Raw genomic sequence first — 56610 nt, 5'->3', positions numbered from 1 at the left:
CGTGCGGATGCGCGACGCGGACGGTGACCTGGTCGCAACCCGCGAATATTTCCCCGACACGATCGACAGCGCGGTCAAGCAGAAGGCCCGGTGGATCGTCGGCATTTCGCTGGCCGGATGGGACCGGATGGGCTGGCGCGGCGGACCAGCCGAATGGTGGATGCGGCTGCGCGACCGGCGCGCTGCCCTGTCCGCCTTCGTCCTGTTCGCTGCCTATATGACTGTGGCCCTATGGGGGATGCTCTGGCTGATCGGCCTTTTCCGGCCGATCCCGCCTCGCCCGCTGTCTCCCACGATCGTGGCTCTGCTGTGGGTCAATGTCGGGCTGATGAGCTGGCGCGGCCTGATGCGCGCGCTGTTCGTGGGGCAGGCCTATGGCTGGCGCTACGGGATGGGTGCGGTGCCGCGCACCTTCATTGCCAACCTCATCGCCATCCTCGCGGCTCGTCGCGCCATCTTCCAATATGTCCGCTCATTGCTTGGCCGCCCCCTCGTCTGGGACAAGACGCAGCATCGCTTTCCCGACATGCGGTCCGACCCATGATCGCCAGCACCGCCCCCAAAGCCAGCGGACGCCCGATCCGTTTCTTCGCCTTGCTGATGGTGGGCTGGGTCGCGGCACGCCTGTTCAGCCAGCCAGCACCGCCCCCGCCCTTCATCCCGATCCCGGAATTTGCAGCAGTAGTAGCACCGCGCCTGCCTGTCGCGTCGCCAACCCTAATTCAGCCAGCGATCGCGAAAGCCCCCCCTCGGCCGCACCTGCAATGGGCAATCCATAGGGGATCATCCAGCCCCTTCGCCAACCCGGCATTAACGGCCGCTCAACCTACGCAAGTCCCCGACGCCATGCCGGTGGACCTGCTCGATTTCATCGCCTTCTCCATGGCCTTCGCCAACCGCCATTATGCGACCGACCCCGACTATAATCGTGGCAGCCCCTCCCCCGCGCCGCTGCTCCTGTCCGCGCCGCTGCTCCTGCCCGCGCCGACCCGCCCGGATCGCTGGCATGGCAGCGCCTGGATGTTGTGGCGGGAGAATGGCACATCGCCGACCGATGCCGCCATCGGCCGACTGGGCGCATCGCAGGCCGGGCTACGCATCGACTATGACCTGACCCCCACCGCCCCAAGCCGCACCGTCGCCTATGCCCGCGCAACCAGCGCGCTCCAGCGCCCCGCCGCGCCAGAAGCCGCTATCGGCCTCGCTATCCAGCCCGTCCGCACCATCCCCGTCAGCCTGGCCGTCGAGCGCCGCATCGCGCTCGGCCAAGGCGCACGCAACGCGACAACGGTAATGGCCGTCGGCGGCTTTGGCCCCACGCCGGTCGGACGGGGGCTGGAGGCGGAAGCCTATGCACAGGCGGGCATGGTCGGCTTCAACCAGCGCGACGCCTTCATCGACGGCAAAGTCTCGCTACTCGCGCCAGTCAGCACATCAAGGCTGCGCATCGGCGCGGCCCTGTCCGGCGGCGCGCAGCCCGGCGTCGAGCGGATCGACATCGGCCCGGAAATGCAGGTCCGCCTGCCCCTGCCCAACGTCCCCGCCCGGATCGCGATCGAATGGCGGGAACGGGTTGCCGGTCGCGCAGCCCCCGCCTCCGGCCTTGCCATCACCCTGGCCGCAGATTTTTGACGCGCGGGGCATCGCGCCGCTTTCACTCGACACATTTTACCACTACCCCCGGACAGGCCATGGATCTTTACCTGCCCATCGCCAATCTCTCGGTGAACGCGCTGGTCATTATCGGCCTGGGCGGCGTCGTTGGCCTGTTGTCGGGCATGTTCGGCGTGGGCGGCGGATTTCTGACGACCCCACTGCTGATCTTCTACGGCATCCCCCCCACCGTCGCCGCCGCATCCGCCGCCTCGCAGGTCACTGGGGCCAGCGTATCGGGCGTTGTCACCCACATATCGCGCGGCACGGTCGATTTTCGCATGGGCGGCGTCCTGATCGCAGGCGGTGTGGTCGGCGCAGGGCTGGGCGTCCTGATCTTCCGCCTGCTGCAATATCTGGGGCAGATCGATACGGTCATCGGCATCCTCTACGTCCTGATGCTGGGCGGCATCGGCCTGTTGATGGCCAAGGAATCGATCCAGGCGCTGGTTGCGCTCAAGACCGGCAAGCGCGTTCAGGCCCGCAAACGGCGGCACCACCCGCTCGTCGCCGCGCTGCCGATGCGTTGGCGCTTCTATCGCTCCGGCCTCTATATCTCGCCGCTTGCGCCGCTGCTGCTGGGCATGGCGACCGGCATTTTGACGATGCTGCTGGGCGTGGGTGGCGGCTTCATCCTTGTCCCCGCCATGCTCTATCTGCTGGGCATGACCACCCAGTCGGTCGTCGGCACGTCGCTGTTCCAGATATTGTTCGTCACCATGGCGACGACGATGATGCACGCGATGACGACCAAGGCGGTCGATCTGGTGCTGGCGATGCTGCTGCTGATCGGCAGCGTCACCGGCGCGCAGGTCGGCACCCGCCTGTCGATGACGATCCGGCCGGAATATCTGCGCGTACTGCTGGCCTTCATCGTCCTGCTGGTCGCTGCGCGCATGGCGCTGGGGCTAGGCTGGCGGCCCGATGAAATCTTCACGATAGAACTGAGCTGATGCGGCGGCGCGACCTGTGGCGGCTGGCCCCCGCGCTGCTGCTGGTGGCAGCCAACGCCCCGCAACTGGTGCCGGACGTGTCGCAGCGCGACATTGAGATCCAGTATAGCTTCACCGGCGCGGACCTCCTCCTGTTCGGCGCGATCGTCTATCCCGATGGCGTCCGCCCGGAAAAACCCGCCGACATCGTCGTCGTGCTTAAAGGGCCGGAACAGTCGATCACGATGCGTGAAAAGCAGAAGGTGGCCGGCATTTGGGTCAATGCCGATCGCGCCAGCTTCCGCTCCGCACCCAGCTTCTACGCCATGGCATCCTCCCGCCCGATCGACCGCATCGTCGATCAGCGCACTGCCGCCATCTACGAGCTGGGCGTCGACAAGCTGCAATTGTCGCCCTCCTCGCTCAACGAAAGCGCGGAGCTGAGCCGGTTCCAGCAGGGACTGGTGGACTTGCGCGAACGATCCGGCCTGTTCGTCGAGCGCCCCGGCACGGTCGAGATCAGCGACGGCGTGCTGTATCGCGCCCGGCTACCCCTGTCGGCCCGCGTGATCGTGGGCGATTATACCGCCGAGACGTTTCTGGTGCAGGACGGCCGGGTCGTTGCCGCCGCCGTCCGCGACATCACCGTGCGCAAATCGGGCTTTGAACAATTTATGGCGACGGCGGCGGAACATTGGTCCTTCCTCTACGGCCTGACCGCCATTGCAATGGCGGTCGGCATGGGCTGGGCGGCGGGCGCGATCGCCCGGCGCATCTGACCCGCTACTCCGCCACCAACGTCACCGGCCCGATCAGCCCGGACGGCCGCAGCGGTGCGTCGGGCATATAGGTGGGTGCGGCGGTGAAGGTTACCTTCTGCGCGCCGGGTTGCTGATCTCCGATCAGGCGATTGACCCACAGATTGGCAACCTTCACCTCCAATGCATTCGCGCCGCGCTTGACCAGCTTGCCGATGTCGAGCCGATAAGGGGCCAGCCAGACCGTGCCTGCCGCCTGTCCATTGACGCTGACCTGCGCGAGATCACCGACCTTGCCGAGGTCAATCCACAGCGGCGCGCCAGGCTTGACCCCCTTGGGCAGGGTGAAGCGGGTGGTGTAGGTAGCGGTGCCGGAGAAATATTTGACCCTCGTATCGGCGCTTGCCTCCAGCGGCGTCAGGGTCGGCATCTCAACGCCCTGCGGCGCACCGCGTCCCGGCTGAAAGCGGACGCTCCATGGGGTGGCGATGCTCCCGACCATCTTTGCGATCTTCGCCGGAACCGTCATCGACGGCGCAGCGGCAGGCATGCGGAACAGGATGAAGAAAGCGTCCTCCGCTGCAACGTCGATCGAGATCACCGTCTCGCCACCCTCGGTGCGATAGGAGACAGGCTCCACCTTGCCATCGGTCGCGCGCCAGATTTCAGGCTGCTTGCCGGTCACACGGAATCGCGCCTCGATCGGCCCTGCCCGGTCGGTGCGGTTGTTGACGAAATAAAGGTCGCCATCGGCCAGCTTGCGATGGACGAAGCGATAATCCTTGTCCGCCCCGCCCTGCGTCACCCGGAAATCGGGACCGACACCGGCGCTGGCCAGAGCGCCCTCGACATCGCGGCTGGCGATCACCCGGCCCTTGCCGGTCGCGCCGCCACTCCACAGCGCGTCGACCAGCGCCTTGAATGCCGCCGCATCATCCTTCAGCCCCGGCGCGCGTTCAGGAGCCATGCCGATCAGCGTCGCCCCGGCATCGACCAGCGCTGCGATCCGCTGAAGCGTGGCCAGCGTCATCACCCGGCTGGTGCCGCCCAGATAGAGCACCCGGTAACGCGCGCCGCTGGGCGCGACCAGTTCCCCGCCATCGACCGTCAGTTTCTTCGCCACTATGTCGGCATTGACGAAATCATAGGCATGGCGGGTCGGAAGGTCGGTCGGCACGCCATGTTCGAACAGCGACGTGATCGGCGTATCCTCGCCATAGAAATAGGCGACATCGGCGCTGTCGCGGCCCTGCTGGAGCAGAAAGCCGGTGCGCGCCATATAATCGACCCACGGCTTGCCCATGTCTGCCCAGCTTTCGTGCCGGTTGAAATATTGCCCGAATATCATCAGGCTAAGCCCCGGAAGCTTGTCATCGACCGGCTGATGGACCGACGTATGGACGATTGGCCGGTTGACGCCAGACGCAAACTCCAGATCGATCACCCGCTTGAGGTCCGACGGCGCAAAGGCCCAGGGCGAGAAGGCCGACGTCATCGATTCAGCCGACACGATATTCTGGCCATAGATATGCGCGACCGACGCGGCGCCCTTCATGTCGCCGATCAGCGTCGGGCGCGGCGCGGCGCCGCGATTGAAGGTCCACATCGCCGCCATCGGCACATCGGTATGGGACCGCATGGCCAGATCGTCACCCAGCACCGGGCGCGCATTTTCCAGCGCCTCGCCATAGACTGTCAGTCCCTGCTCATGCGCCACTTTCGCCACCGTGCCATAATGGGCATCGGCCAGCAGGTCGGCCAGCGTCTGGCGATAATCATGCAGGAAAGCGTCGCTTTGCGCAGGCGATCCGACGATCGTCCCGGTCAGCGTCGGCAGGAACGGCACCGGATCATAGCCGCGCAGCGCTTTGAACTCCTCGACCATGCGCGGCGTCCAGTTGGACGCGCCGACCTCGATACTGTCGGTCAGCAGCGCGCGGATGCCCTTGCTGCCGATCCATTCGGGACCGACCGTGTCGCGATACATGGACAGATAGGTTTCCAGATAGCGGCGCACGGCATCGGCATCATATTTGTCGACCTCCAACCCCGTCGCTTCGGGGGTTGCGGGATGGTTGGTCTTGCCGGTCAGCGAATAGCCCATGCGGACGATACGCCACTGGCTCCCCTTTGGCGCGGTCCAGTCGAGCGTGCCGTCGGGCCGCAGATGACTGGTCAGATCGACGACGCGGGCCGGATCGACCGCCGGGCCGCTCTGCGCCGCGCCATCGCTCAGCCTGTTATAGTCTGCAATGATCGCAAAGCCCGCCTTGACCTCATATTGGTCGATCTTCGCTTCGGCGAACAGCCGCAGGTCGCCGATCGCCAGCGTCGGTTTGGGTGGCTGGGCAAAGACATCAAACTTCATCGCGCCGGGTACGCCATCGCCAAGGCTCGGTGCCTTCACCCCGTTGTTGGGGGCCAGCACCAGCCGAAAGCGACGCGCGGTCACGGGCGCGAACCCAATCGTCGTCGTCGCCTCGGTCAGCGGAAATGCGCCAATGCGTTGCCAGGCGCCGTCTTTCTCCGCCTCCAGCGCGGGCAGATATTCCGGGTCGCCAAAGGGCGGTCGCGCATGGGGAATGAACAGGCTGGCCGACCGCACCGTGACAGCTTTACCATAGTCCAGAACCAACATACCGGGCTTGGCCGGATCGCCCTTTGCAACTTGCACGACACTGTCCAACTCATTGTCGAACAGGGGCGCAGCGTCGACAGATTTGCCATCGCCCTGGCTGATCGTCGGGGTCGGCAGGCTTTGCGCGACCACAGGATAAGCCAGCACCAGCGCGTCGCGATAGAAAGCAGGCTGCTGCGCCACCTCAGCATCCATAGCCAGCGGATCGACGAATTTCGCGCTCTGGAAGCCCCCGGTCACTGACGGCGGCGATGCCAGCGCGCCCTTGACGCGCTGGCCACCGGCCAGCAGCGTTTCGGACCAGACCAGCTTCTTCATCGCGTCCTGCGGCTTCACCCACGGACCGCCCGTCTCGCTCCAGCCGGGCGAAGCCGCGATGGCAAATTCAAGCCCCTTGGCGTCCGCCATCCTGACCGCATGGCGGAACGCATCCTTCCACCCATCGGTCATATAGACCAGCCGTTCCGGGACAATCTGCGGCGTCTGGAGGCTGGCGTCGAAATTCTGGACCCCGCCAATCCCCATCCGCGCCATCCAGTCGAGATCTTTGGATATCCCGTCCTTGGTCACGTTGCCGTTCATCCAGTGCCACCAGACGCGCGGACGCGCCGATTGCGGCGGATTGCGGAAGCCGTCGGCTAGATCGTCGGCGCGGAGCGGGGTTGCAAAGGCAGTGCAGGCCAGCAGCGCGGCAAGGCGGAGGGCTTTCGACATGGTCTGGATTCCTTGGATTATGGACGCTTGGACAGAAGGCCGCGTGCCTCCATCCAGGCGAAAAATTGCGGCATCAGGCCCATGGTCGTCGTACCGGGCTTGCCCGCGCCAAAGCCATGGTCGCCCCGCTCATAGGCGTGGAGTTCAACCGGACGACCCGCCTTGCGCCATGCCTCGACAAGGGCGAAGCCCTGCCCCTTGAACAGGCCATCGTCCATTGCGATCGCATTGAACATCGGCGGCGCATCCGATGGTACGGCGATCTGCGTCATTGGGCCGTAAATATAGCCGATAAAGGCCGGGCGCTGCTCACCCTTCCCCTCCAGCGCGACGTTGAGCGTCGTCATCGCGCCTGCCGAAAAGCCGATCATGCCTGTCCGGGCAGGATCGATGCCCCAGGTCGCCGCGCGACTGCGCACGATTTCCAGCGCCTTGAGCGCATCCTGCGTTGCGCGCGGTTCTTCGATCGTGCGTACCGCACCGGGCTTGGCGGCGTCGGCAAATCGCGCGCCCATGGCACCCAGAAACGCCTTGTCGTCCCGCGGCGTCGGGTTCAGCCGATATTTCAGCACGAAGGCCGCAACGCCATGATCGGCCAGCCAGCGCGCGACGTCGCTCCCCTCCGCCGTCATCGACAGCGTCATAAATGCGCCGCCCGGCGCGACGATCACGGCGGCACCGGTCGCCTTGGCCGGGTCGGGCAGATAGGGGGTGATGGTCGGCCGCACGACATTGCGGACCATGATATTGTCCATGGCATTGGTGCCGATGGTCATCTGCATGTGCGACCATTGCTCATCCTGCACCGCCGCGACCGCAGGCTGGTCGGGATAAAGAGCGATAGCCTTGCTCTGATCGAGCGCAGCCACGCTTTCCATCCGGACATCAGGCTGGGCAAATGCAGGGGTTACGACGGCCAGCGTCAAGGCCAAGGGAAGCAATTTCATCGGGTCATCCTCTGCAATGTCAGGCTTGTTATAAGCGCGCCGAGCGCCCCGCCGTAGGTCAGTTTCATAACGAGTGCGGCGTGCCAGTCGACAGGAGAGAAACCGGCACTGCCCATCAAAAAAGCGATCAATCCGCCTAACGCGGCCCCCGCCAGCGCAAAGGCGATCGCGCGCAGCACGATTGGCCGCAGCCCGATGGCCAGGGCAAAACGTTTGCGGGCGATTAGTGCCGGAACCAGCGCGCTCATCAGCGACACCGCGATGCTTTGCGGCACGAAATCGAACGCCAGTGCATCGGGCATACTCCAGGACAGGGCACGCCTATCCAGCCCGAATACACCAAGGAAAAAGGTAAGGCTCAGCGTCGCATTGATAGCAAAGCTGATCCCCGCCTCACGCGGGATCGACAGGACCGGAGTCATCAGACCGCGCCCCTACAGCGCGTTGCGGCGCGCGATCGCGCCATAGACAGCCGCGCTTGGCTTGGCCGTCCGGGCAAAGGTCAGCGGATCGACGCTGTGCAGGCCGAACTTGACCTTGTAGCCGAAAATCCACTCGAAATTGTCGAGCAGCGACCAGTGGCAATAGCCCTGCACCGGCACGCCATCATCGATCACCTTTTTTAGGTCAGCAAGCGCTGCCGGGATGAAGCTTTGGCGGATGCTGTCGTCGGTCGTGCCAACGCCATGTTCCGACACCAAAATCGGTACACCTGTGGCTGCATGAGCATAACGCACCGCGCCCGCTAGCGAAGGCGCCCACACTTCGGTGCCGCTCCAGTTGACGATCGATCCCGCGGGCGCGGGCAGACGGCCCTTATCGGTCCACAACGCGCGCTCGTAATTCTGTACGCCCATGAAATCATCGGCCTTGGCGACATCCAGCCATGCGCCATAAAGTTCCTGCCGCATCGCGTCGCGCACGCTGTTCCTGCCCACCGCCTGATCGTCCATCATCGCCAGCGAAAAGCCGACGGGCAGGTCCGGCCGCACCGCCTTGATCGCAGCCTTGCCCGCCTTGTGCGCCGCGAGCAGCCCCTTTTGCAGCGCAGGCAGATCGTCGACCCCCGCGACATTGGCGGACAGGAATTTCGGCACGCCCAGACGCTTGGCCGCGGTTTCCAGCGTCAGTTTCTGAACTTCCCAAACCTGTGGCGGCAACATGGGCTTGAGCAGCAACAGGATATTGGGTTCGTTGAAGGTGATGACATTGTGGATGCCGGCGCCCAGCGCCCGCATCGCCCGGTCGCAATAGCGCGCGAACAGGTCCGCGCTTTCCGGGTTGGTCCAGCCACCCTGCGCACTGAACCAGCGCGGCGCAGTGAAGTGGCTCATCGTCACGATCGGGGCGAGGCCGCGCGCGCGGCAGCCCTCGATCAGCGCCTTGTAATGGTCCAGCATCGCCTGGCTGAACAAGCCTTTCTCCGGCTCGATCCGCGCCCATTCGATGCCGAAGCGATAGCAGTTGAGACCCATGGTCTTGACGATGTCGAGATCGGTTTCCCACAGCGCAAAGCTGTTGCAGGCGTCACGCGAGGGTTCGGCAAATATGGTGGGCTGCTGGTTTTCCAGAAACCACAGATCGCTGGCAACATTATTGCCCTCAATCTGGTGCGGCGCAGTCGCCACGCCCCACAGAAAGCCTTTGGGAAAAGCCGGGTTGCCCGCAGCCTTGCGCGCACCGATCGCGGGTGCCGCCATTGCGCCAGCCGCCGCTATTCCGGCTGCCAGCATCGTCCTGCGGTCCAGCATCATATCATCTCCCTATTCAATGGCTTATGTCGCGCACGAAGGCGCATATCTCGTCGGCCAGCCGCCGGTCGGCGGTGCCCAGATGCATCGGCATCGTATAATGATTGTGGCCGGTCATGATGACGGCGCGCGGCATCGCGCCGTGACGGGTCATTCGGTCCTGCATCAGCCCCAGAAATTCAGCCTGAAAGCGCGGCGGATCATATTGCGCACAGCCGACCAGCAGCGGCAATGTGGTGGCGGCAACCGCCTCCATCGGCATCCGCTCTGGATAGAGCGCCGCGTCGCCATAATAGAGCAGATCCCGCTCATCCAGCGGTGTGTAGCCATAGAGGCCCGACAGCAGCACCGCACCGGAAATATCCGCGTCCCCCGCTAGCTTGAGATAGCCCGCAACATGCACCGCCCCCGCCGATGTGCCAGCCAGCACGATCCGATCAGGATCGCCGCCATGCTGCGCAACATTCGGCTTGAGCCACGCAACCACCGCCGCAACATCCTCCGACCCGGCAGGCCACATATGATCGGGGGCGAGCCGGTAGTTGATGACCACGCCGACGAAGCCCACCTGTGCCGCCATCCGCCCGACATTGGCGTTGGGCCAGGCATCCGCCCCTCCCTTGTCGCCTTTCAGAAACCCGCCGCCATGGACAAAGACCAGCACCGGCGCGTGGCCGGTGGCGCCCAGCGGCGCGTAGACATCCAGCCGGTGGCGTTCATGCGGGCCATAGGCAATGTCGCCCTGCGTCACCGGCACAGCCGCCTTTAAGGCCGACTGTTCCGTATCGAACAATGCGCGGCATTGAGTCAGGACGTTGGGACCAAGGCCTGTTCCCATGGCAGCTATTGCATGTCTGATGTCGCTCATGCGCTCTATCCTAGCCGCCCCGGTTCAAACAAACAGGGCATGGCGACGCGAAATGCGCAGCCATGCCCCTTCATCATCAGAACTTCGCGTCGAGTTGCAGGCCAACCTGACGGAAGGACTGCGGCCCATAAAGCGCCAGCAACTCGGTACCGCCGGTCAGGAACAAGGACGGCTCATGCTTGTCGAACAGATTGCGGGCAAAGACCGCCACGGAGAAGCGCTCATCCTCAGTCCGTACGCCGATCCGGCCGCCCGCAATCCAGTGCTTGGCGAATGTGGTATTGATGTTCGACGTCTGTTCATAGCGAATCCGCGATTTCCAAACCGCATCGCCTGCCACAAAGGCGGAAAAGCGCTCCGTCAAAGGCTGTTCATATTCGCCCGAGAAGGTGAACTTGTATCTCGGTGCAAATGCGATTTGCGCTCCGCCCAGATCGGACTGATCGCTACCCACGAAACCGCCCGGATAAGTCGTCTTGGAATAGATGAAGCCGGTGTTGATCGTCAGATGATCGGTAACCTTGCCAAACAGATTGATTTCAGCACCACGCGATTTGATTTCGCTGATGTTGGCCTGCAAACATTCGAGTTGGGCGGTAGCAGGATTAACCTTGCAGTTCTGCGCCTGAAAGTTGCGGACCTTTTGATAGAAGGCGCTCAAATCCAGAACCCAACCACCGAACAAGGTGCTTTTGAGGCCGATTTCATAGCTGGTGGGAACTTCCGGTTGCAGAATGACTGGCGTGCCACCGGTCGGGATGGAGACCTGTCCACCCTTGAAACCGCGCGCCACAAATCCATACACCATCGTATCGCGCGCCAAATCATATTGAGCGCCAAGCTTGTAGGAGAACTTTTCCGTATTCAGCTTGGAGCGGGACAAAACGCTACCGACAGGCGTGCTGTCGAGCGACAGCCGTGCCGCCGTATAACGGCCACCCGCGATCAATCGCAATGCCTCGCTGAGATGAACGGTTGATTGCCCATAAACGGCCATCGATTCGTCCATCGCCTCATTGAGGGCACCAGGATCGTTCACGACAGGTATCTGCACACCTGGAAACGGAGAAATCACGATGCTGAACGGTTCTGGCTGCTGAACGGTCTTTTGGCGAGATACAAAGGCGCCGACAGTATATTCGACCGTCTGGTTAGCGGGCGAAGAAAGCCGCAATTCCTGGGTAAGCAGATCGATCTTATTGTCCGTCGGCCCCGTGTATAATATGGTCGAAAGACCATCGACGCGATTGATGCTGCCCCGCCCGGCTTTTTGCGTCGACCGCCGAATGGCGCTGATCGAGCTGATCGTGAAGGGACCGGCATCATAATCGATTTGCAGCGAGCCACCATAGTTCTGGTTGCGCTGCATTGGATTGAGTTGCGTACAGACATCCTGATTGCCGTTGCCGGCAGTGATGCCGCAGCTTCCCAGCTCCGCCGTCAAATCGGGCGCGGAGAGATAGGTGAAGAAATCGCCGCCATAATCGCTCGTCGATTTTGTATAATCGCCGATGACATTGATGGTGAGATCAGCCGTCGGCTCCCAAAGGAAACGCGCTCGTGCGCCATAACGATTATTGTCAATCCAACCACCGGCGACGGTGTTGTAATTGACGCCCTGGCGAAGGTTCGTAACGCCTGAAACGCGCAGGGCGCTGTTCGTGCCGGTGGGGATATTGACGACGCCCTGTATCACCTGATTGCCATAGTTCGAACCAGCAGTGCCAGCATCAGACAATTCGGTCCGCACACGGGCGGAAAAGCCGGTGGGATCAGGCGCATTGGTCGTGATGTTGATGACGCCAGCCGATGTCGTCAGGCCGAACAGCGTTCCCTGCGGCCCCTTCAGCACTTCGATCCGCGACACGTCGAACAGGTCGGAAATGTTGGCATTTCCCTGGCTTACCTGATCGACGACAACGCCCACCGATGCAACCGCACCGGGCGAGAATGTCTGTGTGCCAACGCCACGGATTGCACCGCCGCCGCCGGTGTTCTGACCCGGCGCCGAGTTGATTTCAAGGCTTGGTGCAATGCGGGCCAGATCATTGACCGTATTGACCTGTTGCCGCTCCAGTTGCGCCTGATTGGCGACAGTGATGGAGATCGGCACTTCCGTTACCTTCTCCTGCCGCCGCTGGGCGGTGACGATGATGTCGGAACTGGCGTCCTCTGCCGCCGCCTGCGGCGCACCATCCTGCGCCATGGCCGGTACGGCCAGAGCAAAGACACTCGCGCTGGCGAGCGCTGCGATCGAAATAGTAAACTTACGCATGGTAACTCCTCCCCTTCTTTTAATTGGGTCGTCGGTAGATATTCAGGCTTCGTCGATGATGCGGTGGGTCAACGTGCCGATGGTGCCGATATCGACCTCCACCTTGTCCCCGGCCTTCATGTAGAGCGGTGGGGTACGTTTATCGCCGACACCGCCCGGCGTGCCGGTGGCGATGACATCGCCGGGGCTAAGCGGGGTGAAGGCGGAAATATATTCGATGACCGTGGGGATATCCCAGATCATGTCGCTGACCGGCTGGTCCTGCACGATGTCGCCGTTCAACCGGGTCTGGACACGCAGCGCGCCCAGATCAGCGATCTCGTCCGGCGTCACCAGCGCGGGACCAAAGCCGCCGGTGCCGGGGAAGGTCTTGCCCGGCGTGAACTGGATATTGTGGCGCTGCCAGTCGCGGGCGGACCCGTCGTTGAACGCGCTATAACCTGCCACATAGGCCATGGCGTCGGCGACTACGACCTTGTGACAGGGCTTGCCGATCACGACCGCAAGCTCCCCTTCATAATCGAAACGCTCGGTTACGGCGGGTTTCACCATCGGCTGGCCATCGGCAACCAGGCTGTCGGCATAACGCACGAAGATGGCGGGATGCGCCTTCTGCTCGCGGCCGGTTTCCTTGACATGCTCGGCATAGTTAAGGCCAACGCACAGGATTTTGGCGGGATCGGGAATGACCGGCAGCAGCACGACATCAGCGGCGGCAAAGGATGCGCCATCGGCCAGCGCAGCGAGGCTGCCGTCGGTCAGTGCGGCCTTCAGGCTCGGCACGGCATTGCTCGCCAGTTCGACGATGGTTTCGCCGTCCAGACGGCCGAAGCTGGCAGTGCCGTCTGGGCGGCGGAAGCTGACGTAACGCATTAGATATTTCCCTCTGTCAGGACGTCCAGCGATCTGGCTTCCCAGTCGCGGCGATGGCGGAATTTTTCCTCGGCGGCGCGCAGGCCGTCGAAATCCTTGTCGGACATGCCCCACTGGTCGATCCGCTTGGCAGGCCAAGTCCAGTCATCCGGTGCGCCCACTGGATAATCGTCGGACACTTTGTTCACTGCGGTCGAAAATTCGATGACCGGGCCGAACGGGGCAATGAAATAAGCAAACACATTGGCACCCGGACCATGGCGGCCCGGCCCCCAGGCCGGCGCCATATTCTGGTCACGCAGGCGGCCGATGCCGCGCATCACCGCGTCCAGATCTTCCATCTCGAACGCGATATGATTCAGGCTGGCAAAGCCCGATCGGGCAAAGGCGGTCGAATGGTGCGAGTCATTGCAGCGCACGAACACCATGCCCTTGGTCCGGTCCGACACGCGGAAACCCAGCGCATCCTCAGCCAGATGGCCTGTCATTTCCGCGTCAATGCTGTTGAAAACCACATGAGTCAGCTTGACCGGCAGATCATGCCCCTCGATCGGGGCGACCTCTTCGGAGTCAACCAGAAAGCGCAGCAATTCGCCTTCGGCCAGTTCGACGATGATGCCATGACCGCCGCCCAAATCTTCCGACACGACTGGTGCGGTAATCAACCCGGCTGCGGTCACCGATCGCTTGAGCTGCTCCAGCCGATCGGCGGTGCAGACGAAGGTCGTGGACCGCACATAGCAGTCCGCCGATTCCTCCAGCGCGATCAGGTAGGGAAAGCTGCCCGACCCGCGCAGATAATGGGTTTGCCCTTCGACCGCCGCAGGCGCCATACCCCAGATGTCGCTCAGGAAGGCCGCCGCCTCCGCCGCGCCGGGCAGCGACAATTCGATGCTGCGCAACTTCATTTCACGTCTCCATGGGTCAGGCCGGCGGCCAATATGCCAGCGATGCCGCAGGCTTCATCGCAATCGCCAGTGTCGCCGCTGATCCCGACGGCGCCAATCACCGCGCCTTCCAACTCACGGATCAGGACGCCGCCGGGTGACAGAGCAAGCTGACCGCCAGTGACGGCCACCACGCTCTGAAAGAAGGCCGGATTGTTGGCGGCACGCCCGGCAATGACGCGGGTGTCCGCGCCCATCCCCAGTGCCCCCGTCGCCTTGGCCTTGGCAATGTCGAAACGGAACAGGCTGGCGCCATTTTCCCGCGCGAAGGCGACGGGATGCGCGCCTGCGTCCAGCACGACGACGGCAAGCGCCGGTGGATTGTCACCGCGCGGCTGCGCCAGGGCGGTGTCGATGATGGTCTGTGCCTGGGCAAGGGTCAGTGTCATACCGCAATCTCCTGAACAACGGTTCCGGCGATCAGCGCATCGCGCAGCGCAATCAGGTCCGCCGGTTCACCGGTGCCGAAAACATAATGGTCGGGACGGAGCAGCAGCGCGTTCGCGCCCCGCGCGTCGAGCCAAGCGGCGATCGCGCCGCCATCGTCCAGCGTGTCGAGCGCTACCACGGTCACATCGCCGTGCGCTGGGACGGCATGGCGTGCGAACAACCGCCAGCCATTGCCGGTCACATCGTCCAGCAGCTTGCCGCCAACGCGCGGCTGGATGAAGCGTTCGCCAGCACCCGGCGTGCCGAGCGCCACGATGCCGGTCGAAATGGCGGGGATCAGGTCGGCAGCAGTGCCTTGCTGCCCGCCCTTCGCCGCTTCGCGCATCTCGGCGTCACGGGCAGCGGCGGCCTGCGGGTCCAGCACGCAAATGTAGCGACCAGCACCTACCGCGGCAGAAATCACGGCGCGAACATGCGGGTCGCGTTCGGGCTGATAGGTGTCGAGCAGCGTATCGGGCGCTTCACCCTTGACCACCGCCGCCAGCTTCCAGGCCAGATTGGCCACGTCCCGCAGGCCATGACACATGCCCTGCCCGAAAAAGGGCGGCGTCTGGTGCGCGGCGTCCCCGGCCAGAAAGACGCCGCCCTGCCGCCACCGCTCGGCGACCAGACCATGAAAGCGATAGGTTGCTGCGCGCACCACCTTGTGCGGCACCACGGAGAGGTAGGGCGCGACCAAGGCAGCGACATTATGCGGTTCCATCATCGCCTGATCGTCTTCACCGGGCAGCAACATGAATTCCCAGCGGCGGTGATTGCCGCGCCCCGGCACGATCGTTGCGGGACGCTTGGGATCGCACATCATCACTGAGAGTTTTTGCAGGTCGGCGACCTCCGGCACGCCCCACAGGTCGGGGAAGCGGACGGGGCCATCGACTTCGGCATCGACCACCAGCCAGGGTTCCTCAAAATCCAGATCGTCCAGCGCGATGTCGAGCGCTTTGCGCACCGCGCTGCGCGACCCGTCGCAGGCGATGACATAACGCGCGCGTGCGGAGTCGCCACCCGCCAGGTGCAGCGTCACGCCATCAGTATCTTGTGTCAGCCCCTCAAACCCGACACCAAGCTGGACAGTCACATTGCTATGGGCCGCCAGCGCGTCGCGCAGATGCTGTTCCAGTTCGGGCTGGTAGAAGAAATAGTCGTTGGACCAGCTGAACGGCCGCGCCCTGCCGACTGTCCCCATATATCGAATGACGCCATGGTCCGCGCCGACATGGAGATGCCCCTCGGTATCGCGCATGTCGCCAGCGACCCGATCAATGACACCCGCCGACTGGAACAGGCGCATCATCTCATGATCCAGATGCACCGCGCGGGGCAGCGGATAGGGGTTGGCTTCCTTCTCGATCACCAGGACCGACAGGCCACTTTTGCCCAACAAATTGGCCGCAAAGGCCCCTACCGGCCCGCAGCCGATAATCGCAACATCGAACATGATCGTCTTTCTTGTGGCGCTATCAGGCCGTTACCGGCTCGGTGACGGGGGCTTTGTGCAATTTGCCGCCCTGCATGATCATCTTGAGGCGGCTGGCATCTTGCAGGATCGTCACGTCCTGCGTCGGATCACCATCGACCAGTAGCAGGTCGGCGAGATAACCGGCCTTCACCTGGCCCACATCCAGCCCCATCAGCTGCCCGCCCAACATCGTCGCGGCGCTCAACGCCTCTGCCGGGGTGAAGCCGAAACGGGTGACGAAATGTTCGATGTCGCGAGCGTTGCGGCCATTGGGGTTGAACGGAAAGCCATAGTCCCCGCCGATCAGCACGCGCACGCCGCGGCGCTTCAATTCAGGCACCAGCCTGGCTTCCAGTTCGAGCCGCTGCGCCGCGCTCGCCTTCATGGACGCCATGTTGATATGGGGCGGCGGGGTCGCTTCCAGCGCAGCAACCGATACGCCGGGGCCGGGGGCGTAGAAAATCTGGTCCTTGTGCGCGACCATGGCGTCAATCGCGGCTTCGTCAGCGAAGGAGCAATGGTAGAGAATGCGCGCGCCAGCTTCGAGGGCCAGTTGGATGGCGCGGGGCGAGTAAGCGTGGGTGGCGATCCAGAGGCCCGCTTGCTTTGCCGCTTCGCCCGCTGCCAACATCTCTTCGTCGGTGTAGAGAATATCGCCCGACGAACCCGGCTTCAACGCATCCTCACCCGAAATCACCAGCTTGAGCGACTGAACGCCCTGATCCGCGCAATAGGCGACAAAGTCGCGCATCGACTGTGCGCCACGACCGTTGAACACGTCCCCGGTTTCGACGCCCTCTTCGCCTTCCGGGCTGCGTTCGAGCGTCGAGGGGACCAAGCGCGGACCGGGGGTTTCACCCGCCGCAATTGCGCGAGCCAGTTCGGGTTCGATATGGTCGCCCAGCGCGCCCGCCGAATAGGCGCTAGTGAAACCATGGTCCAGCAGCACGCGGGCGTTTCGCCATGCCGCGACCTTCAGCTCGTCGGCGGGCAGGATGAACTGGTGGTAGATTTTCTCGACCGAGCTGCCCCAGGTCAGATGGGTGTGGGAATCGACCATGCCCGGCATCAACGTGCCGCCTTGCCCGTCGATCACTTTGTCGACAGTGAGCTGGACAATGTCAGCCTCGTCACGCAGCACTGCGGCGATGCGGTCGCCATCAATCAGGACCGCGCCGGGCGTAGAGGCGGTGCCGGTGCCGTCGAATATGCTGATGTTGCGGATCAGTTGCCGCACGGCGCGCTCTCCCGAAGCCTCTGTGTTGGCGCTGTTATGACGGGTTTTGAGCCATAATAAAAATAATGATTTTTATTAATGTCATAGCTTAGAGCTATGGATAAGCACATCGAGCAGCGCCGCACCTAGCCGCGACAACCGACGCCCAGCCACCTGCCGGACACCGATCGCGCGCGGGAATTGCGCTTCCTCGATCGCGATTGCGCGCAGTACGCCAATCGAGAGTTCCGCCGCCGCCACCTGCATGGGCAATATCGTCACGCGGCGGCTGCCCCGCACCAGCGCCTTGGTCGTCAGCAGGGAATCGCAGCGGATGATGTCCTGCGGGGCCGGTACGTTGGCGGCCATGAACAGGGCATCGATCTGCCGCCGGAATGCGCCGCGCGCTTCGGGCAGCACCCAGCGCATCGCCTTCATCTCGCGCAGCGAAATGCGCGAGCGCAGATGATCATTCTGCCGCCCGACGATCAGCGCGAAGGGATCGCGCGAGAAAGTGCGTTCCTCTATCCCCTCCGGCGGCTCCTCTATCCCGGTGGTGACGAAGGCCAGTTCGATTTCGCCCCGGTGCAGCATGGCCGCAAGATCATGGTCGGGCCGTTCCACCACATGCAGCGCAAACTGGCCGAATTGCTCCTCCAGCCGCCGGATCGCATCGGGCAGCAGGCTGACCAGCGCGCCGGGCGTGCCACCCACGCGCAGCGGCCCGGCGACCCCCGCACTCGCCAGCTTCACCTCCGCCTCCGCATCGCGCAGCAGGCTGTCGATCGATTCCGCGCGCCGCAGCAGCGCCTCTCCCTCCGGCGTCAGCAGGATGCCGCTGCGCGAGCGCTCGAACAGCGACACGCCCAGCGTCTGTTCCAGTTGGGCAATGGCGTTGGATACGGACGGCTGCGATATGTTGAGCAGGCGCGCGCCGCCGCTGATCGAATTGCTACGCACGACAGCCAGGAAGGTGCGGATGGCGCGCGGGTCGATCATTGGGCGATGATCTGCGCAAACATTGCCGGATCGACATTACTGCCCGACATGACGACGACGCTTGCCCGGTCGCACGGCGGCGCGAGACCCGCCAGCATCGCCGCCAGTGCGACGGCGCCGCCCGGTTCGACCACCAGCTTGAGCGTGGAGAAGGCAAAGCGCATCGCGTCGCGCACCTGATCGTCGCTGACGGTCAGGCCATCGGTCACCAGCGCCCGCATGATCGGCAGGGTCAGTTCGCCGGGGCTGGGCGAGAGCAAAGCGTCGCAGATGGAGCGTGCGCCGGGGGCAACCTGTTCGCGCACGCCGCTGCGCAGCGACCGGGCGGTGTCGTCAAAGTCGCGCGGTTCGACGCTGTAGATGGCGGTGTCGGGTGACTGAGCTTTCACCGCCGTTGCGATTCCGGCGGTCAGGCCACCGCCGCCGCAGCAGACGAGTATCTGCCCGACCGAAGCGCCCGCCGCTTGCGCCTGCGCCATGATTTCCAGCCCCGCGGTCCCCTGCCCTGCGATGATGAAAGGATCGTCGAAGGACGGCACGATGGTCGCGCCGCGATCGCCCGCCAGTTCGGCCGCGATCGCTTCGCGGTTGTCGCGATGGCGGTCATAGGTTACGACATCTGCACCCAGCACGCGGGTGTTCGCCAGCTTGATCGCGGGCGCGTCGGCGGGCATCACGATGGTTGCCGGGATGCCGAGCAGGCGGGCGGCAGCGGCCACGCCCTGGGCATGATTGCCCGATGACCAGGCGACCACGCCTGCCGTGCGCTCAGCCGCGTCGAGCCGGGCGAGGCGGTTATAGGCGCCGCGAAACTTGAACGATCCGGTATGTTGCGCGCCCTCGAACTTCAGGAAAACCCGGCGGCCAACCAGTGCATTCAGCGCCGCATTTTCCAGCAGGGGCGTGACGATGGCGGCGGGCGCGATGATGCGGGCTGCATCGGCTACGTCGTCGGCGGTAATGGCGAAAGGCGCGTTGGACATGGACTGATCCCCCTATTGCTGCCGGTCTAGAACGGCAAGCCGAGCGGGTGAAGGGCCATTGCCGCCGGACTGGAGCCGGGGACCAACGGAAAAGCCGGACTTCGCTGCTGCGCGAAATCCGGCTTTTCTGGAATGATGGTGGAGCCTAGCGGGATCGAACCGCTGACCTCGTCATTGCGAACGACGCGCTCTCCCAGCTGAGCTAAGGCCCCGATGTGCGCGGCTATAGGCGAGGGAAATCGGGCTGGCAACGGTCTTTTGCGCAAAATATTGGCCATGGGCCGCCCAATCATCGCTCAGGCCGTCGCCTTCTTCAGCAGCGCCATACGCAGGCATTGGCAGGTGATTTCGTCGCGCTGGTTGATCAGGCGATGGGTGAAAGTGACGATTCCCGCGTCCGGGCGGGACCGGCTTTCCTTCAGGTCCGTGACTTCGGATTCGCAGCGCATGGTGTCGCCGATGAACACCGGCTTTGGCATGACGAGCTTGTCATAGCCCAAATTCGCGACCAGCGTGCCGAGCGTCGTGTCGCCAACCGACAGGCCGATCATCAGCGCGAAGGTGAAGGTGCCGTTGACGAGAATCTGGCCAAATTCCGAGGCTTTGGCCGCTTCCGCGTCAAGGTGGAGCGGCTGGGGATTATGGGTCATCGTCGTGAAGAGGAGATTGTCCGTCTCCGTCACGGTGCGGCGGATTTCGTGGGCGATTGTGTCGCCGATGGTCCACTGGTCGAAATAACGGCCGGCCATTTTTGCCCCCTCTTGGGTCTAACTTATCGATCTTCGCCCATTTGATGCGTGGGAAAATATCGAAATTTTAGTGATTACAGTTGGTTATAGCAGATGGAAGTTCGGTAGGACAGGCGGGTGATGGTATGGATGTGATCAATCATATCCGTTCGTGCTGAGTAGGGATTGAGCGAAGTCGAAATCCCGTATCGAAGCATATGGCGCGATCCTTCGATACTTGAACGGGTGAACATGCCCCCGGCATGTTCAGAACCGTCCGGGGGACGGTTCGACCCGTTCAACTTCGACTTCGCTCAGCGGCTACTCAGGACGAACGGGTGTGGAGCAATCCCCCCTTTACCCCTCCGCCTTCTCGATCTTTGCCAGCAGCACGCCTTCGCTCACCTGCCCGCCTTCGCTGGCGTTGAGCTCGGCGACTGTGCCGTCGAAGGGGGCGATGAGGCTGTGTTCCATTTTCATGGCTTCGAGCGTCAGCAGCTTCTGGCCCTTGACCACTGCGTCACCCGCCGCGACCGACACCGCAATGATGCGGCCGGGCATCGGGGAGAGGATCGCGCCGTCGGAGGCACCGCCGCCTGCGCCGCCGGTGGCGCGCCATGGGGCCAGCCGCCAGACCTGACCGGCCTGGGCGATCAGCACATCCTCATGGTTGGGATCAGCCTCCCCACCGCGCGGGTCGAAGGCGATGGTGACGGTCTCGCCGTCGAGCAGGAAGGGTGCATTTGCCCGCACCGGGGCGTTGAGACGGAAGCCCGCCAGCACGCCGCCTGGCGTCAGCGCAGCCGCCGCGTCGGCCAGCGCTTCGGCATCGGGATGATGGGGCGGCATCAGCGAATCGCCTTCGCGCCCGATCAGGCCGGTGTCGAGCCGCGCGGCGATAAAATCGGGATGCTCCAGCGCCTTGACGAGGAAACCGGCGTTGGTCTTGAGCGGCCAGATGGCGGTATCGTCCAGCGCAGCCGCGAGGGTTTCGCGGGCGTCGTTGCGGGTCGGGCCATGGGCGATCATCTTGGCGATCATCGGGTCGTAGAAGGGCGAAATCTCCGCGCCCTGCCCTACCCCGGTGTCGATGCGGCAGCCTTCGCCCAAGTCGAACGTGTCGAGGCGACCGATGGACGGCAGGAAGCCCTTGATCGGATCCTCCGCATAAAGCCGCGCTTCCATGGCGTGGCCGTTGATGCTGAGCTGATCCTGCGCCAGCGGCAGCGGTTCGCCCGATGCGACGCGGAGTTGCCATTCGACCAGATCGACGCCGGTGATTTCCTCGGTCACGGGATGTTCGACCTGAAGCCGGGTGTTCATTTCCATGAACCAGATGCGGTCGGCGCGCAGGCCTTCCGATCCGTCGGCGATAAACTCGATCGTGCCTGCGCCGACATAGTCCACCGCCTTGGCGGCGCGGACGGCGGCGGAGCAGATGGCTTCGCGGGTGGCGGCGTCCATGCCGGGTGCCGGGGCTTCCTCGATCACCTTTTGATGGCGGCGCTGGAGCGAACAGTCGCGCTCGAACAGGTGGACGACATTGCCGTGCGTGTCGCCAAAGACCTGCACCTCGATATGGCGCGGGTTGGTGACCCATTTTTCGAGCAGGACATGATCATTGCCGAAGCTGGACGCCGCCTCGCGCTGGCAGGAGGCGAGTGCGTCGGCGAAATCGGCGGGGGCATCGACCTTGCGCATCCCCTTGCCGCCGCCGCCCGCGACCGCCTTGATGAGGACGGGGTAGCCGATGGCGTCGGCCTGGGCCGCGAGAAACGCGGGCGACTGGTCCGCGCCCAGATAGCCGGGCGTGGTGGGGACGCCGGCGTCCTGCATCAGCTGCTTGGCGGCGTCCTTGAGGCCCATGGCGGTGATGGACGACGGATTGGGGCCGACCCAGATCAGGCCTGCGTCGATGACCGCCTGCGCGAACTCCGCATTCTCGGACAGGAAGCCGTAGCCGGGGTGGATCGCCTGCGCGCCGGTCTGCTGGGCGGCGGCGATGATGCGGTCGCCCAGCAGATAGGATTCACGCACCGGGGACGGGCCGATATGGACGGCTTCGTCGGCGGAGCGGACGTGGAGGGCTTGGGCGTCGGCGTCCGAATAGACGGCCACGGTGCGGATGCCCATCGCGCGTGCGGTGCGGATGATGCGGCAGGCGATTTCGCCGCGATTGGCGATGAGGAGGGATTCAAGCACAGGGATCTCCCAATCCGTCATGCTGAACTTGTTTCAGCATCCATTTGTCGGCAGGCTCGGTGCTGCGATGGGAAAGCAACCGTGCGTCTATATTCTGAGTAGCGCGCCCTATGGGACGCTTTACATCGGTGTGACATCCGACCTGATTGGTCGCCTTTATCAACACCGCACCGGCAGCGTTGCGGGCTTCACGAGCCGATACGATGTCCATCATCTGGTATGGTTCGAGATGTTCGGCGATATGGAGGGTGCAATCCTGCGGGAAAAGCAGCTCAAGCGCTGGCATCGCCAATGGAAGATCAACCTGATCGAGAGCGATAATCCGCATTGGGCGGACCTTGCGCCGTCGATCCGGCTTCCGCCTTTGCTGCCCGATGGATGCTGAAACAAGTTCAGCATGACGAAAGTGCTGAGAAAATTGGTGTGCCAAAAACGAGGCGCACGTGCCTCCACCACCCTTCGGGCGGTCCTCCTCCCCGTTCCGGGGAGGTATGGCGTTGTCCTGCCCCACCACCATCACATCCGAAACACGCCAAATTGCGCCCTTTCGCCGACCGGGGCGTTCAAAGTCGCCGCGAAGGCCAGCCCCAGCACGTCGCGGGTTTGCGCGGGGTCGATGACGCCGTCGTCCCACAGTCGGGCAGTGGCGTAATAGGGGTTGCCTTCTTCTTCATATTTCTGGCGGACCGGGGCTTTGAAGGCTTCGGCTTCTTCCGGCGTCCATTTGGCCGCGTCGCGGTGGACGGTGGCGAGGACGGATGCGGCCTGTTCGCCGCCCATCACGCTGATGCGGGCATTGGGCCAGGTGAAGAGGAAGCGGGGCTGATAGGCTCTGCCGCACATGCCGTAATTGCCCGCGCCAAAGCTGCCGCCGATCAGGACAGTGATTTTGGGCACCTGCGCGGTGGCGACGGCGGTGACGAGTTTGGCGCCATGTTTGGCGATCCCCTCCGCCTCATATTTACCGCCGACCATGAAGCCGGAGATATTCTGGAGGAACAATAAGGGGATACGCCGCTGGCAGGCGAGTTCGATGAAATGCGCGCCCTTTTGCGCGCTTTCGCTGAACAGGACGCCGTTATTGGCGAGGATGGCGACCGGCATCCCCCAAATATGGGCAAAGCCGCAGACGAGCGTGGTGCCGTAGAGCGGCTTGAATTCGTGAAATTCGGAGGCGTCGACGATGCGGGCGATGATTTCGCGCACATCGTAGGGCGCGCGGACATCGTCCGGGATGATGCCATATAGATCGCTCGCGTCATATTTGGGCGGGCGGGGTTCGCGCAGGTTGAGGTCTGGCTTGCGGTAGGGTTGCAGGGTCGAGACGATGTCGCGGACGATGGTGAGGGCATGATCGTCGCTGTCGGCGACATGATCGACCACGCCCGACTTGCGGCCATGCAGGTCGCCGCCGCCCAGATCCTCTGCCGTGATGACCTCGCCGGTCGCAGCCTGCACCAGCGGCGGGCCGGCGAGAAAGATCGTGCCCTGATTGCGGACGATGACGGTTTCGTCGGACATGGCAGGGACGTAAGCGCCGCCCGCGGTGCAACTGCCCATGACGCAGGCGATCTGGGGGATGCCCTGCGCCGACAGGTTCGCCTGATTATAGAAGATGCGGCCAAAATGGTCGCGGTCGGGGAATACTTCCGCCTGGTTGGGCAGGTTCGCGCCGCCTGAATCGACCAGATAGATGCAGGGCAGCCGGTTTTCGAGTGCGATTTCCTGCGCGCGCAAATGCTTCTTCACGGTGACGGGGTAGTAAGTGCCGCCCTTTACCGTGGCGTCGTTGCAGCCGATCATGACCTGACGACCCGCGACGCGGCCGATCCCGGCGATCAGGCCCGCGCCGGGTACTTCATCGCCATAAAGGCCATTGGCGGCAAGCTGGCCGATTTCCAGGAAGGGCGAGCCGGGGTCGAGCAGGCGCTCGACACGGTCGCGGGGCAGGAGCTTGCCGCGTGCGGTATGCTTGTCACGAGCGCCGGCGGAGCCGCCCTGGGCTGCGGCGGCGACCTTGGCGCGCAGTTCGTCGACCAGCGCGCGGTTGTGCGCGGTGTTCGCGCGGAAAGCGTCGCTGTCGGGGGACAATTTGGTGTCGAGGATTGGCGCGCTCATGCCCTTGCGCTCCCGCGCCCGGCGGTGCCACAGGGTAGCCCCCTGCCCTGTTCGAGGCCGTTCATGCCCACCATTGCTCTCCTCGTCATTTCAAACCTCTTCATGACCGTCGCCTGGTATTGGCATTTGAAAGGCGGGATGACCAAGCCGCTGATACTGGTCATCCTGATCAGCTGGGGCATCGCGCTGGTCGAATATTGTTTTGCCGTCCCCGCCAATCGCATCGGCTTTGCCCATGGCTGGTCGGCGGGGCAACTCAAAGTCGCACAGGAAGCCATCGCCCTGGTGATCTTCGGCGGGTTCATGGTCGTGGTGCTGGGCGAACCGCTGCACTGGCGCCATTTCGCCGCCTTCGCCTGCATCATGGCGGGGGTTGGATTCCTGTTCATCGGCAAGCCGTGAATCATCCCGCCAGCAGTTCCCGGCCGATCAACATGCGGCGGATTTCGTTTGTGCCTGCGCCAATGTCGAGCAGCTTGGCATCGCGCATGAAGCGTTCGACCGGCCAGTCCTTCGTGTAACCCGCGCCGCCCAGCGCCTGCACCGCTTCGAGCGCGACCTTCACCGCATTTTCGCTGGCGAGCAGGATCGCGCCCGCCGCGTCGTAGCGAGTAGTGCGGCCCGCGTCGCACGCTTTGGCGACGGCATAGACGTAAGCGCGCGCGCTATTGAGGGCGACATACATGTCAGCGATCTTGGCCTGCATCAGCTGGAACGCGCCGATCGGTTTGCCGAACTGCTGGCGTTCGCGGACATAGGGCAGAACGACATCGAGGCATGCCTGCATGATGCCAAGCTGGATGCCCGCCAGCACGGTGCGTTCATAGTCGAGGCCCGACATCAGCACGCCCGCGCCGCCACCCAGCGGCCCCATGATATTTTCTTCCGGCACGGCGCAATCGTCGAAAACCAGTTCGGCGGTGGGCGATCCGCGCATCCCGACCTTGTCAATCTTCTGCCCGATCGAAAAGCCCGGCATGGATTTTTCGATGAGGAAGGTGGTGATCCCCTTCGAACCGTCCCCGGTGCGGGCATAGACGACCAAAGTGTCGGCTTCCGACGCATTGGTGATCCAAAATTTGGTGCCGTTCAGGATATAGTGGTCGCCCTTTTTGTCGGCGCGCAGCTTCATTGCCATGACGTCCGACCCGGCCCCAGTTTCGGACATGGCGAGGCTGCCGACATGCTCACCGGAAATGAGTTTGGGGAGGTAGCGCGCCTTTTGCTCGGCATTGCCCCAGCGGCGGATCTGGTTGACGCAAAGGTTGGAGTGGGCACCATAGCTCAAACCTATGGAGGCAGAGGCGCGGGCGACTTCCTCCTGCGCGACGACATGCTCCAGATAGCCAAGGCCAAGGCCACCGTCCGCCTCATCGACGGTGATGCCGTGCAGGCCAAGTTCGCCCATTTCGGGCCAGAGCGTGCGGGGGAACCAGTCCTCCGCGTCGATGCGGGTCGCCAGCGGGGCGATGCGGTCATCGGCAAAGCGGCGGGTGGTGTTGCGGATCATGTCCGCAGTCTCGCCCAGGGCAAAATCAAAATCGGTCATTGGCATCTCTCCATTGTCCCCATCCTAGCGGCTGGCAGCCCAAGAGAAAAATTGAAAGGGCGCGGCATAGTGTATAGTTTCCATCTATGATCGAACGCTATCTGCTGCGCTATTTCCTGGCCGTGGTCGACCAGGGCAATTTCTCCCGCGCGGCGGCGCATTGCCATGTGTCGCAGCCGACCCTGTCGGTCGGCATCGCCAAGCTGGAGCAGACGGTCGGCGCGCCGCTCTTCCTGCGCAGCAACCAGCGGGTCGAACTGACCAGTGCGGGGGCGCAACTGCTGGGCCATGCGCGGCGGATCGAGCGGGAATTCAACCTGGCCGAACAGGCGGGCGCGCGATCGGCGCAGGGCGCACCGCTGCGCATCGGCCTTTTGACCAGCATTCCCGGCGCGCTGGTGGCGCAGGCGGTGGCGGGTTGCGCGCCCGGCGATGCGCAGGCGCTGGAACTGGTGCCGGGGACCGAGCGGGAGTTGCTGGCGCGGCTGGACGCGGAACGGATCGACGTGGCACTGACTTTGGTGCGCGACGGGGCGGATCGCTATGCGGCGCGCGCGATCGCGGAGGAAGGCTATGGCCTGGCCCTGCCCGCCAGCCATGCACTGGCCGGGCGGGCCATGATCGCGGCGGCGGAACTGGCGGGCGAGGTGATGATCGTGCGGCGCCATTGCGAGGCGCTGTCGGCGACCAGCCGCTATTTCGTGGATCGCGGCGTGCGCCCGCATTTCGCCTTTCGCGCGACCAATGACGAGCGGGTGATGCAGATGGTCGCAGCCGGGCTGGGCGTGACGGTGATGCCGATGGGCTATGGGTGGCCGGGCATGGCGCGCGCGGCGCTCAAGGACTTCGGCGCGCGGCGCACGATCGGCCTGCTGTTCAGCCCGCGCGCGCAAGGGTTGAGCCAGGCAATGCCGCCGATCCTGACGGCGCTGGAGGCGATAGTGGCCGATAAGCCACATGATCCTAAAGACAGGTAAGCGAGCCGATTGTGCAGGGACGCCGACCGTGATAATTGTATTCCCAGGACACAATTTCACGATGTCCGGTTCCAGGGAGAGACGCTTTGAAAGCATCCATCAATGCGCGCGCCATGTGCGCCTTGTTCGCATCGGTTTCCAGCATCGGGCTGAGCCCCCTTGTTCAGGCGCAAACCGACGGCATGGACATCATCGTCACCGCGCAGAAGCGCAGCCAGTCCTTGCAAGACGTCAGCGTCGCAGTGTCGGCGGTCAGCGGGGATCAACTGGCCAATGCCGGGGTCAACAATTTGCAGGACATCCAGCAGTTGGTGCCATCGGTCACCTTCGGCAATGACTTCAACCAGGCCAAGGTGTTCATTCGTGGCGTGGGTGCCAATACCTCGACCACCGGGTCCAGCACTGGCGTCGCGCTGCATGTCGATGGCGCCTATGTCGCCCGTGCCGAAGCGCAACTGACGTCCCTGTTCGATCTGGAGCGGGTCGAAGTGCTGCGCGGGCCGCAGGGCAGCCTCTATGGCCGCAACGCGGTTGGCGGTTCGATCAACCTGATCACCGCCAAGCCGACCGCTGAATTCGCCGGCTATGCCCGCATCGGCTATGGCAATTATAATGCGATGACCGCCGAAGCCGCGGTCGGTGGCCCGATCGTCGATGCCATCCGCTTTCGACTGGCGGGCAAGGTCGAGGCGCGGGACGGCTATGGCGGCAATCCGTTCAAGGGCGGCAGCGATATCGATGACCTGTTCCGTTACATGGTCCGTGGGCAGGTTCATCTGATCGCGTCGGACAAGGTCGATTTCCTGCTGTCGGGCGAATATTTCCGCCAGAATGACAATAGCGGCGCGGTCCATTATCGCGGCCCCGCCTTTCCCGGCGTACCGCGGCTGACCCCCACCGGCTCCGGCGGCTTTGCCACCAACCCGCGCGATCTGGGCAGCGACGAGCCGCCCTCGGTCGACACCACAAGCTATTCGGTCACAGGCACGCTCAATATCGAACTGAGCGACGCCTTCAGCATCGGCAACATCACCAATTATCGCGATTTCAAGACGCAGCTCATTCAGGATCTCGACGGGTCGGCACTGGTCGCCACCCTGCCCAATTCGACATCGATCCAGACCCGCACCATCGACGCGCAGCAGTTCAGCAACGAGCTGCAATTCAAATATGACAGCGCCATCGTGAAGGGCGTCGTCGGCCTCTATTATTTCCATGAGCGGCAGCGGCCGCGCGATCAGGTGGGCCTGAGTTCGACCAACGACCTGGCATCAAACATCACCGTGCTGGCGACGCGGCCAACCTTCGTCGACAATGTCGCAGCGCCTGTGGGTTCCGTGACGCTGGCCGAAGCGCTGGCGATGTGCAACTTCCCCGCCGGGACGTCGCCCAACCGCGTCTGCCTGAAATCCAGCCTTGGCACCCGCGCCTATGCCGCGTTCGGACAGCTGAATTTCGACATGGGCGAGGCGTTTGGCCTGAACGGCGTGTCGCTGAAACTGGGCGGCCGCTACAGCCATGAAAAAGTGGACAGCGCCAACCCGTCGATCATCCTGACCGCCAACGGCAATCCTGCCGTGGCGCAGGTGCGCAAGACGACCGTCGCAGGCACCTACCGTGAAAAGACGTTCAAGGATTTCACCCCGGAAATCGGCCTGCAATGGCAGCCCAACCGCGACCTGCTGCTCTATTATACCTATTCGGAAGGCTTCAAGGCCGGATCGGGCGAGAATGCGGCGGGCAGCACCACGATCGTGCGCCCGGAAAAGATGAAGAATCACGAGCTGGGCATCAAGGCGGAACTGCTCGACCGGCGCTTGCAGATCAATCTGGCGGCCTATCATTACAAGCTGGACGATTTGCAGATCAACAAGACGATCGGCGGCGGCCCGGCGGGCTTTACCACCATCTTTGAAAATGCGGCCAAGACGTCAGCTACCGGCGTGGAAGCGGACCTGATGGCCCGTCCGGTCGATGGCGTGCGCCTGCGTGGCTCCGTGTCCTACACCGACAGCAAATATGACGACTTCATCACCGTCGATCCGCTGAATCCTGTCAACGTGGCGCAGGCCGGGCAGCCCGCCTATAATCCGGTCACCAATCCCGACCCGACCGCCTTTGGCGCGCCATGCGGCCCTGGCGCGCTCAACGCCAATGCGCCGTGCAACATCCAGCTGGCGGGCAACCCCACGCGCAATTCGCCGACATGGGCCTATAGCGCGGGGATAGAGGTGGACCTGCCGGTCCTGACCGAGACCGGCACGCTGACGCTGAGCGGGGACCTGTCAGGCAAGAGCAATGTCTATTTCACCGAGTTCAAGCGGCTGGTCGAAGGCACGCGCGCCTATACGATGTTCGACGCATCACTGCGCTGGATCGACCGGACGGACACGGTGACGGCGTCGCTGTGGATCAAGAATATCAACAACACGCTGCGCGAAAGCAGCACCTTTGCGATCTCCACCGGCCGCATCATCGGCGTCACCTACCTGCCGCCGCGCACCTATGGCATGACCTTGGGTTACAAATTCTGATCACGCGGCCCGCGCCGGGGCGGAATGCTCCGGCGCGGGTGAGCGTGTGAAGCTATGAATTTCGGGAAATCCGGCAGTCAGGGCCGGAAAAATTGTGCGCTTACAGGACTCAATAAGGCTCTCCATCGCATTGTTTTAATTATGTTTTATTGATACCCCTTGTTGCGAGCCCCCACCAGAGCCCCGGCGCATTCGGGAATTTTGTGCGCAGGATCGAGTCCAAATCCACCAAACTCAACTCTACGCCTCGTAGCCCGCCTCATTCCGCCGATAGATCAGGCACATAGGCTGGCGACGCTGAGTTGAAGCAGCCGGCCAAGTCCTAGCACCCGTTTTTTACATAAAATGGTTACCGCCGCCGATCCGAGTCGGCTGCTCAGCCGCTATTTCTGCGCCTCCGGCGCGGACCGCCTTCTCTGCGAATGATTGAAGTTCAAGGCTATCGATAGTTTCTGTATTTTTCAGCCGGAATGTCGTTCTGTGATCAACGGCGAGGAAACATTTCTGTTCGGTCATTATCTCAAAAATGTGTCCAGCTCAGATCGAAACGCGCCAAATATTTCCGGAGCCGATCGGCATCGTTGGAGGAGGCGCGCCGCGACAGCGAGGCTGAAAACAGGTTTCGGCCAGCCTCGGACAGCGAGCGGCTTTCGCGACAGACCTTCGTAACATAGGCAAGCTGCACCCGATCAAAAGGATCGATTGCTGCACGCTGTTCCGGGGAGAGCAACACATCAAGACCGTCATCACCGGTATGATCCGATACCCATGCTAGCTCCATCCGAGCGATTTCAGCCTTCACGCAGTCGAGATCGATGCGGCCTTTCGGGGTGAACGTCGCCATTCGCGTGATGCTGGCCGCCAGATCGCGGAAATTGCCTTGCCACAAAGCTTTCGCGCTTGTGGCGAAGGCGATGTAATGGTCACGTGCTTCCTTGTTGAAGGTGACGCGGCTTCCTTCGCGTTCAGCGAAGCGGTCGAGTTCATAGTCAAGGTTGGGCGCAATATCCTCACGGCGCTCCGCAAGTCCCGGCAGCGTGAACGTCCATAGATTGAGCCGGGCGTAGAGATCGTCCCGGAAGGTGCCATCGCGCACGCAGCGGGCAAGATCGCGATTGGTGCCAGCGATCAGTTGGAAGTCGCTGGCGACATCCTTGTCGGCGCCGACGGGCAGGAACTTCTTGTCCTCGATCGCGCGCAGGATCATGGCCTGCTCATCCAGGCCAAGCTCACCGATCTCGTCGAGGAACAGCATGCCGCCGTCCGCCGCCCGCAACAGGCCGGGGCGGTCGGCGACCGCGCCGGTGAAGGCACCTTTGCGATGACCGAACAGTGCGGACATGGCGCTGTCGCCTTTCAAGGTGGCGCAGTTCACTTCGACGAACCCGCCCTTCACCTGATGGCGCAGGCGCTTCAATTCATAGATGCGGCGCGCCAGTTGGCTCTTGCCCGCGCCGGTCGGCCCCATCAGCAGCACGGGCGCGCGCGATCGGATCGCAACCTGTTCGATCTCGTCGATCATCCGGTTGAACGCGGCGTTCCGCGTCTCGATGCCGGACTTGAGAAAGGACGTGCTTTCCGCGCTCGCCGCCGCGAAGCGCGTGGCGATGCTGTCGTAGCGCGACAGGTCGAGGTCGATGGTCGTCCATGTGCCCGGCCCGCTCGACGGCGCGCCGCGAGAAGGTTGGGTCTGTAGTAGGCGACCGGGCAGGTAGTTCGCCTCGGTCAGCAGGAAGAGGCATATCTGTGCGACATGGGTGCCGGTCGTGATGTGGATCAAATAATCCTCGACGTCCGGATCAAAGGGCTCTGCTCGCACGAAATCGAGCAGTTTGCCGTAAACTTCCTCGAAGTCCCAAGGATCGTCAAAATCGAGCAGGCGCCGCTCGACCGTTGTCTCCGGCGAGACAGAAGCAATGTCTTCCGAGATATATTCGGCGAGCCGCTGATGTTGGCAGCCGTGGAGCATGATGAAGCGGTCGACCCGCAAATCCTCATGCATGGTCAGCCCAACCGAAGGGCGCCACTTGTTCCAACGCGATGGGCCAAATTTGCTGGCATCCAGCGTGGAACCGAGGAATCCGATGACGACTGTTGGTTTCATGGCTTATCTCATAAGATAAATAACGATCTTTATCGATAGAGAAATTCACCTTACCCAGGAGAGCGTTCTTCGGCTCAAGGTCTATATAATAATTTTACTATCTATTTATCAGATAGTTATGAAATTAATTTCTGACTTCGGTGACAATTGGCACGCCCTCTGCATCGTATTGGTCGTTCGACGCGGCGATATTTCGGCCTCTAGGACAAGCGGATCGGAAACATGGGGCGATCGGAATGGGCCGGTCGCCCCGGAACCGGCAAGAGATACAAGGAAGATGCACATGGCCAACAAGAGCCTCTTTGCTTCCGTCGTCGCGATGCTGATGCCCCGCGCCGATGCGACGAATTATGAGGGTGCCCCGGCCTATGCTTATGGGCCCGAGCAGAAGCTTGCCCAACTGGCGGCGACCGGCACGCTGGCGGACAATTTTTATGGCACTGCCGAAACGCAGTTGGCCGAGGTGCTGGACGCAGCGAGGGCGGTGGACCCGATGTTCGTTGCCCAGGCGGCCGTCTATGCGCGGTCATCGGGTACGATGAAGGATATGCCGGCCCTTCTGGCGGCGTATTTGACGGTGGCCGATCCCGACCTGTCGGTGCCGGTCTTCGGGCGGGTGATCAACAGCGGGCGGATGCTGCGCAGCTATGTGCAGATTCTGCGGTCGGGGCAGGTCGGGCGAACGTCGCTCGGCTCGCGGCCCAAGCGCCTGGTCCAGCGCTGGCTGGAGCAGGCGTCTATGCGCGATCTGATGGCGGCGGCGACGGGCAATGCCCCAAGCCTGGCCGACATCGTCAAGATGGTGCATCCCAAGCCGGCGGATGCCACGCGCAAGGCCTTTTATGGCTGGCTGATCGGCCATCCCTATGACGTCGCCGCGCTGCCCGCCGAGATCGCCGCGTTCGAGGCATGGAAGAGCGATAGCTCGCTCCCTCTGCCGCCGGTGCCGTTCGAGTGGCTCACCACTTTTCCGCTGAGCGCGGAACTATGGGCCGAGCTGTCAACCCGGATGGGGTGGCAGGCGCTGCGGATGAACCTGAACACGCTGGCGCGCAAAGGCGCGTTCGGCGTGAACGGAGTCACCGATGCGGTTGCCGTGCGTCTCGCCGATCGCGATGCGCTCCGCAAGGTCCGGCCCCTGCCCTATCAATTGATGGTGGCATTGGGTCAGGTTGATGCGGGCGTGCCGCTCAAGGTGCAGGCGGCGCTGGAGGAGGCCTTGGAGCTGTCGCTTCAGGGGGTGCCGAAGGTGCCGGGTCGGGTTGTCGTCTGCCCCGATGTGTCGGGGTCGATGAACTCGCCGGTGACGGGTTATCGCAAGGGTGCCTCGTCCAAGGTGCGGTGTATCGATGTTGCAGCTCTGGTCGCGGCTGCGATGCTGCGGACCAATCGCGATGCTCGTGTGCTGCCGTTTGAGCAGAAGGTCATCGACCTGACGCTGAAGGCAACCGATCGGCTCGCGGTGAACGCGGCGAAGCTGGCGACGGTCGGTGGTGGCGGGACCAATGTCTCGGCGCCACTGGCGAAGCTGAACCGGGAAAAGGCGGCGGTCGACTTGGTCGTTATCGTATCGGACAATGAAAGCTGGGTGGATGCCACCCGGCGTGCTGCGACCGCGACGATGACCGAGTGGGATAAGCTGAAGAAGCGTAACCCAGGTGCCAAGCTCGTATGCGTGGATGTCGCGCCCTATGGGACGACGCAGGCCACCGGCCGGGCGGACATCCTCAACGTCGGGGGTTTCTCCGACGCCGTGTTCGACACGATCGCGCGTTTCGCCTCCGGCGAGAAGCGGGATTGGGTCGAGATCATCAGGGAAGTGGAGTTGTAAGAACAGGGTCGTGGCGAATGCTGGTGGGACTACATCCTCCACAGACAGGTCCGAAGAGTAAAGCGCCTGGAAGGCCGCAAGGTTGGAAGGGAGATGCGGGTTCGAATCCCGCCGCCGGAACGTAGCTTAAGGACCGCCGTCTCGCCGTAACTGGTCGCCACGACCCGACCAAACTCTCACGGCGCATGCCGGTGAAACTACATTGTCGGCGGTTCGAATCGGCCCCCGGTGCGAGCCGGGTAGCTCAGTGGGTAGAGCATGACCGTTTCACCAAACCCTCGTCGTCGTGGACGAGATCAACCTGGCGAATGCCTGACGGACTACATGGATTGCAACTCCCCAGGTCGCAGGTTCGAATCCTGCCGGGTCGGTCCATTATCGACCCGTAGCTCAGGGGTTACAGCAGGTGGTGTCCGTCAAAACCCTCGTCGCCTTGGACCAATAACATGCTGGCGAATGCTGGCGGGACTACATCGGTAAAGGCCTTCGGGCCGAGCGGTTCGAATCCGCGAACGGTCTCGCCAAACCTCGTCGCCAGCACCATGAATGCAGAAGGAGGTCATGATGACCCAGAGCAATTTCGATTACCAGCATGTCGACGGTGGCGTGCCGATCAAGATGTGGACGCGGGGCGTGCCGGTCGACGACAAGGCGCGCGAGCAACTGCGCAAGGCGGCGCAGATGCCGTTTGTGTTCAAACATGTCGCAGCCATGCCGGACGTGCATGTCGGCATCGGCGCGACCGTGGGTTCTGTGATCCCGACCAAGGGCGCGGTCATCCCGGCGGCGGTGGGTGTCGACATCGGCTGTGGCATGATGGCGGCGCGGACCTCTCTGATAGCGAGCGACCTTCCGGATAATCTGGAAGCGATCCGTTCGGCCATCGAACGTGCCGTGCCGCATGGCCGCGATGTCGGTCGTGGCAAGCGCGATACCGGCTCGTGGGGCGACCCGCCGGCCGCGATCGTGGACGCCTGGGCGACGCTGGTGGAACGGTTCGACCGGATCACGGAAAAATATCCGCGGTTCAAGAACACGAACCAGCTTGTTCATTTGGGTACGCTGGGGACGGGCAACCACTTCATCGAGCTGTGTCTCGATACCGAGCAGCGCGTGTGGATCATGCTCCATTCGGGTTCGCGCGGCGTGGGGAATGCGATCGGCACCTTCTTCATCGAACTAGCGAAGCAGGACATGCGCAAATGGTTCATCAACCTGCCCGATGAGGATCTCGCCTATTTCCCGGAAGGGACCGACCATTTCGACGACTATGTCGAGGCGGTCGAATGGGCGCAGGACTTTGCCGCGCTGAACCGCCGGATGATGATGACCAATGTGATCCGGGCGCTGCGCGGCCAGATCGCGAAACCCTTCGACGCCGAGCTGGAAGCGGTCAACTGCCACCACAATTATGTGCAGCGGGAAAACCATTTCGGGCAGAATGTGCTCGTGACCCGCAAGGGCGCGGTGCGCGCGGCAAAGGGGACGATGGGCATCATTCCGGGATCGATGGGAGCGAAATCCTTCATCGTCCGGGGCCTTGGCAATGCGGAATCGTTCGACAGCTGCAGCCATGGTGCGGGGCGTGTGATGTCCCGGACCCAGGCAAAGAAGCTGGTGACGCTGGACGAGCATATCCGCGACACGCAGGGTGTCGAATGTCGCAAGGATGAAAGCGTCCTCGACGAAACGCCCAAGGCCTACAAGCCGATCGAAGCTGTGATGGCGGCGCAGGCCGATCTGGTGGAGATCGTCCACACGTTAAAGCAGGTGGTGTGCGTGAAAGGGTAACCCTTCACGCATATCCCAGGGGGAATCATGATTACCATCGATGGATCAGAGGGCGAAGGTGGTGGGCAGGTCGTGCGCAATGCGTGCGCGCTATCGCTGGTCACTGGCACGCCCGTCCGCATCAACAATGTCCGCGCCAAGCGGTCCAAGCCCGGCCTGATGCGCCAGCATGTCACGGCGATCGAGGCCGCCTGCGCAATAGGCAATGCCAGTTGTGAAGGATTGAGCGTCGGATCGTCCGAACTCACATTCCAGCCGGGCCATGTCGTGCCGGGCGAGTATCGCTTTTCGGTGGGCACGGCCGGGTCGACGGGGCTCGTGCTCCAGACCGTGCTGATGCCGCTGGTGTTGGCCGACAAGCCCTCGCGGTTAGTGCTGGAGGGCGGCACCCACAATATGCTGGCACCCCCGTTCGACTTCATCGCGCGAGTTTTCCTGCCGATCATCAATCGCATGGGGCCGCGCGTCGAAGCACGGCTGATCCGCCATGGCTTCTACCCTCGTGGGGGTGGCCGGATTGAGGTGGATATCACCCCGGCTCCGCTGGCACCGATCGACTGTATCGAACGCGGCGCGTTGCTGGAGCGGAACGCCTGCGCTTATTTTGCGGGCCTGCCGTTCGACATTGCCGACCGGGAAATCAAGGCTGCGCAAAAGGGGCTTGGCTGGAGCGATCGCGAATGTTTCGTGCGCGAATTGCTGGAGGATCAGGGGCCGGGCAACATCCTTTTGCTCGAAGCGCGGTTCGAGCATTGCACGGAGATCGTCAGCGGCTTTGGCGAGCTTGGCGTTCCGGCGGATCGCGTGGCAAAGCGCGCGGTCGGCCGCATGGCTGGCTATCTCGACTCCGAAGCCTTTGCTGGGCCGTATCTGGCGGATCAGTTGCTGCTGCCGTTCGCGCTCGTGGGCGGTGGTAGCTTCACGACAGTGAAACCAAGCCAGCACAGCTTCACGGCCAGCGATGTAATCGCGATGTTCCTCGGCCGACGTTGCGCTTTTACTCCACAGCAGGATGGTTCGCACCTGATGGAAATCCGGTGACGGGCACTCGGTGGCGGCCCATTGCGGCTGCCACTGGGTGCGACTTTCCTCAGTGTTATCGCCTCACAGTGAAGCGCGGCCCCGCATAGGTTCGGACGGGGTTTCCGCGTTCCAGTTGCTTGTGGAAAGTCCACTCCGCAGTCCGGCCCTGCGCCTGCGACTGTTCCCGCCGCTCTTCCAGCAATAGCGCCAGTTTCAGCCTGGCTAGCTTTCGATTGGCATGCTGCGACCGTTGCTCCTGTGCAGTCGTGACAAGTCCGGTCGGCCGGTGGGTCGCCCGGACGGCGCTGTCCGTCTTGTTCACATGCTGACCGCCCGGTCCGCTCGCACGCATCGCCTGATAGTCGATATCCTCCTCTTTGAGGTCGATCATGGATTCGGGCTGAGGCGCCATGGCGACGCCCACAAACCAGTTTCGTCGCCTGTGATGCGGACGGAAGGGGCTGTCGCCTGTCCACAGGATCGTGCCAGCCCGCGCGGTCGCGAAGGCCATAGCCCCTTCGCCATTGACACGGAGCAACAGGGAAGACGGCAGTCCGTCATACCCTTCGAGCAGTTCGCACGACAGGCCAGCGTCCCGAGCCTCCTTGCCAAAGGCGACAGCAAGTTGGCCCACGACCCAACGACACTCGTCCGGCCCGCTGCCGGATGTCAGATGCAGGATGATCTCGCTCATGTCCGCCTCGTCTTGTAGCTGAGCAGCGGGCGCAATCGCGCAATCACCCGTATGAGGCCCGCATGCTCCAAATCGGCGATGACCGAGTGGATGTCCTTATACGCTTGCGGTGCCTCCTCGAAGATCAGTCTTTTGTCCTCGCAGATGACGCGACTACCCAATGCGGTGCGTTCCAGTTCGGCAGGCCTGAAACGCCCGGACAGGCGCGCATGGGCATCCGTCCTGCTCCACTTGCGTCCCGCCCCATGAGCCAGCGAGTGGAGGGCCATGTCCCCACAGTCCGGCAGGGGTTCGACGAGATAACTGAAATCACCGCGCGAACCGGGGATCGCCACCAGCCCGCGATCCCCCGGTGCAGCCCCCTTGCGATGCAGCCATCCCCCACGATGGGGCGTCACGCTGTTGTGGCAAATGTCGAGGATGCGCCGGCCCTCCCATCCCAGTTTCTCGGTGAAACGCTCCGCAATGATCTTACGGTTGAGGATGGCCCAGGCCAGGGCGTCGTCATGGCGGCGGATATAGCTCCGTCCCTCCGGCCCATCCGCTATCATCCCCTTGCTGCAATTGGCGGCAGCATGGGACTGGAGGATCGCATGGCCCAACCCGCGGGACCCGCTGTGAACCATCATCCAAAGACGATCCTGGCCGAGCGCCAGCGCCTCGAAGCGCACCGTGTCGACGACCTCCTCGATCCGCTGAAGTTCCACGAAATGGTTGCCGCCGCCGATCGTGCCGAGCGATTGGTCCGCCAGATCCGGGGGCAGCCCCGCCGCTGCCAGTGCGCCCTCCACCTCCCCCGACCATGGCGCGTCGAGGCCGTGAAGTTTCCGTTCCACCGAATCCGGCCGGAATTTCCGTAGCGAGCGGTCGATTTCCCATAAGGCCATGCCGCAACCGATGTCGCTGCCGACCAAATGCGGGTAGATATGATTGTGAGACCAGAAGGCCGCCCCGACCGCTATGCCGTTACCTGCATGGAGATCGGGAAGGCCCACGACGCGCTCGATCCCTTCGAGCCGCGCGGTCGCATAAAGCTGGTCGACGGCCAATGGATCGAGACGCGCAGGATCGGCGGCGATGAGGCTGACGGATGCCTGGGTCATCGCGCACCTCCCTTCCGCGACCGATTTGCCGACGGCAAACGGTCCCGCAATTGCGCATAGTCCTTCAGAAGCCCGTCCTGGGGATCGACGAAGAACTTGCGCTGCCGGAACCAGCGTCCGTTTCGTTCAAGCACCTCTCCTTCGAACATCCACTCGCCATCGCGACCCACGGAGATGCGAGTCAGCACGAAGTCCTCGATATGCTGACGGACATGCATCTTCACCGTGCTCCCGGTGTCGAGGCCGGCGCATATCTCGCTGAAGATGTTGTCCCACGACTGCCCGCGCCGACTGCGCAAAAAGCGGATCAGTGGCGCGAAGTTCTCGTTCAGAGACTTGGTGTAGGGCGATGCGATCCACGCATGGCGCTTGAGGCCGATATATTTTATGTCCTGATCATAGGTCCTTTTCAGTTTTGCCGCTTGCGCGTGACCGGCACCCCAGCGAGGCCGCTCGACGAGAAGCTTGAACATGTCATCGCGCATGACCGGACTCCTTCCCGATGGAAGGGGTGGGTCGGCGGCAGAGATTTTCAGTAGTAAAGGCGCTGAGCCCTGCGCGTTGCAGGTCAGCGAAAAGCGTCAGGCAATAAAGGTCGCCCGCAAGGAAATTGCCCATGCAATTTGATCCTGAATATTCCGGATAGCAAGAATGTTCGGCTGGTTTGCAAAAGCTGCTCGCATGTCATTCTCCTTTCCGTGTTCAGGACCTGCCAAGATTGGCTATGCGGCCGATAGCCTGCTTGATAGGTTTTCGCAAGTATGGTTCAGCCACCGATTATCTCGATGCATAGTGGCCGGTCGACAATCAATTTCAGCGTTCCAATTGCTGACCGTCCGCTTCTCGCCCCAGCTCAGAAATGTCACCCCGGCGCATTAGATTTTGACTTATACGGGCAGGCGACAAATATCGGCATAGTATGTCAAGTGCCGCCGCCGGATCATGGCGCGCGCCGCACAGGAAGATATCTACCGCAGCATAGCCATGCTCGGGCCAGGTGTGGATCGACATGTGGGATTCTGCGAGCAGGGCGACGCCGGTGACGCCCTGTCCTTCACCGAAATGATGGAGGTGAAGGCCGATCACCGTCGCCCCGGCGCTCTCCGCCGCGCCGCGCAGGGCGGCGTCGATCAGCGCGACATCGTCCAGCACGGGACATCCATAAAGGTCCGCCAGCAGGTGTCGGCCATCATAGGTCATGGGCGGAATCATAGTAGCGTCTCATGCGGATGGCCGATCGAGGATAGCGCCGCTTCCGCCGCGGCCATGCCTCGATAATGGGCTTCCTCGAACAACGACAGCCCGCTCAGGTCCGAATGGGCGCGGAAGAAGGGCGGCCGGATGGCCGCACGTTGCTGTGGCGCGACCTCCCACAGGAAACCTGGCGTCGGCCGGACCATGGCGTGACCCCACTTCCAAAGATCGATCGACCGGATCGCGCCGTCTAGGTCGGGATTCATCCCCAACAAATCGTCACGCACCAGCCGCCGCCAATCCGCATCGGACCGATCGACCAGCAAGCGGCGGGCGGATGCGGGCGGCATGTCGGACAAGGCCATATACCAAGTCAGCACCGTAGGCCCCGCGCGAGAGGCGCTCTGGTGGGTGGCGACCACATAGCCGAGCGAAGCGCTACTGGCAGATACATTGTCCCAGGCAAGCGCGCTGCCCTTACCCTCCGGTGCGCGATCAACCGTGACATTGGCGATCAACCAGGGGGCATAGCTGTAGGCCGTATCGGGTTTCTCGCCCAGCAGGCGACTGGCGATGAAGTGGGGCATGGCAAGGATCACCGCGTCGGCGCGATAGCGGATGCTGGTCCCCCGCGCCGCGTCGAAAATATCGACTGTCGCCCCGCGCTCGCCACGCCGGGCGCGGAAGGCGACCTGCCCCGTCGCGATGCGATCCCCCAATCGACCAGCGATCAGGCGAGTGAGGCGGCTATTGCCTTCGGGCCAGGTCAGTTCATTGTCGCCCGAACCGTCAGCGGTGAAGCCGCGACGACTGGCGAAATAATGAATGCCGGCCCAGGCGGACACCTCGCCCGGCTCGGTGCCGTAATCGTCGCGGCAGGCATAGCGGACATGGGCGCGCAGTACCGGCGAGGTCCAACCCTGCTGGTCGAGCCAATGGGCGAAGCTGATCCGATCGAGCGCCAGCAGATCGGCGTCCTGCGCGCTATAGGCGATGGGGATGGCGAAGGCGGGCCGTCCCTGCGCGTCGCGACGGCTGGAGAAAGCGGCCATGGCGCGGTCGAAGGCGGCGATGTCGGCTTTGTCCTTGGGCGACAGGCCGGTCCTGGGCACCAGTCCCTCCTGCCATTTCCCCTGCCAGAGCAGCCGTTCCTGCAAATCGGCGCAGAGTTGCAGCGGGTCATAGACGGGCTTGCCATCCCGATCGCCCACGATCATCCCCATTTGTCGCAGCATGTGACGCAGCCCGCGCGCTTCTTCATTGGGAATGGGAAGGTAATGGGCGCCCAGCGGAAAGGCGGACACGGCATTGCGGCCGCTACGGGCATTGCCGCCGGGCTGACTTTCCAGTTCGATCAGGCGGAAATCATCGAAGCCCGCTTCGCGCAATCGCCAGCCCGCCGACAGGCCCGCCACCCCGCCGCCCGCAATCAGGACCGGCACGCGCTCCTCGCGCGTTGGTTCCGGGAAGGTGCCGTCGCGCAGCCGGTGGCCCAGCACCATGTCCGCACCGCCGCTGCTGCCCAACGTAGGCGTTTCGCAACCAGGCAGCGCCAGCACGGTGGCCGCCGCCATCCCGCCCTTTAGGATGGCGCGCCTGCTTGGATCGCCAGCGTCAGCCTTCATAGCGCGCCCACTCCTCGGCGAAGCTGCGCACCAGCGCCTGATTGTCGAGCCGGTTTACCGGCACCGGGCGTCGCGCCATGTCTAATGGAAAGAAAAGCGCCTGCCGCGCGGTCGCGTCCGACAGGAAGCGATTGCCCGGCAGCAGGCGCGTCGTCGTGCCAGGATCGGCCAGCCCGGCCAGGATGAAGCCCCATTCGCCGAAGCTGGGCACATAGACATGATAGGGACGGGTCTGGAAACCGGCTGCCTCCAGCGTCTGTGCCACGGTCCAGAAAGCGGCGGGCGCGACCAGCGGCGACGTGCTCTGGATCACCGCCATGCCGCCGGGCGCGAGATGCGGCCGCAACATACGGTAGAAGGTTTCGGTATAGAGCTTGCCCACGGAGAAATCCACCGGATCGGGGAAATCGACGATGATGACATCGAAACGCGCCTTCGTCTCGCGTACCCAGCGAAAAGCATCGGCGTTGACGACATGCATAAGCTTGTCGGTCAGCGCATCGCCGTTCAGCGCGCGCAGCAGGCCGGTCTGGCTGAACAGGCGGGTCATGGCAGGATCGAGGTCGACCAATGTGACGCTGCGTACGCCGGGATGGCGGAACACTTCGCGCGCAGCCAAGCCATCTCCCCCACCCAGGATCAGCACATTGGCCGGGCGTGCGACGCGGCCCATTGCCGGATGCACCAGCGCCTCATGATAACGATATTCGTCGCGCGAGGAAAATTGCAGATTGCCGTTAAGGTACAGACGGATGTCGTCGTCATGTCGTGTCAGCACCAGCCGCTGATAGGGGCTGGACGTCGCATAGATGACCCGCTCCCCATAAGCGGCGATTTCCGACCAGCGCTGAATCTTGTCGGCGGCCAGGAAGCCCGCGATCAGGCTGGCTATCACGACCAGCGCCAGGATGCGCTCCCGCATCAGGCTGGCGCGCGCGGGGACGAGCAACAACAGGAGCAGCGCGACCCCGACATTGAGCAGCCCGAACATAAGGCCGGTGCGGATCAGCCCCAGATGCGGCACCAGCAGCATCGGAAACAGCAACGACGCGGCCAGCGCCCCGACATAGTCGAAGGTTAGTACGTTCGACACCGTCTCGCTAAAATCGAACCTGTCGCGCAGGATACGCATCAGCAGCGGGATCTCCAGGCCGACGAGGAAGCCGATGACGAAGACAAGGCCATAGAGGATCGCCCGGAACTGTTCCACCAGCGGGAAGAGCAGGAACAGGCCGGCCGCCGACCAGCCGCCCAGCAGCGCAACCAGTATCTCGACGCGGATGAACAAGCGCAATTCGTCGCGCTTCACATAGCGCGAACACCAACTGCCCACCCCCATGGCGAAGAGGTAGGTGCCGATGACGATCGAAAATTGCGTAACGCTGTCGCCCAGCAGATAGCTGGCGATCGTCCCTGCAAGCAGTTCGTAGATAAGGCCACAGGTCGCAACGGCAAAAACGCTGGCCAGCAGCAGTCCGACCAGCGCGGTGCGTCTGCGCTCGGTCGGCGGCAACGATGTGTCAGCCATGTATGGCGGCGGCTACAATGATGCCGATCGCTATGGCGATGGCGCCCGCAAACTGGGCGACGGCGACATTCTGCTTGTCGCGTATCTCCTCCCACAATTTACCCGGCGTCAGCAGGTCAAGGATGACGAAGCCGACGACGAAAACGACGATGCCGATCCCGGCATAGGCCAATGAATTGAGCAAGGTCGGCAGAGAGATGATCATCGACGTCTCCTATTTATGCGTGGGACCATAGGCGCGGGCGGCGCTGGCGGTGCGTCCGCCGTCGGCGAAGGGGGAATAGCCCTGCGACGCGGCGGTCAGATAGAGACCCATTACACTCAGGCACCAAAGGGCATAGAGGAAGCTGCTGCGGCTCATGGCGATTCCATCCCCCGCAACCAGTCGTCGGCGTCGGCCGGCGAACCGTCCTTCTGCGCCAGCCGGGCATTTTCGAACATGATGTGCAGGACCAGCATCAACAAGGGCGGGACCAGGATCATCAGCACCGCCAGCCAGAAATTGGATGTGAAGCGCGCGCCCCGTGCCACCGTCAGATTGACCTCGATCGGGGGCTGGCCTTCCGCCTTGTAGGTGCTGCTCGACGAGTCAAAGGCCCAATTGCCCGAACTGCCCCAATGATGCGCCTGCACATCGACGACCATGTCGTAGGTTCCTGCCGGCAGGCTTGCAATCTTCAAGGTCTGCGACCGCGCGCCTTCGGACCAGTAGCCGTCCGAATCCTGCCCCGAATAATGTTCGTTCAGGGCATAGGCGTCATAGCTGTCCTGCGTCTTGCGATTGACGAAGGATACATCGATATCCACCCAGCCCTGCTCCACACCCGGCGTCATCGCCTCGACCGTCATCGCCTGCTTGCCGAGCGGCAGCGCGATCGGGCCAAAGGTCTGCGACACCGTTGGGCCATCGGGCGTCACGGCCAGGCTAAAGCTCTGCGGCTGTATGGTCCGCCCGAACAACGCGAGCAAAACCAGCAGCGCCACAAAGGACAGGGCGGCGATCGGCCACCAGCCCTTGATCCGCCGGGCATAGGGTGAAGGCTGGTGCGCCAGCGGCGTCATGCCGGGTATCCAGAATGGCGGCGGATCGACATCGAAGGCCGCCCGTATCTCCCGCCCGGTCAACAACTCACTGATCGTCCAGCTTTGCTCCCGATCATCCTGCTCCAGGCTGAGCATTAAGCCCGGGCGGACATAATCACTTGCGCGCACTTCCTCACCCGGCTTCACCCGCCAGTAGAATTCGCCCGCGACCCGCGTCACCCGCGCGGTATTGCCGCCGTAGAAGGGGGTGAAACGTCTCCCTCCGACGATCTGGTCCGGCCCGTCGCGCTGCGGCGCGGCGGTCAGCATCGTGCCCAGGCTCCACTGGCCATTCTGCGCGATCAGCCAGCGATATCCCTCATAAGGATTGAACAGCAGGGTTTCTTCCCATGTCGCCCAGCCGTCCGACCGCTCCATCCAGCCGATCGCTTCCCATTCGACACCGCGCAACGTGCCGCGCGTGCCGAGCGGGATCGCGAGTGATGCCTGCATTTCGTTGTAGCGGGTGATGATCCGCGCAGCCGGATCGGTCGCGTCGATCAGCGTGCCGCAATATTCGCAGGCTAGCGTGACGGTGTAGCCGGCCGCACGAAGGGCGATCGTCCCGCCGCAGGCCGGGCAGGACAGGGAACGGACGCTGTCATCCTCAGCCATAAGCGGGCAGGCTCCAGCCGGGGAGCGGGCGTAGGTTTCGCGGTTGCAACGCGGCCAGCGTCACATGATGGCCGACATAGAGAGTCGGACCGTGCCGGTCCTTCTGGAAGGAGGCGCAGCGCCCGTTGCGATTGCGAAAATCGACGCTCAGCGCTTCCCAGCCGACGGGCGCGGTAAAAGGCAGTTCGCCTTCGCAGCCAATGCAGCGCACGGTGCGGACATCGGCGACTTCATAGGATTGTCCGGCGATATTGCCGCTTTCGCCTGGCTTGACCGGCGTATCGTTCATCAGGCGGCGGATGACCTGCGCCAGCGATCCCGTCAGTGCCACCTCGCGAAGCGCCATGAACTGGCCCATCGCTTCGCCCAACCAGGCGTGGCTGCCGTCTGCCAGCAGCATCAGCCATTCGTTCCAGGCGCCATCGTCCCAGGCCCAACGCGCCCGGCCGATGATCTGGAAATTCTGGTCGAAACAATTACCTTCCGTCCCGATCTGGATCGGGCTGACGTCGAAGGGCAGGACCGCCGCCTCCCCCATCCCCTGCGCACCCTGATTGTAGCGGACGACGAGTGTGCGACAATAGTCGCACACCCGGACGGGCAGCGCCGGCGAGCGGAAGATGACCTCCGCGCCGCAAGTGGGACAGGCGACCGACTGCATTGGGTGCTATCGAATACGGCCCAGCAGTTCCGCCTTCTTTGTATCGAATTCGGCCTGGGTCAGCGCGCCTATATCCAGCAGCTTGTGCAATTTTTCGATCAGCGCGAACGGGTCTTGGGCTGGAGCCGGCGCTGCCGCCGCACCGCCCAGCGCGCCGGTCATCGCCTGACCAATGGCCAGCCCCGCCGCCGCGCCGGCACCGATCCCGGCCACGCCGCCGGACTGCGCCGCCGCCGTCTCGATCGCTTCGGCCGCCTGGAATTTGGCGTATCGATCGAGGTCGCCCAGCACGCGCATCGAACTGGCCTTGTCGAGATGCTTCTGTACCTCTTCGGGGAGGGACAGGCTCTCTACAAAGAAGCTTTCGACCGACAGGCCCCATTGGGCGAAGGCCGGCGCGACCGCTGCCCGGAGCGCCTCGGACAAAGCGGTCTGGCTGGCCGCCAGGTCCAGGAAAGCGGTGCCGCCGCCAGCCACTCCGGTCGCAAGCGCAGTCTGGATCGCGGCGCGCAGTTGCGGCTCGATATCCGCGACCTTCACCTCGCCCAGCGTGCCCATGATGCGCGACGCGAAAGGCGCGACCTCTTTGACGCGGAAACTGTAACTGCCAAAGGCGCGGACGCGCAGCGGGCCCAGTTCAGGATCGCGCAGTGTCACCGGCTGCGCCGTGCCCCATTTCAGGCCGATCTGCTCCTTTTCGGAGAAGAAATAGACGTCCGACTTGAAAGGCGACTTGAAGCCCTTGTCCCAGTTCATGATCGCCGTCAGCAGGGGCAAAGTCGATGTATCGAGCGTGTAGAGGCCCGGACCGAACATGTCCGCGATCCGCCCTTCGTTGAAGAAGGCGGCGATCTGCCCCTCCCGCACCGTCAGTTGCGCGCCATTCTGGATTTCTCGGTCGGCCAGCGGCACCCGCCAGCCGAGTTGTCCCGGCTCTTCCACCCAGTCGATGACATCGACGAACTGCTTCGACAGAAAATCCAATATGCCCATGTCGCTCCCCTGCGCTGGCCGTCAGTTTAGAATAGTAGGTTCGCGGGACAAGCGAAATTGCGGCATAAGAGGCTTACGACCTTTTTCTGATCTTATCCGAGTTCTCGATCCGGTTCGGCTTGCGACCCTTTGGAGAGGTTCACCCCCATTTTCTGACTTTTCGAAAGTGGAAATGTTTTGCGGCTTGCGCTTGGACCGCCCAATGTCAGGAGAGTCGGACGATCTGGACAGTCCGGTTCAGGACGAGGATCGGCCCAAACGTCCTTCGTTCATCAGACCCGAAAATGGCTCGTGAATGGCAGGGTTCTCCAATCTGCGGAAATATCGGGCTCGTGTCAGGCAAACTGACTATGAAAATGTGGCTTATACCAAGGCTTGGATAGACCCAGCGTATCGAAGCCTTGATATCAGGGTTCGGACCCTAATTTTTGCAACTGAAGCCTTTTTCGGAGGTTCAAATCCCATTGAGGCTGTCATGGCGCGCCGCTCTGCGGCAGACTGAAGTGATGACCAAGCCAATCCACAAGCGTAATCGCGGCTATAAAGAACCCCACGCCCTGCTGCCTGAAACCGTTTTGCGGATGATCTCGATGCAGGGTGAGATAGCGCTGTCGATGGTTTGCGAAACAATCGTCTGGACGCCATGATTCTGGATTTGTTGGTCCGGCTGGACAAAAGCTGTAAGGGCCGAGAGGTGGACACAGGATGGGAAGCAAGCTGGTGAGGCACGCACGTCTGGTAAGCTTTGTTATTCCTGTCTATTGCGAGGAAGACACCCTGCCATTGCTCCACGAAAATATGGTGAGCATCCTGGATCAGGTCGAAGGCAAGGCCGAAGTCATTCTCGTAAACGACGGGAGCAAGGACGGCTCGCTGCAGATCATGCGTGAAATGCGGGCGCAGGATGACCGGTTCAGGATTGTCAATCTGTCGCGCAATTTTGGCCATCAGACGGCGGTTACCGCCGGCATCGATGCCGCGAACGGCGATGCGGTAATAGTGATGGACGCTGACTTGCAGGACCCGCCCGAGGTGGCGCTGCAATTGCTCGGCAAATGGCGCGAGGGGTACGATATCGTTCTTGCCCGGCGCGTGGCACGGTCAGGTGAAAGCTTGTTCAAACGCACCACTGCGGCGCTTTTCTATCGCTTCATCCGGTGGCTCTCATCGGTCGATATGCCGCTCGACGTAGGAGATTTCCGCCTGATCGATCGCAAGGTCGTCAACGCCCTGGCACGAATGCCGGAGCAGGACCGGTACCTGCGCGGCATGATCAGCTGGCTGGGCTTCAGTACCGCAGAAGTTCCGTTCCAGCGTGACGAACGCGTGGCGGGCGAGAGCAAGTATCCGTTACGCGCGATGATCCGGCTGGCCGTAAACGGGGTGGTGGGATTTTCCGACGTACCGTTGCGGTTGGCCTTGTGGTTCGGGATGACGATCTCGGTCCTGGCCTTGCTGTTCGGCCTGTACATCCTGACGAGCTGGTTCTTCAACGACCATGTTGTGCAGGGCTGGACCTCTACCGTGCTGGTGCTGACCTTGCTCGGCGGTCTGCAATTGCTGATGCTGGGTATCGTGGGCCTTTATATCGGCCGCATCCACAACGAGGTGAAGCGCAGGCCACTATATTTTGTCGATCCCGAGCCGGATTCCCCCCAAGGAAGCCTTCTCGACGGTCACCAGTCCGAAAACAGGCTGGCCGGCGGGGTTGCTGCAGGCGGCGGCGGAGCTGCCCAGAAGAGACGGAAGGGACCATCGGTGGAATAGGCATATTCGCCGGGCTTCAGACGGACTATCTCGCCGTCCGAATACGATCTGCCATTTGCGACCAGGCGACCTTGGCCTTCCACGCGGTAAGCGCCGCCGATCTCGATCCGCGCCAGCCCGCTGCCCGTTAGCATTTTGCCGGGCAGGAACAGCGGCCCCCAGTAACGGATATAGTTATCGCGCAGGGCCTCGAGGTCGGCGCTGAACAGGCCGTATTCGGATCGCTGCGAATCTTCCGGCGCGATCCGATCAACCGCCAGGAGCGCACGCGTCTGGAGCATGAAGGCGGGCTGATCCTTCCGCACGGTGGCGGCCATCACCGGGTGTCCGGTCTTGCGATAGTCGGTCACACCCCAGCGGCTCATGAAGAAGCCCTTCTTGGGAAAGGATGAGACCATCGAGGTGTGGTCTATATAGGGCACGGGATGGAGGAACAGGCGGTGCACTAGCGCCAGCGTCGCGCGCTGCTGGACAAGCCCGTTGTCGATCCGGTGCCAGACCGCACTGGCGGCGCCAAAGAGCAGCAGGACCAGCAGGGCCGTCCGTGTCACGCAGCGCAGACGCGCATAACCGAAACCGGCAAGGACTGAAATCGGCGCGATCAGAAATGGGTGAAAGTAGGGGTAGACCTCGCTGTAGATCAGTGGGACGAGTGCGGGAATCGCGAAGGCAGCGAGCGCCAGACGGTCGTTCCCGCCGAGCTTCGCGTCGGACTGGTCATTGCGGGCAAGCGCGACGACCCCGCACAGCACAAGCACCCAAAAGCCGAAATTGCCTAGCACTGCCTTAGGCCAAAAGACGGACAGGACGGAGTAATCGCCCGTCAGCAGCGTTGCACCGCCGGTGCGTCCAAGAAAGCTGGCGGCCGATGCTGTCTTCGCCAGGCTGGCAGCGTGAAGGCCGAGGATAAGGCCAAGCGCGGCCACACTGATCGCCGCACTGACGGCGATGATTTTAGCGGTTCGGGCAAAGTCGCGCGACGCCCAAGCGTTGGCCAGCACCAACAGGCCGATGGAGGGAAGAAAGAATACCGATTTGATCGTCAACGCACCGCCGATGGCAATGAGTATGCCCATGGCGACCATCTGTGGCCAGGTCATGCTCCGATGCGTTGCCAGCGCAATCGCGCCGATCATTGCGGCGCTTGCCAGCGTGTCGGTCCTGAAATCGGTGCCATAGAGTAAGGAGCCGCCGAAGCAGTTGTAAGCGATGACTGCAACAAGCGCCGGATCCATGGCCATGAACCGGCGTGCGGCATGAAAGATGGCAAGACTGGTGAAAGCGGCGCAGCCAAGGGTGATGAAGCGGGCGGCGATGAGCTGGTCAACCTCATTGGTCGAGACCAGCGGCAGCCAGTGGAACAGGTGGACGAAAGCAGTCTGGAAGATTTCGGTCATTTCGCCGCGGCGAAAATCGTAGAGCATCGAAAGGTTGAGGAACTCGTCCCAGTTCAGCGCCAGATGCGTGACCACGTAGAGCCGCGCCACGAACAGGAGGCCGATCAGCCATAGCAGGGCCGTGCGCTGGAAAGAAAGCGGTTGCGGCGCGAAGATCACCGTGCGCAAGGCCAGGAACGAAACCGCATTCACCGGGACGGCGGCAAGCAGGCCGGCCAGATAGAGATCGGTCCCGAAGAAAGCGAGCGCGCCGATCAGCACGATATTGGTGAGATAGAGCAGCGCCCACAGTGCCACGAACGGCACGAAGCGACTATCCAGTTGCGAACGGAAGGCGACCTTGCCCTGAACCACGAAGCCGCTGCAGATCCCGACAACCAGCGCTGCGAGGCTGGCAAACTGGTAGCCGAGGCCGAGCGCGATACCCGCCGCGTAGATCGCGAAGGCGATGGCTGTGTTTGCTGCTCCGACGATGATGAAACGCAGCAATTGGCCGCTCTCACGGGCCAGATTGGTCCGTACCCTTAGCCCAGCCAAGCTCTGGTCCTGGCATAATAGCGGAAGGCTAATTTCTGCGCCGTGACGAACTGGCAGACCGCCGCCATACGGACCCGGGCAAGGGCGCCGGGAGCGCTGTCGTGCTTGCGCGCGAGGCCGAGATATTCACTCAGCGTCGTACCGAGCAGCTTCCACGTCATGTTGTCGTCGGAATAGCGGTTGGCGATCAGCGGCCGGTCGATGTGAAAAGCGCCGCCTTTGGACGCCAGTGACCAAGAAAGGTCGATGTCCATCGCATAGAGAAAGTCGTCGCCATAGCGCGTTTCGCCGAGCGCGCTGCGCCTGATGGCGATCGGAATGCCGAACAGGTTGCGCCCGCTTGCAAGGCATTTTCTGCCCGTGGTATCCGGATCGAACCGGCCCGATCGGGAAAATCGGCGATGCGCCAGTGTGCGGCGCTGATCGTCGACGTAAACGAGATCGCAATAGACGCTGGCAACATCAGGATTGTCGCGCAGCGCCGCCTGGGCGAGGTACAGTGCAGTGGGATCGGCCAGATAGTCGTCATGGCAAAGCAGCATGTATGCTTCGCTGTTCACGTCATCCAGCAGCGCGTTGAAGTGATCGCGCATTGGCAGGGTTTGTGTCCGGCGGATCACGCGCAGGGGCAAGCGGTCCTGCCACTCAGCCAGGATAGCGGCGGTGCCATCGGTCGAGGCGTTGTCGCTGACGAGAACTTCCACGCCATCAAGGTTTTGCACCGCGATCGAACGCAGCGCCTCGGCAAGGAATCGTTCGCCGTTGTAGACGGGTATGGCTACGGTGAAGGCGGCCACCAGCCTGCTCTTACTTGCAGCGCCGGAGGTAGCCTTCGCGGGCAACCGAAATCTGCAGCTTGTCGTGCAGCGCGTTGTCGGTTTCGAACATATCGGTTTCCGCCAGATATGCCTTCACGGCGGTCAACGGATTGTTGCCGCGGCCCCACGGGCGATTCCCGATGGCTTCATCGGGCAGATGTTCGACAAGGGTATCGAAAACGACGCAATAGCTGCCCAGGCTGGTCATCGGGGCATAGGCGCGCAGTTCTTCAAGAACATGATCGTGGGTGTGGTTGCTGTCGAGACAGACCAACACGCACTTGGCATCGCCAACCAATTTGCCGACCTGAGCGACCACTGCGGGATCAATGCTCGATCCCTGGACAAGGTCGATGCGGCGCGAGAGCGGATGGGCCTCGATCGCTTTGCGATTGGGCTCGCGGATATCTATATCGATACCGATCACGCGCCCGCCGCTGGCTCCGGTGCAGGTCTCCAGCAGTTCGAGCATCGAGGCGTAGAAGATCAGCGATCCGCCGCGCGCAACACCAGTTTCCACCACAACATCAGGGCGCAGTTTCCATATCAGTTCCTGCATGGCAACGATGTCTTGCGGGTACTGAATAATCGGCAGACCGAGCCAGTCGAAGTTATAGGAATAGCCCAGTTCCTGCGCTTTTCCCAGCCAGTGGTTGGTAAGATCTGCCATTGCCTCGTTCGAGCCGAGTTCGGCAACGAGTTCGCTGCGTTGCTGCGCGAAGGCTGTGTCGGTGATGGTCATGGTAACTCCTTGCGCGGGATTGGTAAAATTATGGTTAATTTTTCTCTAACGAAGCCTTTGTGGCATCCACTAGCCCACGGGTTAGCGTGATCCGGGGCACGAAGCCGAGTTCCTCGGTCTGGCGGGTAATGTCGGGAACCAGCAGGTGCGGTTCGCCCTCGCGGTCGCGCAGGGCGCCTAGCCGGACAAGGTCTGGGCGTTTGACGATGCCGCCCAGCGTTTCGACTATTTCCGCAACAGTCTTGCGCTCACCAGAGCCAAGATTGACGACGCCCGCCAGATCGGAGGCACCGAGGCGAGCGATGGCAGCGCCAAGGTCGCGTACGTCGAGGAAATCACGGATTTGCGTGCCAGAGGAGCATAAGGCCGGTTCGCCCGCCGTGAGGGCGCGCAGCACGCTCGGCACCAATCGGCGCGGGTCTTCGCTTTCGCCATAGGCGTTGAAGATGCGCACCCAGGCATGGCTTACATCAAGGCTGCGCAGGTGTTGAAGTAGAGCGAATTTTGCGCGGCCATAGGGAAAGGGAATCTGCCCCGGCTCGATCGTTTCATCCTCACGGCGCGGAGCGGCGCTGTCACCTGAATATTCAGCGCAGGTGCCGCAGGCAACGATCCGCCTGCCCCCTTGCCGCACGAAGGCATCGAACAAAGCCATGCCAGCATCGAGCCATGCGGCATTTTGGGGATCGTGCCAGAAGGCACCATGTTCGGTGGTCCAGGCGCAGTGGATCAGAATGTCAGGTTTGAGCGTATCGATAAGCGCAGCGCAAGCGCTGGAACAGCGCAGGTCGACGCTGTGCCAGGTTCCGTAATCAGCGCCGCCTGTTTTGCGCGTGGTACAGTGGGTATCTGCATCAGAGGGCAAATTCCTCAATACCTGGCGCCCGATGAAACCTGTAGCACCGGTTAGTAGGATACGTTCGGAGGGCGTGTCAGTCACCGGTCAAGTCTTTGACGAAGGGCAGCGTCCGGTCGCGATCGGAAAGGACGGTGGGCGGCATCGGCCACTTGATCGCCAGATTGGGATCATCCCAACGCACACCCATTTCCACGCCGGACCGATGCGCTCTGCTGAACTGGTAGAGGACGTCGCTGTCATCCTGAAGCGTGATGAAACCGTGCGCTACGCCGCGCGGCAGGTAAAGCGCATTGCTCCGCGCGGCATCAAGTTCGACACTGATATGCTGGAGGTATGTTGGCGACGCGGGACGGAGGTCAACCGCGACATCGAAGATCCGGCCAGCGATGCAGCGGACAAGCTTCGCTTCGCCATCGGCCTCGGGAATGAAATGCAGGCCGCGCAAAGTTCCCGTTGCAATGTTGCGCGAAATCGCCGCCTGCGCTTCCACCGACTCCAGGCCATGCTCCGCAAACGCGGCACTGCAATAGGTGCGCTGGAAGCTGCCGCGCGCATCGGTATGAACCCCGCTGGAAAAGGCAAAGACTCCACCGATCGGGGTCGCGGTGAACTGCATCAGAAGATCTCGATCCGGGGAATGGCGACAACGAAGCGACCGCCCCAGTCGCGCAACTGGCATAGCTGCGCGGCAATCTCGTCGCGCAGGTTCCAGGGCAGGATCAGGACATAGTCCGGCCGTGCTTCGATCAGTTCCTCAGGCGCGAGAATCGGGATATTGACGCCCGGCAAGTAGCGCCCCTGTTTGTGCGGGCTGCGATCCACGGTGAATGGCAGCAGTTCGGGGCCGACCCCGCAATAGTTGAGCATGGTACTGCCCTTGGCCGGCGCACCGTAGCCGAGCACCTTCTTGCCCGCGCGCTTCGCCTCGATGAGGAAGTCTAGAAGTTCGATCTTGCGCTGCTCAACCTCGTTCGCAAAGCCCCGATAGGTAGCCGCACTGTCGAGCCCCGCGCGCTTCTCGGCCAGCCGGACCCGGTCAAGACCAGCGGCCAATTCAACACTGCCAAGCCCGGCCCCCTCGTGGCTGGCATATACGCGAAGCGAGCCGCCATGCGTCGGCAATTCCTCCACGCCGTAAACCTCCAGGCCGCACGCGCCCAGCATCCGCTCAACGGTGAGCAGTGAAAGGTAGGAAAAATGCTCGTGGTAGATCGTGTCGAACTGGCAGCTCTCAAGCATACGCAACAGGTGCGGAAATTCGATGGTGAAGGTGCCCCCAGGCTTCAGGATGGCCGGGATGCCGCCGATGAAGTCCTTGGGATTAGGAACGTGCGCCAGGACATTGTTGGCCGCGATCAAGTCTGCCGCAACCCCTTGCGAGGTCAGCCTTGCTGCCAGTGAAACGCCGAAGAAATCGACCACAGTTTCAATCCCGTGCTTTTCCTTCGCGGCGCGCGCAGTGTTTGCGGTGGGATCGATGCCAAGCACGGGTATTCCCGCCTGTTTGAAATATTGCAGCAGATAGCCATCATTGCTGGCCAGTTCGACAACGAGGGAATCGCCGTCTAGGGCCTGCGCTGCGATCATGGCATGGGCGTAATCCTGCGCATGGCGCAGCCAGCTTTCCGAGAACGAGGAGAAATAGACGTAGTCCTCGGTAAAGTGTGCAGGCGTCTCGACGCGGGTAAGCTGGACCAGCCAGCACGCTTCGCACACCATCGCCTTGAGCGGATAGAAGGTCTGTCCGCGCCCGGCAGCGTCGCGAATATCGCGAAGTTCGTTTGATACCGGCGTCAGCCCGAGATCCGCAACGGTGGTCGTCAGCTTGGTGGCGCAGAAGCGGCAAGTCTCGGTCATGCGCTCGCGCCCCCCCGTTCCATCGCTTCGATCTGGCTGATCGTCACGTTCCACATATCCGCGCCTGCGGCATAGGCTTGATACCATTGCACGGCTTTTTCGACTCCGGTTTCCAGCGGCCAATGTGGGATCCAGCCGAGCCGGTCGGCGGCCTTGGACGAGTCCAGCGCGAGCAACCGTTCTTCAAAAACGCTGTCACTGGCTTGCGTCTCGACCCGCGCGCCGCCCGACCAGCTGGCGGCGAGCAGGTGGGCAAGATCGGCGACCGGGCGGCAGTCCTGCACCTCGGGACCGAAATTCCAACTGCCGGAATATTGCTTCGGCTGGTTCACCAGTCTTTCCGCCAGGGCAAGATAACCGCGCAGCGGATCAAGGACGTGCTGCCACGGCCGGGTCGAAGCCGGATTGCGCAGAACCAGCGGCTGGCCGGCCGAGAAAGTGCGGATGGCATCGGGTACCAGCCTGTCCGCCGCCCAGTCACCGCCCCCGAAAACATTGCCAGCGCGGATAGTAGCGACGCCCTTGCCCTGCTCGTTCAGATAAGAGTGCTGCCAGGCAGCAACAATGAATTCGCTAGCGGCCTTGCTGGCGCTATACGGTTCGCGTCCGCCAAGTTCGTCGTCCTCTGTATAGGGTTCGGCGCGCTCAAGATTACGATATACCTTGTCGGTAGTAACTACGGCAACGGCCTTCACCCCAGGGTTGCGACGAACCGCCTCAAGCAAATTGGCTGTCCCCATGACGTTGGACATCACGGTCTCGATCGGGTTGGCATGGGCATAGCGCACCAGCGGCTGCGCCGCCAAATGGAACACGACCGAGGGAGCGGCTTGGTTGAGCACACTGCAAAGGTGATCAAGATCGCCGATGTCAGCCAGAACGGACGAGGTTAGCCTGCCCGGGAGGTCGGTCGCATCGAAGAAGGCCGGTTCGGTATTGGGCGCGAGCGCATAGCCGTGCACGTGGGCGCCACAATGGATCAGATAGGCAGCCAGCCAGCCGCCCATGAAGCCGGTATGCCCGGTCAGGAAAATTGATCGCCCGCTCCAGAAATTCTTGCTCACGCCCAGACTTTCCAGGGTGCCCGCCCAGTTTCCCAGTAATTCTCAAGCAAGTGCTTTTCGCGCGGCGTATCCATGCACTGCCAGAACCCGTCATGGCGAAAAACGGAAAGCTGCCCTTCGCGCGCAAGCGGCTGGAGCACGTCGGCCTCCAACGTGAGATTGGGATCATCGGGCAGGCGTTCAAAGATCGATCGGTGCAGGATGAAAAACCCCCCGTTGATCCAGCCCTTGCCGGTCTGCGGTTTCTCCTCGAACGAGGTAACAGAATCGCCATCGAGCCCCAGTTCGCCGAAACGGGAAGAGGGGCGCACCGCGGTCACCGTGGCGAGTTTACCCGACGTCTCGTGATGGGTGCGTAGCTGATCGAGGTCGACATCACACAGCCCGTCGCCATAGGTGGCCATGAAGGTATCGCCCTCGATATGGCGCAATGCCCGTTTGAGGCGCGCCGCAGTCAACGTCGCATCGCCGGTATCCTGGATCACAACTTTCCAGTCGATCCGGTCCCGCTCGCCGCCCAGCAACGACACCGAGGAACTGGCGAAATCGATCAGCAGGTCATTGGAATAATTATCGTAATTGAGGAAGAAATCCTTGATGACTTCCTGCTTGTAACCAGCGCACAGGACGAAACTGTCATGTCCGAACTGCCGATAGAAGCGCATGATGTGCCACAGGATCGGCTTGCCACCGATTTCGACCATGGGTTTGGGGCGGTTGACCGTTTCCTCGCCCAATCGTGTCCCCAGACCGCCGCACAAAAGAGCTACCTGCATAAATATTCGCCCCGTTCCTGCCTGCTCCTCCCGCCGCAGCTTGCTGTCAGCGGGGCAATTATGGCTTATGGCTGCTAAGATAACTTGGTTAACAAATAGTTATGTCGCAAAGTTTGATCAACCCGGGAATGGTGGGCTGTTGCGGGAGATATCTGGGGGGATATTGTGTTCAAGGGTCGGCCTTTTAAACCGCCGAAGATCCTGCTGTGCGTGCGGTGGCGGCAAAATGGGATCCCGACGAAACCTACACCAAGGTGAAGGGCAAATGAGCCTACCTTTACCGAGTAATCGACGAGCGTGGTGATGGGCCGAGCCTCTGCATGTTAGACTTGAGCCGAAGCTGCCATCAAACCATTGACCGATGGCAGATTGCAAGAGACGCGCCAGTAGTCGGCGGGTCAGGACGTCGCTCCGAAGCTGCGATAGTCCTCTTCATTTCCTCGGCCCGCCGGTTGTCCGGTGATCTTGCCCCAGGCGCGCCCGATCGCTTCGGCGAGATGCTGCGGCAGTAATCGATCGCCATCGGGCCGCGAATGCAAGGACATGAAGCTGTTTCCCCACCGCCGATAAGGCTCCGGCGCCGCGAGCGGGGTTTCGACCAACAAGAGTTGGTCGATTGAGCGGCAGCGATTGTCGCGCATCGCATCGCCCAGCAGCGCTACGATCGAATGCCGATCCAGCCGAAAAGGCGGGGTGATCAGTGCTAGCAGCCCCATCGCTTCTGGCCGGCCCAGTGCTGCCTTCGTCGCCTTGAATTGCGCGTTCGCGGCTTTCGCCTCGGCCAAGACCTTTTTGCCAGCGATCCGTCACCCTTTCAGCCCAGTGAGCACCGCAATGGTAAGCAGCGCGCACATGATCGCGATCGCTATGAGCAAGAGCGCGCTCGATGGCGTCGGGGTGCCACAAGCCTGACTCATTGAGGTGTCAATCGGCGTCCAAACGGGCCCCCTTATCGGCGCGCAAAAGGGACCCCCCGT

The 56610-nt window shown here is 62.6% G+C and carries 52 protein-coding genes, 2 tRNA genes and 1 pseudogene (1 of these 55 only partly in view); 14 read left to right on the top strand and 41 right to left on the bottom strand.

What is annotated here, in order from left to right; translation table 11 throughout:
• The 4 genes in view from ACODR8_RS16680 to ACODR8_RS16665 are tightly spaced (at most 59 nt apart) and all read left to right on the top strand, a layout consistent with a single transcriptional unit that may run on beyond the window.
• A protein-coding gene (locus tag ACODR8_RS16680) for a glycosyl transferase family protein (RefSeq protein WP_489008322.1) crosses the window boundary here: on the top strand, window positions 1-544 show its end. Its footprint begins 845 nt before the window's first position; the window shows 544 of its 1389 coding nt (coding positions 846-1389); its start codon lies beyond the left edge, outside the window; it ends in the stop codon at window positions 542-544.
• Window positions 541-1632, top strand: coding sequence for a hypothetical protein (locus tag ACODR8_RS16675; RefSeq protein ID WP_489008310.1), 1092 nt, complete (start codon window positions 541-543; stop codon window positions 1630-1632). Before ACODR8_RS16680 ends, ACODR8_RS16675 begins: the two co-directional genes overlap by 4 nt.
• Window positions 1633-1691: 59 nt before the next feature.
• A complete protein-coding gene (locus ACODR8_RS16670) occupies window positions 1692-2606 on the top strand; it encodes a sulfite exporter TauE/SafE family protein (protein ID WP_489008309.1) in 915 nt (304 codons plus the stop codon).
• Window positions 2606-3364, top strand: a complete 759-nt coding sequence (locus tag ACODR8_RS16665) for a TIGR02186 family protein (protein WP_489008308.1) — start codon at window positions 2606-2608, stop codon at window positions 3362-3364. Before ACODR8_RS16670 ends, ACODR8_RS16665 begins: the two co-directional genes overlap by 1 nt.
• A 4-nt stretch (window positions 3365-3368) precedes the next feature.
• Here ACODR8_RS16665 and ACODR8_RS16660 read toward each other — a convergent pair whose 3' ends face one another.
• The 16 genes from ACODR8_RS16660 to ACODR8_RS16585 form a co-directional block, all read right to left on the bottom strand.
• Entirely contained in the window at window positions 3369-6695 is a 3327-nt protein-coding gene (locus tag ACODR8_RS16660; protein ID WP_489008307.1) for a glycosyl hydrolase, read from the bottom strand.
• Window positions 6696-6712: 17 nt separating this feature from the next.
• The gene (locus ACODR8_RS16655) at window positions 6713-7642 is read right to left on the bottom strand and encodes an alpha/beta hydrolase (RefSeq protein ID WP_489008306.1); all 930 of its coding nucleotides are present in this window, start codon (window positions 7640-7642) and stop codon (window positions 6713-6715) included.
• The gene (locus ACODR8_RS16650; protein WP_489008305.1) at window positions 7639-8064 is read right to left on the bottom strand and encodes a hypothetical protein; all 426 of its coding nucleotides are present in this window, start codon (window positions 8062-8064) and stop codon (window positions 7639-7641) included. The genes ACODR8_RS16655 and ACODR8_RS16650 overlap by 4 nt, the downstream gene beginning before the upstream one ends.
• A 12-nt stretch (window positions 8065-8076) precedes the next feature.
• Window positions 8077-9393, bottom strand: coding sequence for a family 1 glycosylhydrolase (locus ACODR8_RS16645; RefSeq protein WP_489008321.1), 1317 nt, complete (start codon window positions 9391-9393; stop codon window positions 8077-8079).
• A gap of 16 nt (window positions 9394-9409) precedes the next feature.
• Complete coding sequence (locus ACODR8_RS16640) at window positions 9410-10261, bottom strand: alpha/beta hydrolase (protein ID WP_489008304.1); 852 nt, start codon at window positions 10259-10261, stop codon at window positions 9410-9412.
• Window positions 10262-10337: 76 nt separating this feature from the next.
• Window positions 10338-12536 (bottom strand): TonB-dependent receptor, encoded by a 2199-nt coding sequence (locus ACODR8_RS16635; RefSeq protein WP_489008303.1) that lies wholly within the window; start codon window positions 12534-12536, stop codon window positions 10338-10340.
• Between the two features lie 42 nt (window positions 12537-12578).
• Window positions 12579-13409, bottom strand: coding sequence for a fumarylacetoacetate hydrolase family protein (locus ACODR8_RS16630; protein WP_489008302.1), 831 nt, complete (start codon window positions 13407-13409; stop codon window positions 12579-12581).
• A complete protein-coding gene (locus tag ACODR8_RS16625; protein WP_489008301.1) occupies window positions 13409-14317 on the bottom strand; it encodes a VOC family protein in 909 nt (302 codons plus the stop codon). The genes ACODR8_RS16630 and ACODR8_RS16625 overlap by 1 nt, the downstream gene beginning before the upstream one ends.
• Window positions 14314-14745, bottom strand: a complete 432-nt coding sequence (locus ACODR8_RS16620) for a GlcG/HbpS family heme-binding protein (RefSeq protein WP_489008300.1) — start codon at window positions 14743-14745, stop codon at window positions 14314-14316. Before ACODR8_RS16620 ends, ACODR8_RS16625 begins: the two co-directional genes overlap by 4 nt.
• Window positions 14742-16244, bottom strand: coding sequence for a bifunctional 3-(3-hydroxy-phenyl)propionate/3-hydroxycinnamic acid hydroxylase (locus tag ACODR8_RS16615; protein WP_489008299.1), 1503 nt, complete (start codon window positions 16242-16244; stop codon window positions 14742-14744). The genes ACODR8_RS16620 and ACODR8_RS16615 overlap by 4 nt, the downstream gene beginning before the upstream one ends.
• 22 nt (window positions 16245-16266) lie before the next feature.
• Window positions 16267-17502: an amidohydrolase family protein gene (locus ACODR8_RS16610; RefSeq protein WP_489008298.1), complete on the bottom strand. Its 1236-nt coding sequence runs from the start codon at window positions 17500-17502 to the stop codon at window positions 16267-16269.
• Between the two features lie 81 nt (window positions 17503-17583).
• Window positions 17584-18480, bottom strand: a complete 897-nt coding sequence (locus ACODR8_RS16605; protein WP_489008297.1) for a LysR family transcriptional regulator — start codon at window positions 18478-18480, stop codon at window positions 17584-17586.
• The gene (locus ACODR8_RS16600) at window positions 18477-19463 is read right to left on the bottom strand and encodes a threonine ammonia-lyase (protein ID WP_489008296.1); all 987 of its coding nucleotides are present in this window, start codon (window positions 19461-19463) and stop codon (window positions 18477-18479) included. Before ACODR8_RS16600 ends, ACODR8_RS16605 begins: the two co-directional genes overlap by 4 nt.
• Before the next feature lie 136 nt (window positions 19464-19599).
• Window positions 19600-19675 (bottom strand) — tRNA-Ala (locus tag ACODR8_RS16595).
• Between the two features lie 84 nt (window positions 19676-19759).
• Window positions 19760-20212, bottom strand: coding sequence for a MaoC family dehydratase (locus tag ACODR8_RS16590; RefSeq protein WP_489008295.1), 453 nt, complete (start codon window positions 20210-20212; stop codon window positions 19760-19762).
• A gap of 336 nt (window positions 20213-20548) precedes the next feature.
• Complete coding sequence (locus ACODR8_RS16585) at window positions 20549-22393, bottom strand: acetyl/propionyl/methylcrotonyl-CoA carboxylase subunit alpha (RefSeq protein WP_489008294.1); 1845 nt, start codon at window positions 22391-22393, stop codon at window positions 20549-20551.
• 67 nt (window positions 22394-22460) lie between these two features.
• Between ACODR8_RS16585 and ACODR8_RS16580 the strand changes: the two genes are divergently transcribed.
• Window positions 22461-22778 carry a GIY-YIG nuclease family protein gene (locus ACODR8_RS16580; RefSeq protein ID WP_489008293.1) on the top strand — a complete coding sequence of 106 codons (318 nt, stop codon included), beginning with the start codon at window positions 22461-22463 and terminating at the stop codon, window positions 22776-22778.
• A gap of 131 nt (window positions 22779-22909) precedes the next feature.
• Here ACODR8_RS16580 and ACODR8_RS16575 read toward each other — a convergent pair whose 3' ends face one another.
• Window positions 22910-24511 (bottom strand): carboxyl transferase domain-containing protein, encoded by a 1602-nt coding sequence (locus ACODR8_RS16575; protein WP_489008292.1) that lies wholly within the window; start codon window positions 24509-24511, stop codon window positions 22910-22912.
• A gap of 63 nt (window positions 24512-24574) precedes the next feature.
• Here ACODR8_RS16575 and ACODR8_RS16570 point away from each other — a divergent pair, with 63 nt between their 5' ends.
• Entirely contained in the window at window positions 24575-24913 is a 339-nt protein-coding gene (locus ACODR8_RS16570) for a DMT family protein (RefSeq protein WP_489008291.1), read from the top strand.
• Between the two features lies 1 nt (window position 24914).
• On the opposite strand, the gene ACODR8_RS16565 is transcribed toward ACODR8_RS16570, so the two are convergent.
• Window positions 24915-26060 (bottom strand): isovaleryl-CoA dehydrogenase, encoded by a 1146-nt coding sequence (locus tag ACODR8_RS16565; RefSeq protein ID WP_489008290.1) that lies wholly within the window; start codon window positions 26058-26060, stop codon window positions 24915-24917.
• A gap of 86 nt (window positions 26061-26146) precedes the next feature.
• On the opposite strand from ACODR8_RS16565, the gene ACODR8_RS16560 reads away from it, so the two are divergent.
• On the top strand, window positions 26147-27037 hold the full coding sequence (locus tag ACODR8_RS16560) for a LysR family transcriptional regulator (RefSeq protein WP_489008289.1): 891 nt from the start codon (window positions 26147-26149) through the stop codon (window positions 27035-27037).
• 86 nt (window positions 27038-27123) lie between these two features.
• Window positions 27124-29571 (top strand): TonB-dependent receptor, encoded by a 2448-nt coding sequence (locus ACODR8_RS16555; protein ID WP_489008288.1) that lies wholly within the window; start codon window positions 27124-27126, stop codon window positions 29569-29571.
• Window positions 29572-30091: 520 nt separating this feature from the next.
• Here ACODR8_RS16555 and rtcR read toward each other — a convergent pair.
• A complete protein-coding gene (rtcR, locus tag ACODR8_RS16550) occupies window positions 30092-31675 on the bottom strand; it encodes an RNA repair transcriptional activator RtcR (protein ID WP_489008287.1) in 1584 nt (527 codons plus the stop codon).
• Between the two features lie 283 nt (window positions 31676-31958).
• Between rtcR and ACODR8_RS16545 the strand changes: the two genes are divergently transcribed.
• Together ACODR8_RS16545 and ACODR8_RS16540 are read left to right on the top strand one after the other, a co-directional pair.
• On the top strand, window positions 31959-33506 hold the full coding sequence (locus tag ACODR8_RS16545) for a vWA domain-containing protein (protein WP_489008286.1): 1548 nt from the start codon (window positions 31959-31961) through the stop codon (window positions 33504-33506).
• A gap of 236 nt (window positions 33507-33742) precedes the next feature.
• A tRNA-OTHER gene (locus tag ACODR8_RS16540) sits at window positions 33743-33877 on the top strand.
• A 26-nt stretch (window positions 33878-33903) separates the two neighbouring features.
• On the opposite strand, the gene ACODR8_RS16535 is transcribed toward ACODR8_RS16540, so the two are convergent.
• Window positions 33904-34050: a hypothetical protein gene (locus tag ACODR8_RS16535; protein WP_489008285.1), complete on the bottom strand. Its 147-nt coding sequence runs from the start codon at window positions 34048-34050 to the stop codon at window positions 33904-33906.
• A gap of 17 nt (window positions 34051-34067) precedes the next feature.
• Here ACODR8_RS16535 and ACODR8_RS16530 point away from each other — a divergent pair, with 17 nt between their 5' ends.
• Window positions 34068-35297 (top strand): RtcB family protein, encoded by a 1230-nt coding sequence (locus tag ACODR8_RS16530; RefSeq protein WP_489008284.1) that lies wholly within the window; start codon window positions 34068-34070, stop codon window positions 35295-35297.
• A gap of 27 nt (window positions 35298-35324) precedes the next feature.
• Window positions 35325-36338 (top strand): RNA 3'-terminal phosphate cyclase, encoded by a 1014-nt coding sequence (rtcA, locus tag ACODR8_RS16525; RefSeq protein WP_489008283.1) that lies wholly within the window; start codon window positions 35325-35327, stop codon window positions 36336-36338.
• Between the two features lie 55 nt (window positions 36339-36393).
• On the opposite strand, the gene prfH is transcribed toward rtcA, so the two are convergent.
• From prfH to ACODR8_RS16470, 11 genes are all read right to left on the bottom strand, one after another.
• The gene (prfH, locus tag ACODR8_RS16520) at window positions 36394-37014 is read right to left on the bottom strand and encodes a peptide chain release factor H (RefSeq protein ID WP_489008282.1); all 621 of its coding nucleotides are present in this window, start codon (window positions 37012-37014) and stop codon (window positions 36394-36396) included.
• Entirely contained in the window at window positions 37011-38117 is a 1107-nt protein-coding gene (locus ACODR8_RS16515; RefSeq protein WP_489008281.1) for an RNA ligase RtcB family protein, read from the bottom strand. Before ACODR8_RS16515 ends, prfH begins: the two co-directional genes overlap by 4 nt.
• Entirely contained in the window at window positions 38114-38602 is a 489-nt protein-coding gene (locus tag ACODR8_RS16510; RefSeq protein WP_489008280.1) for a hypothetical protein, read from the bottom strand. Before ACODR8_RS16510 ends, ACODR8_RS16515 begins: the two co-directional genes overlap by 4 nt.
• A 328-nt stretch (window positions 38603-38930) precedes the next feature.
• Complete coding sequence (gene speD, locus ACODR8_RS16505) at window positions 38931-39329, bottom strand: adenosylmethionine decarboxylase (protein ID WP_489008279.1); 399 nt, start codon at window positions 39327-39329, stop codon at window positions 38931-38933.
• Window positions 39326-40936, bottom strand: a complete 1611-nt coding sequence (locus ACODR8_RS16500; protein WP_489008278.1) for an NAD(P)-binding protein — start codon at window positions 40934-40936, stop codon at window positions 39326-39328. The genes speD and ACODR8_RS16500 overlap by 4 nt, the downstream gene beginning before the upstream one ends.
• Window positions 40926-42464 carry a polyamine aminopropyltransferase gene (locus ACODR8_RS16495; RefSeq protein WP_489008277.1) on the bottom strand — a complete coding sequence of 513 codons (1539 nt, stop codon included), beginning with the start codon at window positions 42462-42464 and terminating at the stop codon, window positions 40926-40928. Before ACODR8_RS16495 ends, ACODR8_RS16500 begins: the two co-directional genes overlap by 11 nt.
• A complete protein-coding gene (locus tag ACODR8_RS16490) occupies window positions 42457-42669 on the bottom strand; it encodes a DUF350 domain-containing protein (RefSeq protein WP_463151598.1) in 213 nt (70 codons plus the stop codon). Before ACODR8_RS16490 ends, ACODR8_RS16495 begins: the two co-directional genes overlap by 8 nt.
• Window positions 42670-42678: 9 nt before the next feature.
• A complete protein-coding gene (locus ACODR8_RS16485) occupies window positions 42679-42825 on the bottom strand; it encodes a hypothetical protein (RefSeq protein WP_489008276.1) in 147 nt (48 codons plus the stop codon).
• A complete protein-coding gene (locus tag ACODR8_RS16480) occupies window positions 42822-44162 on the bottom strand; it encodes a DUF4178 domain-containing protein (protein ID WP_489008275.1) in 1341 nt (446 codons plus the stop codon). Before ACODR8_RS16480 ends, ACODR8_RS16485 begins: the two co-directional genes overlap by 4 nt.
• Entirely contained in the window at window positions 44155-44823 is a 669-nt protein-coding gene (locus ACODR8_RS16475) for a DUF4178 domain-containing protein (protein WP_489008274.1), read from the bottom strand. Before ACODR8_RS16475 ends, ACODR8_RS16480 begins: the two co-directional genes overlap by 8 nt.
• A gap of 6 nt (window positions 44824-44829) precedes the next feature.
• Complete coding sequence (locus ACODR8_RS16470) at window positions 44830-45816, bottom strand: SPFH domain-containing protein (RefSeq protein WP_489008273.1); 987 nt, start codon at window positions 45814-45816, stop codon at window positions 44830-44832.
• A gap of 506 nt (window positions 45817-46322) precedes the next feature.
• On the opposite strand from ACODR8_RS16470, the gene ACODR8_RS16465 reads away from it, so the two are divergent.
• Both ACODR8_RS16465 and ACODR8_RS16460 read left to right on the top strand, forming a co-directional pair.
• Complete coding sequence (locus ACODR8_RS16465) at window positions 46323-46463, top strand: hypothetical protein (protein ID WP_489008272.1); 141 nt, start codon at window positions 46323-46325, stop codon at window positions 46461-46463.
• A 58-nt stretch (window positions 46464-46521) separates the two neighbouring features.
• The gene (locus tag ACODR8_RS16460; protein ID WP_489008271.1) at window positions 46522-47583 is read left to right on the top strand and encodes a glycosyltransferase family 2 protein; all 1062 of its coding nucleotides are present in this window, start codon (window positions 46522-46524) and stop codon (window positions 47581-47583) included.
• On the opposite strand, the gene ACODR8_RS16455 is transcribed toward ACODR8_RS16460, so the two are convergent.
• The 10 genes and pseudogenes from ACODR8_RS16455 to ACODR8_RS16410 all read right to left on the bottom strand — a co-directional run.
• Window positions 47493-49469 carry a GtrA family protein gene (locus tag ACODR8_RS16455; RefSeq protein ID WP_489008270.1) on the bottom strand — a complete coding sequence of 659 codons (1977 nt, stop codon included), beginning with the start codon at window positions 49467-49469 and terminating at the stop codon, window positions 47493-47495. The two genes, ACODR8_RS16460 and ACODR8_RS16455, sit on opposite strands and share 91 nt — an antisense overlap.
• A 35-nt stretch (window positions 49470-49504) precedes the next feature.
• Window positions 49505-50314: a glycosyltransferase family 2 protein gene (locus ACODR8_RS16450; protein ID WP_489008269.1), complete on the bottom strand. Its 810-nt coding sequence runs from the start codon at window positions 50312-50314 to the stop codon at window positions 49505-49507.
• A gap of 10 nt (window positions 50315-50324) precedes the next feature.
• A complete protein-coding gene (locus ACODR8_RS16445; RefSeq protein ID WP_489008268.1) occupies window positions 50325-51077 on the bottom strand; it encodes a cephalosporin hydroxylase family protein in 753 nt (250 codons plus the stop codon).
• Window positions 51078-51111: 34 nt separating this feature from the next.
• Window positions 51112-52017: an NAD-dependent epimerase/dehydratase family protein gene (locus tag ACODR8_RS16440; protein WP_489008267.1), complete on the bottom strand. Its 906-nt coding sequence runs from the start codon at window positions 52015-52017 to the stop codon at window positions 51112-51114.
• A complete protein-coding gene (locus ACODR8_RS16435; RefSeq protein WP_489008266.1) occupies window positions 52010-52552 on the bottom strand; it encodes a dTDP-4-dehydrorhamnose 3,5-epimerase family protein in 543 nt (180 codons plus the stop codon). The genes ACODR8_RS16440 and ACODR8_RS16435 overlap by 8 nt, the downstream gene beginning before the upstream one ends.
• Window positions 52552-53793, bottom strand: a complete 1242-nt coding sequence (locus tag ACODR8_RS16430) for a methyltransferase domain-containing protein (protein WP_489008265.1) — start codon at window positions 53791-53793, stop codon at window positions 52552-52554. The genes ACODR8_RS16435 and ACODR8_RS16430 overlap by 1 nt, the downstream gene beginning before the upstream one ends.
• Complete coding sequence (gene rfbG, locus ACODR8_RS16425; protein ID WP_489008264.1) at window positions 53790-54857, bottom strand: CDP-glucose 4,6-dehydratase; 1068 nt, start codon at window positions 54855-54857, stop codon at window positions 53790-53792. The genes ACODR8_RS16430 and rfbG overlap by 4 nt, the downstream gene beginning before the upstream one ends.
• Entirely contained in the window at window positions 54854-55633 is a 780-nt protein-coding gene (gene rfbF, locus ACODR8_RS16420; RefSeq protein ID WP_489008263.1) for a glucose-1-phosphate cytidylyltransferase, read from the bottom strand. The genes rfbG and rfbF overlap by 4 nt, the downstream gene beginning before the upstream one ends.
• A 398-nt stretch (window positions 55634-56031) precedes the next feature.
• Window positions 56032-56418 carry a hypothetical protein gene (locus tag ACODR8_RS16415; protein WP_489008262.1) on the bottom strand — a complete coding sequence of 129 codons (387 nt, stop codon included), beginning with the start codon at window positions 56416-56418 and terminating at the stop codon, window positions 56032-56034.
• 22 nt (window positions 56419-56440) lie between these two features.
• Window positions 56441-56554: pseudogene (locus tag ACODR8_RS16410) on the bottom strand (integrase); the annotation flags it as partial.
• Window positions 56555-56610: the final 56 nt, after the last annotated feature.

It is taken from the genome of Sphingobium sp. FG58 (genome assembly GCF_057809055.1).
Note: the sequence above shows the minus strand (reverse complement) of the source record. Positions and strands in the feature narration are given on the sequence as shown.

Excerpts from the sequence above, each read along its gene's own strand:
- ACODR8_RS16675 (WP_489008310.1), top strand. The coding sequence starts at position 541 with ATGATCGCCAGCACCGCCCCCAAAGCCAGCGGACGCCCGATCCGTTTC.
- ACODR8_RS16670 (WP_489008309.1), top strand. The coding sequence starts at position 1,692 with ATGGATCTTTACCTGCCCATCGCCAATCTCTCGGTGAACGCGCTGGTC.
- ACODR8_RS16665 (WP_489008308.1), top strand. The coding sequence starts at position 2,606 with ATGCGGCGGCGCGACCTGTGGCGGCTGGCCCCCGCGCTGCTGCTGGTG.
- ACODR8_RS16660 (WP_489008307.1), bottom strand. The coding sequence starts at position 6,695 with ATGTCGAAAGCCCTCCGCCTTGCCGCGCTGCTGGCCTGCACTGCCTTT.
- ACODR8_RS16655 (WP_489008306.1), bottom strand. The coding sequence starts at position 7,642 with ATGAAATTGCTTCCCTTGGCCTTGACGCTGGCCGTCGTAACCCCTGCA.
- ACODR8_RS16650 (WP_489008305.1), bottom strand. The coding sequence starts at position 8,064 with ATGACTCCGGTCCTGTCGATCCCGCGTGAGGCGGGGATCAGCTTTGCT.
- ACODR8_RS16645 (WP_489008321.1), bottom strand. The coding sequence starts at position 9,393 with ATGCTGGACCGCAGGACGATGCTGGCAGCCGGAATAGCGGCGGCTGGC.
- ACODR8_RS16640 (WP_489008304.1), bottom strand. The coding sequence starts at position 10,261 with ATGAGCGACATCAGACATGCAATAGCTGCCATGGGAACAGGCCTTGGT.
- ACODR8_RS16635 (WP_489008303.1), bottom strand. The coding sequence starts at position 12,536 with ATGCGTAAGTTTACTATTTCGATCGCAGCGCTCGCCAGCGCGAGTGTC.
- ACODR8_RS16630 (WP_489008302.1), bottom strand. The coding sequence starts at position 13,409 with ATGCGTTACGTCAGCTTCCGCCGCCCAGACGGCACTGCCAGCTTCGGC.
- ACODR8_RS16625 (WP_489008301.1), bottom strand. The coding sequence starts at position 14,317 with ATGAAGTTGCGCAGCATCGAATTGTCGCTGCCCGGCGCGGCGGAGGCG.
- ACODR8_RS16620 (WP_489008300.1), bottom strand. The coding sequence starts at position 14,745 with ATGACACTGACCCTTGCCCAGGCACAGACCATCATCGACACCGCCCTG.
- ACODR8_RS16615 (WP_489008299.1), bottom strand. The coding sequence starts at position 16,244 with ATGTTCGATGTTGCGATTATCGGCTGCGGGCCGGTAGGGGCCTTTGCG.
- ACODR8_RS16605 (WP_489008297.1), bottom strand. The coding sequence starts at position 18,480 with ATGATCGACCCGCGCGCCATCCGCACCTTCCTGGCTGTCGTGCGTAGC.
- ACODR8_RS16600 (WP_489008296.1), bottom strand. The coding sequence starts at position 19,463 with ATGTCCAACGCGCCTTTCGCCATTACCGCCGACGACGTAGCCGATGCA.
- ACODR8_RS16590 (WP_489008295.1), bottom strand. The coding sequence starts at position 20,212 with ATGGCCGGCCGTTATTTCGACCAGTGGACCATCGGCGACACAATCGCC.
- ACODR8_RS16580 (WP_489008293.1), top strand. The coding sequence starts at position 22,461 with ATGGGAAAGCAACCGTGCGTCTATATTCTGAGTAGCGCGCCCTATGGG.
- ACODR8_RS16575 (WP_489008292.1), bottom strand. The coding sequence starts at position 24,511 with ATGAGCGCGCCAATCCTCGACACCAAATTGTCCCCCGACAGCGACGCT.
- ACODR8_RS16570 (WP_489008291.1), top strand. The coding sequence starts at position 24,575 with ATGCCCACCATTGCTCTCCTCGTCATTTCAAACCTCTTCATGACCGTC.
- ACODR8_RS16565 (WP_489008290.1), bottom strand. The coding sequence starts at position 26,060 with ATGACCGATTTTGATTTTGCCCTGGGCGAGACTGCGGACATGATCCGC.
- ACODR8_RS16560 (WP_489008289.1), top strand. The coding sequence starts at position 26,147 with ATGATCGAACGCTATCTGCTGCGCTATTTCCTGGCCGTGGTCGACCAG.
- rtcR (WP_489008287.1), bottom strand. The coding sequence starts at position 31,675 with ATGAAACCAACAGTCGTCATCGGATTCCTCGGTTCCACGCTGGATGCC.
- ACODR8_RS16545 (WP_489008286.1), top strand. The coding sequence starts at position 31,959 with ATGGCCAACAAGAGCCTCTTTGCTTCCGTCGTCGCGATGCTGATGCCC.
- ACODR8_RS16535 (WP_489008285.1), bottom strand. The coding sequence starts at position 34,050 with ATGGTGCTGGCGACGAGGTTTGGCGAGACCGTTCGCGGATTCGAACCG.
- ACODR8_RS16530 (WP_489008284.1), top strand. The coding sequence starts at position 34,068 with ATGATGACCCAGAGCAATTTCGATTACCAGCATGTCGACGGTGGCGTG.
- rtcA (WP_489008283.1), top strand. The coding sequence starts at position 35,325 with ATGATTACCATCGATGGATCAGAGGGCGAAGGTGGTGGGCAGGTCGTG.
- prfH (WP_489008282.1), bottom strand. The coding sequence starts at position 37,014 with ATGAGCGAGATCATCCTGCATCTGACATCCGGCAGCGGGCCGGACGAG.
- ACODR8_RS16515 (WP_489008281.1), bottom strand. The coding sequence starts at position 38,117 with ATGACCCAGGCATCCGTCAGCCTCATCGCCGCCGATCCTGCGCGTCTC.
- ACODR8_RS16510 (WP_489008280.1), bottom strand. The coding sequence starts at position 38,602 with ATGCGCGATGACATGTTCAAGCTTCTCGTCGAGCGGCCTCGCTGGGGT.
- speD (WP_489008279.1), bottom strand. The coding sequence starts at position 39,329 with ATGATTCCGCCCATGACCTATGATGGCCGACACCTGCTGGCGGACCTT.
- ACODR8_RS16500 (WP_489008278.1), bottom strand. The coding sequence starts at position 40,936 with ATGAAGGCTGACGCTGGCGATCCAAGCAGGCGCGCCATCCTAAAGGGC.
- ACODR8_RS16495 (WP_489008277.1), bottom strand. The coding sequence starts at position 42,464 with ATGGCTGACACATCGTTGCCGCCGACCGAGCGCAGACGCACCGCGCTG.
- ACODR8_RS16490 (WP_463151598.1), bottom strand. The coding sequence starts at position 42,669 with ATGATCATCTCTCTGCCGACCTTGCTCAATTCATTGGCCTATGCCGGG.
- ACODR8_RS16485 (WP_489008276.1), bottom strand. The coding sequence starts at position 42,825 with ATGAGCCGCAGCAGCTTCCTCTATGCCCTTTGGTGCCTGAGTGTAATG.
- ACODR8_RS16480 (WP_489008275.1), bottom strand. The coding sequence starts at position 44,162 with ATGGCTGAGGATGACAGCGTCCGTTCCCTGTCCTGCCCGGCCTGCGGC.
- ACODR8_RS16475 (WP_489008274.1), bottom strand. The coding sequence starts at position 44,823 with ATGCAGTCGGTCGCCTGTCCCACTTGCGGCGCGGAGGTCATCTTCCGC.
- ACODR8_RS16470 (WP_489008273.1), bottom strand. The coding sequence starts at position 45,816 with ATGGGCATATTGGATTTTCTGTCGAAGCAGTTCGTCGATGTCATCGAC.
- ACODR8_RS16465 (WP_489008272.1), top strand. The coding sequence starts at position 46,323 with ATGACCAAGCCAATCCACAAGCGTAATCGCGGCTATAAAGAACCCCAC.
- ACODR8_RS16460 (WP_489008271.1), top strand. The coding sequence starts at position 46,522 with ATGGGAAGCAAGCTGGTGAGGCACGCACGTCTGGTAAGCTTTGTTATT.
- ACODR8_RS16445 (WP_489008268.1), bottom strand. The coding sequence starts at position 51,077 with ATGACCATCACCGACACAGCCTTCGCGCAGCAACGCAGCGAACTCGTT.
- ACODR8_RS16435 (WP_489008266.1), bottom strand. The coding sequence starts at position 52,552 with ATGCAGTTCACCGCGACCCCGATCGGTGGAGTCTTTGCCTTTTCCAGC.
- ACODR8_RS16430 (WP_489008265.1), bottom strand. The coding sequence starts at position 53,793 with ATGACCGAGACTTGCCGCTTCTGCGCCACCAAGCTGACGACCACCGTT.
- rfbF (WP_489008263.1), bottom strand. The coding sequence starts at position 55,633 with ATGCAGGTAGCTCTTTTGTGCGGCGGTCTGGGGACACGATTGGGCGAG.